Genomic DNA, 40,819 nt, shown 5'->3' on the forward strand with positions numbered 1-40,819 from the left:
CTGCGGAGGGTAGGATTTCCCAATGGGAAGCCGCAGATAGCGCGAAGATGTTGTTCAAATTGCGAAACTTCACAAGCATCTAGGGTAAAGTGTCCAGAATTATGCGTGCGGGGAGCAATTTCATTGACCAATACCTTACCTTCTGAGGTGAGGAATAATTCGATCCCAAAGATACCAACAGCTTGTAAACTTTCTAAAAATGTGCGGGCGATCGCTTCGATGTCTCGAACTAATTCTGCACTAAGATCGGCAGGGGCAAATACCCGCCGACAAACTTGCTCTTGCTGCTGCGTCTCGACAATGGGATAAATTGCTATTTCGCCTGTGACGGAACGAGCTGCGATAACTGCCAATTCGCGATCGAAAGGGATAAATTCTTCTAATAGATACTGAGACTGTTTTTCTGGATGTTGAGATGCAGATAGTTTTTCTTGTAAAGTCTCCGCATCCTTAATAATAAAAGTCCCTTGTCCGTCATATCCGTGACGACGGGCTTTGAGTACGACGGGGAAAGTGGTGAGTGGTGCGCGATCGTTCTCCCCCAGTTTCCCTAGCTCTCTTATGTCTCCCTCAGCTCTCTTTCCCCTGCTCCCTGCTCCCTGCTCCCTACTCTCTGAGACATCCAAGGCGATAAACTTGGGGACAGGTAAACCAATTTGCTGTAAATAGCAGCGTTGCTTGTATTTATCGAGAATGTGAGATAAGACATCTAGCCTAGGACGAAAGCAGGCTCCTTGCTCGACTAAAGTTGATAAAGCGGTTAGGTTGACGAATTCATTTTCAAAAGTCACGATCTCGCAATCTTCAGCTAGGGCTTTTGTTGCTTCGGCATCGTCGATCGCGGCGATAATTGTTTCTGTGGCGATCGCCACTGCTGGATCGCTCTTATTTGGTGTTTGTACTACCAGTTCGATCCCTAACTTCTTGGCTCCATCAGCCATCATCCAAGCTAACTGTCCGCCACCAATAACACCGACACGCTTCATTGACACCCCAAAGATTCGCGAGTTGCAATACCTGTTTTTGAGTTAATCCCACTTGCTCGTTGGCACAATTCTTTTACCTGCGCCCCATCTAAAATCGCGTCGCTAAAATCTGCACCTGTAATATCAACACCAGTAAAGATAGTACGGAGTAAAAGGGCTTCTTGCAATACGGCATCGCTCAGATCGGCTCCAGTCATCTTTACCTGATCGACCATAGCAATACTCAAATCTGCACCGTGCAAGTTTGCCTGTGTCATCACTGAAGCACTCATAACCGCCCCGCGCAAGTCAGCATTAGTAAAATTAACCTGCTCCATATTGGCATTAGAAAACTCTGCGGCTCTTAAAATTTGTCTCGAAAAGTCTTTACCTGTCAGCTCTGCATTGCTGTAGGAAAGCGGCGGCGGATAATCTAAAGCTTGGGCAGGTAAAGTCCAAATCACGCATAGAGCGATCGCGATGCATAATCCTGCCAGTTGCCGCAAAAATACCATGTGAGATCTCAATGTTACTCTTTTCAGCTTATCGCATTCAATCTGAAAGGCAGGGGGTAGAAACTAGAGGGCAGAAGCCACAACCAATACTTTTCAGCTCGTTGCCTAAAATTAGCAAATCGAGAGTGGTAAATTTATCAACAGACAAATACCACTGTGGTATGTATTAAATAAGTACGAATATTATCTTGTCATTTCAGTAGAAACTACCATGGTACATTTCCTGTTGACTTGGCTCGTGACCGCAGTTTCTTTACTAATTACAGCAAACATAGTTAATGGCTTTATCGTCACGAACTTTGCCGCAGCTTTAATCGCCGCGGTTATTATTGGTTTAGTTAATGCTGTCATCAGACCGATTTTGATTGTGTTGACTCTACCCCTCACAATCTTGACTTTAGGATTATTTCTATTTGTAGTAAATGGTATTAGTATTTGGATTGCAGGAGCTTTGTCACCTGGTTTTACTGTCACGGGGTTGTTACCAGGTTTAATTGGTTCAATTGTACTGACGTTAGTTGCAGGCATCATTAATTTTTTAGTTGAGCGAGTCGTACAGAGCTAAATTGCAAAATCTTGAAGGTGAAGAAATTGAGAGCTATTGATTAGCTACCTGCATTCAAAGTTGCTCTCAAATACAAGAAATAACCTTAGCTTTCTACAGATACCTTCAAATTGAGATCTAAGACTTCAGTTACTCAATTTACCTGAAACTTTGAAAATTTCTCTAGCTAACTCACAGAAGCCTTGTCCTTCACTTGCTTTTGTGATGTAACTAGGTTGATAATTTAGCCGCTCGGCGTACTCTAACACATTTGCAACTCCGATAGAAAAGGGAAAATACTGAGGATTAAATAAACTCTCATCGTTAGGACTGTCGCCAACAGTTAATACCTGTTCTGGCAGACATTGAAAATAATCTTGTAAAACCTGCATTAAACCATTTGCTTTATCTTGATTGAGCGGCTTAATATGGCATTGAACGTTGCTGTAAGTGAAACCCCAACCTAATTCTTGACAAATACTACTGAGCCGGTCTAATTGTTCTACACTTAATCCTCGTACATCAAAAGTCCAATCAGTAATCCGAAAGCAATTGTCGCTGGACTCGCGAATTTGAGGAAAAAATTGTTGCAGTCTTTGAAAAACCGCTGCTAATTCTTGCCGATATTCTAGTCTATTGGAAATGGGTGTAAGCGCTATCGCCTCTTCATTTCTTACTGAATAAAACAAACCACCATTTTCCGCGATCGCCCCAGCAATTGGTAAATAATTGACTAATCCACTTACCCATCCAGCCGAACGTCCAGTCACAATTAAAACTTGGAGATCCGCCAGAGCCAACTTTTCAAACATCAGCAACAAATCTGACGTAAACTTCCCTTTCTGCGTCAGAGTTCCATCCATGTCAGTAGCAATTATTTTAATATTTTTTAGAAAATTGCCATCGATTTGTTCTAGCGGAGTAAAACCCATAATCAACCGATAACTCAAAAGTTTTTGATTCTAAGAAATTGTACTTTAAAAATATATAAGAATTCTTCTTAGCTTCCTTTACTTAACTTTCTCCACAAAAACACTTCGCGTTTTTGTGGCTTTGCGCGACATAAAAATCTTTTTCTTGACTCGCTTGCGAATTCTGCCAACAGAGGGAGGCAATAAAACACGAATAGCCAAGTTAATAGATACTAGTGATAGTTTACTTTCGGTATGGCTCCAACAGCACTGATTACAGGCGCATCCCAAGGAATCGGCGAAGCAACTGCTTTACTTTTTGCCAGCAAAGGTTACGATCTCGTGTTGGCTGCGCGACATAGAGATCGCCTCGCAGTCGTAGCGGAGGAGATCCAAAAACTAGATCGCCAAGCCTTGGTAGTCCCTACAGATGTTAGAGATCCAGACCAAGTAAAAAATCTGATCGACAAAGCACTAGAACATTATGGCGCAATTGATGTCCTCATCAACAATGCCGGAATATACGTCTCTGGTCCGGTAGAAAGCTTTTCCCTAGAAGAGTGGCATCATACAATCGATACCAACCTCTGTGGCTACGTTCATACAATCCACAGCGTTTTACCGCACATGCTGGCACGCAGACAAGGCGCGATCGTCAATATCAGTTCGATTGGGGGTAAAGTACCAATTCCTTACCTAGCTCCCTACACTGCCACTAAATTCGGCGTTGCTGGTATGACAGCAGCCATGCATTCAGAACTTAAGCCTAAAGGAATTCACGTCTGTGGCATTTATCCCAACATCATTAAAACCAGATTTACAGAACGGGCAATTTTTACAGGTCATGATGAAGCAGATGCCCAGTCGCGCCGACAACAGTTAGAAGAAATACTACATACCCCTTTTGTAGAAAAGCCGGAAGATGTAGCGAAAGCAATTTGGGAAGGAGTTAAACACCAACGGGCTGAAGTCGTGGTTGGTTCTGCTAATTTCGCTCAAGCCGCATACAGTGTGTTCCCTGGGGTCGTGCAATGGTTGTCTCGGCAAACATTTAAAAGGTAAGTCGTAGGGGCGGGGTTCGAGCAAAATTTTTAGACAAGGTTGCGAATCTATTTGCTAAACCCGCCCGTACAGAAGTTATTTTTCTTTCATTTTCTGCTTGAAAAATTCGTACATTTCTGGCAATCGCTTGTAAATAGCCGAGTTTTTGAGATATATTTTGTGGGGAACAGCAGGATAACCGGAAACAATGTCTTTCGGTTTAACGTTGTGATAAATTCCTGTTTTTGCAGAAGCGATCGCCCCATTTCCCATTTTGACTTCATTGGCAATTCCCACTTGTCCGCCGAGAATCACGCCATTTCCAAGTTCCACTCCTCCCGCCAAGCCAACTTGCGCCGCCATTGCACAGTTAGCACCAATTTTGCAACCGTGACCGATGTGTACCAGATTATCGAGTTTGGTATTGCGACCGATGCGGGTTTCTCCTACAGCAGGACGGTCGATCGTGCTGTTACATCCTACTTCTACGCCATCTTCTAGCACCACATTGCCAGACTGTTGCATTTTGAACCAACCAGTTGCTGTAGGCACGAAGCCAAACCCTTCTGCACCAATGACAACGCCGCTATGGATCGTGCAATCAGCGCCAATCCGACTGCGTTCTTGGATCGTACAGTTAGCGTGTAACACCGTGCGATCGCCAATTTCTACATCTGGATAAATCACGACATTAGGATGAATGCAAACGCGATCGCCAATTTTTCCACCAGCTTCGATAACAACATGCGCCCCAATTGCTACTTCCGCACCTAACTGTACCGAAGGATGAATCACAGCCGTAGGATGGATCGCTGGTTTGGGACGATAGGGCTGATAGAACAACGCCAGCGTCTGGGCAAACATCAATCTGGGTTGAGATGTAGAGATCCACGCAACTCCCCGTTGTTGCGCTCGCTCCTTTAAAGTTTCATCTTGAGGTAAAATCAAAGCGCTAGCGCCAGTTTCATGAATGTAAGCAGCAAATTTGTCTCCGTCAATGTAGCTGATATTTTCAGCCGTTGCCCGATCGACTGCGGCTACACCCGTAATTTCTGGATCGCAGTCTGGCTTGGCAACAAGGCTGTTATTGCTAGCCGCCTCACCCAATTTGCTGACAATTTCACTAAATTTCATCTTAATCTTTCCTCCTACTCCTGTACGGGCGCGCAGCTGCGCCCCTACCCTACTCCTCACTCCCCATCGCTTGTCCAGCCAACCATGCAGTTGTCCAGGCACTTTGAAAGTTGAAGCCTCCAGTTACGCCATCAATATCGAGGATTTCGCCAGCAAAGTAAAGTCCTGGAACGAGACGGCTTTGCATGGTTTTAAAGTCAACTTCTTTCAAATTGACCCCGCCACAGGTGACAAACTCTTCTTTGAAAGCTCCTTTGCCTTGGATGAGGTATTCAGCTTGAGCAATTTCTTGGATCAGGCGATCGATCTCCTTATTAGAGATTTCCGCCCAGCGATCTTCTGGCGCAATTTCCGCCCGTACAATTATGTATTGCCAGAGACGGTGCGGCAAAACATTCACGCCACGATAAGAGGCGATCGCTTTTTTTGGTTGTGCTGTTTTGACGGAGAGAATTTGCGATCGCAGCGTTTCCCGATCCAATTCTGGCAACCAGTTAACCAATAATTTCGCTTGATAATGACAGTCATGCAATGCCCTTGCCCCCCAAGCAGAAAGTTTGAGGACGGCGGGACCGCTTAAACCCCAATGGGTAATTAGCAACGCACCCGTTTGTTCTAATTTTGTCTTGCTATCCGTCAGCAATCGTAGATGCACGGGGTTCATACTCACCCCTGCCAACTCCCGCAAACTCTTATCCAAAACATTGAAAGTAAACAAAGACGGAACTGGCGGCTCGATCTGATGTCCGAGCGATCGCGCTATGCGATAACCCGCCATATTACTACCCGTCGCTAATAGCAGGCGATCGCATTCTATGACTTCACCTGATTTGAGTTCGACTTCAAACTTTGGGTGATTGGTAGTTGGTAGTTGGTAGTCGGTAGTTGACAAGTTGTGAGTTCTTCCCTGCTCCCTGCTTCCTGCTCCCTGCTCCCTTTTTCCACTGACAACTGACACAGCAGCCACTGGCGCGTTGTTCCGTATCTTTACACCCGCTTTTGCAGCTGCATGGATCAGACATTCGATGATGGTTTCGGAATTATCGGTGATGGGAAACATCCGCCCGTCTGCTTCAGTTTTTAACTGTACGCCGCGACGAGTAAACCAATCGACAGTATCTTGACTTTGAAACCGAGTAAATGCACCCCGCAAGGCTTTTCCACCTCTAGGGTAATTTTGGACTAGTGCAGCTGGGTCGAAACAAGCATGGGTGACATTACAGCGTCCCCCCCCAGAAATCAATACTTTTGTCAATGGTTGACGACCAGCTTCTAGTAAAGTGACTTGCGTATGGGGATGGTTTTCAGCACAGGCGATCGCGCTAAAAAAACCCGCCGCCCCACCGCCGATAACTATGACTTTCAATTGCAAGGTAATTGGTAATTAGTTAATGGTTAATGGTCAATAGTTAATGGTTAACTGCTATTAACTATTAACCATTAACTATGAACAAATTTAATGTCCCAGCAATTTATCCCGCAGATGCTTGATGCGATCGCGATATTTTGCTGCTTCTTCAAATTCTAGATTTTTTGCCGCTTCTTTCATCTGCGCTTCCAGTTGGGTAATCAATTCTGGAATCTGTTCTAAAGGTAAATCGCTGGCTTGTTCGTAAACAGTTTCTAATTCTTGGGCGTTTAAACGACGCGACACGGCTAAGAAGGATAAAATCGCGTTACTCGATTTTTTCACGATCTGCTGGGGCGTAATCCCGTGCTTTTCGTTATATTCAATTTGAATTGCCCGTCGTCGTTCTGTTTCCGAGATCGCCTTTGCCATGCTATCCGTGAGGTTATCGGCGTACAAAATCGCCTGTCCTCGCACGTTCCGGGCTGCCCTACCTATAGTTTGAATTAGCGATCGCTCTGCCCGCAAGAAACCTTCTTTATCTGCGTCTAAAATTGCCACTAGGGAGACTTCGGGTAAGTCCAATCCTTCCCGCAACAAGTTCACTCCTACCAAAACATCAAAACTACCTTCGCGCAAATCTTGCAAAATCTCGATTCGTTCGATCGAATTAATCTCGGAATGGAGGTAGCGGACGCGAATACCGTGGTCTTGAAGATATTCTGTCAAATCTTCTGCCATTCGCTTTGTTAGGGTTGTTACTAGCGTCCGTTCGCGCCGATCCACTCGCTGTTTAATTTCACCCAAAAGATCGTCAATTTGTCCTTCGGTAGGACGGACGAAAATTTCTGGATCGATTACACCTGTAGGACGAATCACTTGTTCTACTACTCGTCCCTCTGAAACTTCTAATTCCCAATTACCAGGAGTTGCGGAGACAAAGACGCACTGGTTCACCTTTGCCCAAAATTCTTCTGATTTTAACGGGCGGTTATCGGCGGCGCTGGGTAGGCGAAAGCCATGATCGATCAAGACTAACTTACGGGCGCGATCGCCGTTGTACATCCCCCGAATTTGAGGTACGGTGACGTGAGACTCGTCTACAACTAACAGCCAATCATTCGGGAAATAATCGATCAGACACTCTGGCGGTTCCCCTGCTTTTCTTCCCGCTAGGTGACGGGAATAGTTTTCTACACCATTGCAGTAGCCAACTTCGCGCAGCATTTCTAAGTCATAGCGCGTCCGCTGGTCGATCCGCTGTGCTTCTAGTAACTTATTCTCTGCTTCTAAAACAGCTTTGCGCTGTTTTAGTTCCGCCGCGATCGCCTCAAGTGCAAATTCTAACTGGTCTTCTGGAGTGACGAAGTGTCGCGCTGGATAGATATTCAACGCTTCCAAACTCTGAAGTATTTCCCCTGTCACCGGATCGACATATCGAATTGCGTCGATCTCGTCCCCAAAGAATTCTACTCTGACGATTCGGTCTTCGTAAGCAGGTCCAATTTCTAATACGTCACCCCGCACGCGGAATTTTCCCCGCCCCATTTCCAAATCGTTGCGGTTGTACTGTACGGATGCTAAGCTGCGTAAAATTTCCCGCTGATTCACTTCCATTCCCACTTGTAAGGGAATCGAGGCGCGGAGGTATTCGGCTGGCATTCCCAAACCGTAAATACAACTAATAGAAGCAACTACGATCGCGTCTCGCCGTTCAAATAGCGATCGCGTGGCAGAGTGACGCAGCATATCGATCTCGTCGTTGATCGAAGCGCTTTTTTCAATAAATGTATCGGTGACGGGGATGTATGCTTCTGGTTGGTAGTAATCGTAATAACTGACAAAGTACTCCACCGCATTGTTTGGGAAAAACTCTCGCAACTCATTACAAAGTTGGGCAGCAAGGGTTTTATTGTGAGCGAGTACCAGTGTTGGCTTGCCAATCTTTTCAATAACCGCAGCCATTGTAAACGTCTTACCGGTTCCCGTAGCTCCAAGTAAAGTTTGGTAACGATGTCCGGCTTGAATGGACTTTACAAGTTGAGCGATCGCCGGCGGTTGATCGCCTGTAGGTGCAAACGGCGCTTGAAGGCTAAATTGCATCATGAAGTAGGGAGTAGGGAGTAGGGAGTAGGGAGTAGGGTAAATTCAATTCACGATAAAATTCTTACCTGTTACCCCTTGCCTCTTACCTTCTACCACTGACAAATGACAAATGACATTTATATATCTTAACATATTTAAGTTTTTCTATGTTTATCCCGTTAAGATACCTATAACTATATAATCTTTTTTAACGTTAAACTCAGATAGCAGTAATTAACCGACGAACAGCACTCGGAATTTTCTCTGGCTATTTGCTATTTCTGGATAAAAACTTAGAGGTTTGCGATTATGACTAATGCCAGCAATGCTAGAACAAATGGTAGTGGTTCCACCAGCCGCAGATCGCGTGCCAAGAGTACCGAGTCTAAAGCTGAAAATCAAGTGGTGACTGGCGAGATCGAAAATTCTACTTTGAGTGTATCCGCCGATGGTAAGCCACTGGCTGGTAGTGTTGTCAACGTGGCAGGACTGCGCCCGATCGCCGCCAGCAGTTTAGTGGTGCGAGAAGAAGTGAACATGCATGGGATTCGCCCCATCATGGCTACCGATTTTGATACATTCGACACTGTTAACATCTCTGGTATTCGCCCGATTGAGGCAAATCATTTAGAGATTGTGGATACAATCAACTCAGCCGGATTGCGTCCGATTATGGCAGACCAGTTCAAATACTCCAACATTATTCCCTTAATGGGCGATCGCCCCATCGCCGAAGATGCATTCGATTTCTCCAACACATATGTATCTTCTGGAATGCGTCCAATTGCTTCTAATGAAATCGATAACTATCCATATTTAATGGGTTATATCGATTAAGAAATCAAAATACAATCGTGCCTTTATAAACCTAGTTGTGTTCAACAACTAGGTTTTTTGTTAGTAATTGGTAAGAGGAGTAAATTTTTCCTTAGTTGCAACTGCTCATGACAAGTTATGAAGTAGCGCGATCGATTCCAACATTCACGTTTTTGACTTTTATCTTTTAAATTTTGACTTAACTTAACATTTATCTCTTTCTTTTTACAGAGAACTCGAATCAGTCTTGTGGCAGAAGGCTAAAACTATTATTTTCATATAAATTGATCAGTGTAGAGTTAAAAGCTCTCCCAAGTTGGCAATCAACTGAGAAGCTAATTTGAATTAAAAAGGAGAAATAACATGAGCGCAGAAGATAGAGCAAAAGCTACTGCTAAAAATATTGAAGGAAAAGCCCAAGAAGCGCTAGGAAACGTTACAGGCGATCCTGAAGATAAAGCAGAAGGTAAAGCAAAACAAGCAGAAGGTCAAACACGTCATGCTGCTGAAGACGTAAAAGACGAAGTGAAGAAGAACCTCTAATCAAATTTTAGAAAATTGGGAAGGTAAAAATAAGAGAGGTTATGTAATTTTACCTTCCTCGTTTTTTTCAAAAACAGAATTGAAATCAATAATTTTAGGGAGGAAACGGAAGTGAATTTCATGCAGCACTTTCGTAGAGTTGCGATTGTTCTTTCAGCAATTTTCTTACTGACAACAACAGTTGCTTGTAGCAGCAGCGTACAAGCAAGGCAACCCAATGCAAATGTACCGACAGTTAGCCGCAGCGCCGACTACGGACAAATTGCCCGTGGAAATACACCAGTCGGGCAAGATTTCGGGACTTGGGTAACTCGCACGGGTAAAGGACTGGTTCAAGACGCATATGTAAGAGACAACAATAAGCTAGGCGTAGTTATTACCCCAGATGTTCGTCCGAACGAAGTGAAGCCATTAGCAAAATCTTTGGCACAAGGGTTTCATAAAAACTTCCCTAACCAGGACTTGACAGTTTTGATGTACGCTCCTGACAAAAAACTGATTTTGACAGCACAATACGATGTGCAAACAAATCAGATTCAGTACAAGTAATGTCATTTGTCATTTGTCATTTGTTAAGTTGCTAATGATTGATGCTAAGTGAACGGTTTAGAAAAAGGAGATTGGAATTATGACTAGCAGCGACAAATACAGAAGGGAAATCATGGGCGATCTAGCGCAAGGTAACACGGAAAACCTTGACGCATATCCCTCAAATAATCCAGAACAAGAGTACGAAAACTTTGACGATTTCGCTCAAAGATCGTCATACGATCAGCGCCGTCAAATGTTCGGTAACTCTCTACAGCACGAGCGCATTCCTCCAGCGCAAATGGAGCCAGAATTGCAAAAAGCGATCGCCCAAATTAAACCCAACGAACGGGATGATGTGGCGCGTGCTTTCTTCAAACATTTAAGCAAGAAAGGACTACACGATCGCGATTTAGAACAACAACTGGGACTTTCTACTCACAATCCCAATCGCATGAGCGCTGATGATGTGAGCAAATTGGCTGCTTATGCATATCACAACCATCCAGACATCTTTCAAGAAGTCATGGCGGAGCAACCAGCTATTATCAAGTTCCTTAGCAATCCCCTAGTAGCAGCTGTATTGGGTATCGCTGCGGCTAAGTGGCTAGGTAGTCATCGGAAATAGTATCTGCCCTTAGAGATGCAATAGAGCGATTCCGATCGTGATGCAATACCTGATGTAGGGGCGCACAACTGTACGCCCCTAGAGCTACCAACAGATAACGATGACATATCGTGTCTCTATGTAGGCGAGAGAGACATCTGAACTACTAGTTTTTCCCAGACTTTAATTGTCGATCGCAGAGGTTGAACTATGAATTGCATCACCCGATCTACCGTAGAATGAAACATTCTTAATCTGTGTTTGTTACACTCATATCCTGCTCGATCGCTACAATCGCGAAAAATATAAATGTCTTTTCCATTAGAATATAGACATTCATATTCTGGGTTCTCATCAAAATTTGAATAATATTTTACACACGTACAAGCTTTATCAATTTTACCTACAGATAGTCTAAATATTAGCCTTATTGTATTTTTGGCATAAGCTATATAATTATTGAGAATACAATTGAGATTCTGCCGCTCTTGGGGTAGAGATTTCACCTTTTCGTGTAAAAGTAATAGATGTAAATTTGCTGCGAGTGTAAAAGCTCCCAATCCTAGTAACCCTAAGCTTTGTGCTTGTTGAACTAAATCTTTAAGTGCATCATCTAAATCGCTTTGTAGAGATATTTCACAGCAATTTGCTACAGATGAAAACGATTGAATAAAATAGTTATCGAGTATTTCTTTCAGCAGCTCGGTTTGGGCTTCAAGTGTTGCGATCGCCTCTAAATCTGCTGGCTGTCTGACAATCGTACTAATATCATTAATAGTATTGTTTGTAATTTGTTGATAATCTAATTCTTGGAAGATAAACTGAAGCTGCTTCAAATCCTTTTGTTCTTCTACCAAAGCATCGGTGGTTTTCTCTAGAACCGATTGCCATGTAATTGCGAAAACATCAGTGGAATGAGGCTCGGAAGAACTGCGATCTCTAAAGTAGGTAGGGCGATCGCTTGACGTAACGTTGGCAAACTCTGGCGGCGGCATTTTACTAACTTCTACTTCCAGAGAATCGCCAATAGACACGATCTTGACATCTTGCATGATGTCTCCCACTAACTGTCGCTGCTTAGGGCTGAGTTTTTGCCAACTACTGCCCCAAAGCTTAGCAACTTTCTGATTTTGGATGTCGCGCTCGTTTTCTGAGGTCATAAGAAAACTCATGAGTCACAATTGTAGATGCAGCCTTGCAAAAATACAGCAGCGTTTCGATCGCCGATTAAAATTTTTGATAGGCAAACACGATCGTTCGGTCAAGGCTATTGCAATCCGATCGCGCTTGTTGGTTAAACTCTGTTGTTAAGCCCGTTAACATTGACAAGGATGCCACTAAGCAACAAACTATGAAAAATTCAGAGCATACAATTATGAGAATAGATATGCTTAAAGTAGTATATCTACTGAGCTAAAAAATGACTGTACGGTAGCGAACGTAGACTCAAGAAATGTCAACGGTCAATGAAGCGGCGAATTAAGCGACATCGTGCGTTAGACATATTAAGCGATGGAACTCATTTTTAACAACTTTGTAACACTCACAGGCAGTAGATTGCAGCAGTTGGCGATCGACAATGGCAATTTTGCCGCGGGAATAGCGAATCATTCCCGCTTGTTGTAAAGCTGTAGCTGCTACAGTCACTCCAGAACGACGGATACCCAACATTTGAGCGATAAATTCCTGAGTGAGTAACAATTGTTCGGCATCAACTCGATCTTCAACTGAGAGTAACCACCGAGCAAGGCGCTGTTCTATAGTGTGGCGACGATTACAAGCAGCTGTTTGAACAACTTGAGTAAACAAAGCTTGGGTATAAAGTAGTATCAAATGATAGAACGCTTCATGACGCTCGAACTCAGCTTTGAAGCGATCGGCTGCAATCCTTATCGCACTACCGGGAATCTGGACGAACGCCTGAGTTGTGGCGCTATTACCTCCCCAGCAGACAGGTAAGCCCACCATACCATCTTTTCCGACTATCCCTACTTCTATAGTCGCTCCGTCTTCCATGAGCGATACCATAGAGACTAAAGCCTGAGTGGGAAAATAAACATATTCGATTAGCTCGTTAATTTCATGCAAAATCTGCCGATGAGATAAGCAAACAACTTCTAAGTGAGGCAGTAGGCGCTGGTATTCCTCCGTCGGCAAAGCAGCCAACAATTGATTTCTTCGATAAAGCTCGTTAGCTTCAGAATCCGACACGTAAAGCTTCCTCCATCGAGTTGACTGAAATATTTGGCGTAACTTGCTTTAATAAAGCAAGACAACTCTTGACAGCACTCCAGTGTTAGTTCTGAAGATGCCAGCACTGTCTGCCTATCGAGCGTCGCCAGAAAATTAAAATGAGGGGAGAATCTGGAAATAGTTGAGCTATTTACTACTAGCTTGCCTCTGCCAAGAAATAGCATTGACACAGTAGCCAATATCGAATGTGAAGAGTGAAGATTTGGTGTTGAATTGGAGCGATAAATCGATAATATTTTGACTTCATGCAATCGAGGTGACAGGCATAGCTCAGCTTTTCACCTCAAAATCGTACACAAAGCTGACAAAAACCAAAGTACGATACCGTACATACACGGCTTGTTATACTGATTTTGTAGGTATTCTTAAGCAGGAGTTAAGATTTACCTCTTGGCGGGAAATACAATTAGTAAAAACACTTCCCCGTCCCATGTCACACTCTTTCCTTATAAAGAAATAAATGGCTAGGGACATCTGCTAATGAGTGGATCTGAACTCGATCGAAAAGTTAATCAAAAGGATCTAAACAATCGCTTACTATCTGCTTTATCTCAAGAAGCCTATTGCAGCCTCCAATCTGATCTCGAAATTGTTTCTTTGGCATTCAAGCAGGTTTTGTTTCAGCCACAAGAGCGAATACCTTATGTCTATTTTCCAACTAGTTGTTTGGTTTCCCTCTTAACTGTCATGACAGACGGTACTGCCGTAGAGGTAGGTGTTGTAGGTAACGATGGCATGGCAGGGATTCCCTTATTTTTGGGAACCGATATATCCAGCTTGAGGGCAGTTGTCCAAATTCCAGGGGAAGCAATACGGCTGAGAGCCGATGTCTTCAAGCAAGCGATCGCTCAAGTCGATACTCTATCGCTCTGGATACAACGGTATATCAATCTGCTCCTAATCCAAATTGCTCAAACATCTGCCTGTAACAGCCGCCATCCCGTCGAACAACGATGCTGTCGTTGGTTGCTGATGATGCACGATAGTGCCAGAGACGATAAATTTGAATTGACCCAAGAGTTTTTAGCTCAAATGCTTTGCGTGCGCCGCGCTAGCGTGACAGAGGTGGCATTAAAACTGCAAAAAATAGGGTTACTTCAATATAATCGCGGTAAGATGACAATTTGCGATCGCCAAGGTTTAGAAGCGACAGCCTGCGAGTGTTACAGTTTGCTACGAGCAGAACGCGATCGCTTGTTTAGTTGACGGTTCGCAATTGCAATTCAATACTAAGCGATTAAAAAACAGAAGAAACCCGCACAGGCGGGTTTTCCTAACCTTAGTTTTCTTAACCTGAGTTTTGTTCAAATTCGTGCCAGCTCGCGTTAGATAGTTTTGCGATCGCCAAGTCTTAGTACCGGATGTTAAACCTATCTACTAATTCCCACCAGATACGGTGGACTTATCGTGTACTGCGGTATCTTCTGGTTTCTGATACCACTTACCATCTTCCCCTTGTTCGTATTCTTGGCTAACGCTGTTCCAAGCAACATTCGTTGCAGCGTCTTCACTCATCCCATCTGACTGTGCGGCATTAAATGCGGCTAAAAAGATCTGCTGTCCGTGTTGGGGTAACTTTTCTGTAATTTCTGCCGGTAATTCTTCTACTTTGTTGTAAGCCACGATCTAGTTTCCCTTACTTTCATTATTATTTCAATCCTAGATAGGAAATAGAGAGGCTTCCTCTTTCCACAAGCATAAATACAACAGCAGGTAGTTTTTTCAATCGAGTATTCTAAATTACCACACTAATTATCTAGAAGTATTTTTTCGATATTTCTTTCGTGAGATAGAGGGATCTAGTATGGGAATTCAGCAATCAGAAGTCAGAAATCAGAAGTTAAAAAACGAGCGAAAAATGACTTTTGTCACTGTAAAGCTTAAGCAAACGAGCAAGAGCTTTTCCAGGCGAGACGGAGTAAGGAACGATATTCTTTCTCGCTGACTGTGTAAGCCCCAAACCTTGCTAAGTGAGGGTTCATAATTTGAGCGTCGAAGAAAACAAAGTGGCGATCGCGCAATCTTTCAACTAACTTTACCATTGCGACTTTAGAAGCTTCGGGGATGCAATAAAACATTGATTCACCGATAAAAGCACCGCCAATCGCAATTCCTAAAATTCCTCCTGCTAATTCATCTCCTTGCCAAGTTTCAAAACTATAAGCATAACCAGATTGATAGAGCAACCAGTAAATTTCTTTTAATTGAGAGGAAATCCAAGTTGTTTGGCGGTTAGCACATCCAGCTACTACAGCTTTGAAATCGCGGTTAATGGCAACAGTAAAACGGTTAGAATTTAAAACTCGCCGTAAAGACTTAGGATAATGAAATCTTTCATCCAAGGGAATGAAAGTGCGATCGCCGCAAGAATACCAACTCAAATTTTCACCTGTTTCGTCAGCCATCAGGAAATAGCCCTGGGCATATCCCTCTACGATTGCAGACACATCATATTTGGTCATTGGTCATTAGTCATTGGTCATTTGTGAGTAGCGAGCATAGAATAATATACTAAACTCTATTACCCCCAGCCCTTGACCCCTAGCTCCTCATCATGGCTGAACCGATTCCGCCAGTCACATTGCCACCAGCTAAAGATCCTCTACAAGAGGGGGAATGGTTGCGAGCAGCCCTGCAACAATGGCTCGATACAGAATTTCTGCCAGAGCCAGCTAATCAACAAATATCTCGCCGCGCGGCTCAAATATTCGTCCGGCAGCGAATGGAGGGAGAGAACGATCTAGGTTCACTAGCGATCGCGATCGTCACAGAAATGCAAGAATTTGATTTTTCTAAAAGCTTTTACAGCGAATTTGCTGTTGCTAATGCAGTCAGCGATCTGCTCCTAGATAGCTTGGGCATCGATCGCTGTTGCGGTCAATAAAACCTACCAGCTCGACTTAACGACTCCTGGTAATAGCCCTTCGTGCGCCCACTCTCTCAACACGTTCCGAGACAGCCCAAAGTCTCTGTAATACCCTCTAGGACGACCCGTAACCCAGCAACGATTGTGGAGGCGGGTGCGAGAGCTACTGCGAGGTAAGCGTTGAATTTGCCGATGGATTTCTAGTCTCTCGACTTGAGATTCGGCATTGTGAAAATCCTCAAGTAATGCCTCACGTTTGTCAGCATACTTTGCAACTATCTTTTGGCGCTTTTTCTCGCGCTCGATCATGCTCTTTTTAGCCATAAATGCTGAAAGCTATTGTTCCCTAAAGACACCGTTTTCCATTGTATCTTATCAGTTATCAGTTATCAGTGAATAGGGAGCAGGGAGCAGGGAGCAGGGAGCAGGGGGAATTACTTGCGACTAGCGAAAGAGCGACTTGCGATTTGATTTGATAGTTGCTCCCTCAGCTCTCTTTCCCGACTCCCGACTCCCGATTCCCAACTCCCGACTCTCTTACAGGTGGAATCTCCTCCAATAAGGGTAAGTTGGCTGAGGGACACAAATCGGAGAGCAAACATGCTTGACATGTAGGATTGCGTGCTTTGCAAATAGCTCGTCCGTGATAAATAATCCGAATTGAAAAGTTTTCCCAGTCATCTGAGGGGAGCAACCGAATCAAATCGCGCTCGATGTGAATGGGATCTGTATTTTTCGTCAATCCTAAACGATAGCTCAAGCGTTTGACGTGGGTATCTACCGTGACTCCAGCATTAATTCCAAAGGCATGAGCCAGCACCACATTTGCCGTTTTTCGCGCCACTCCTGGCAAGCGTAGGAGCTGTTCCATGCTGGGAGGGACTTTTCCTCCATATTCTGCTACCAAGATCCGGCAGGCGGCTTGAATGTTCTTAGCTTTGTTGCGATAGAACCCTGTCGAACGGATGAGATTTTCAATCTCAACTGGTTCCGCCTTAGCTAGTGCTTCAGCATCGGGAAACTGCCCGAATAAAGCAGGCGTGACTAAGTTCACGCGCTCGTCCGTACACTGAGCTGAAAGTATAGTTGCAACTAGAAGCTGAACAGGCGTTGCATAATTGAGCGTACAAGGGGCATTGGGGTACAGCCGCTTCAAGCGCACTAGAATTTCCAATGCCCGTTGTTTTTTCGATGCCCACTTCCGAGTTATGTTCACTGAAAGAACTTTTGCACCCAAGGTAGGTTAGCAGTATCGCGCACGATCAGGAAAATTCCCAATCCTAACAATAGCATTAGCCCTGTTTGCATTACCCCGTCTTGAATACGAGTCGGTAGGGGCTTACCGCGCAGTCCTTCCACAAACAAGAACGCCAATTGACCACCATCTAGAGCTGGTAGAGGCAAGATGTTGATGATAGCAAGGTTGATGCTGATTAAAGCAGCAAATTGAAGTAAATTAGCTGGATTCGATTGGGCAATATTTGCGCCAAATTCTACAATTTTGACTGGTCCTGCAACTTGGTTAGCAGTTTGGCTGAAGTTGCTAATCAGTTGGACGAATCCCTGACCCGTGAGGACGACAATTTTTTGGAATTCGTTTGCTCCCAGGTTGAAAGCTTGCAGAATATTTGCAGCACGGCGAGTTTCTAGTTTACCGTTGGGGTTGAGTTGAACGCCAATCCGTCCTTGACCTTCAGGGCTGCGTTCTGGCGTAATAGTTAAATCTAGAGTTCGATCGCCCCGTTGAAGTTGTAGTTCTAAAGGTTGGTTGGGATGGGTTGCGATCGTCTGCTTAACGTATTCCAAAGTCCCAGGAACAGCCTCTAATCGCTTTCCCTCGATCGCTAAAATTACATCTCCTGGTTGAATGCCAGCCTTAGCAGCCACAGAACTAACATCTGTAGCCACCACAGGGACGAGTACCCCAGGTTCGGGGACGAATTTTTGCACGCCTACAGTTCCTACTTGAGTCACCAAAAGCAAGTAGGCAAAAATTAAGTTGGCAATTACCCCAGCACTAATGACAATTGCGCGATCGAGAATCGGGCGATTGCGTAAAAGATTGGGGTCATTAGGAGGAATTGTACTATCGGGATCGTCGTCAGGAAATCCCACGAAACCACCTAAAGGAAAAGCACGAACCGCATATTCGGTTTCCGGTCCCTGATATTTCCACAAAATCGGTCCAAAGCCCAAGGAAAAACGATTGACATGAATACCCTGTGACCGTGCGGCTATAAAGTGTCCTAGCTCGTGTACCAAAATTAAAACGGCTAAGACTGCGATCGCTGCCAAAACTGACATAGAATCAATTCTCGATAAATTTAGCTACATATTTCTTCATTCTACTGATTAGAGAGCGGGGAGCAGGGAGCAGGGAGCAGGGGAATTTCAACTTACAACTTACGACTTACAACTTGTGACTTGAATTGTCCCCCTTGTCTCTAGATTCCCTCACTCTTCGCTCCTCACTCCTTCCCAATGACTTCTCGCCTTAAGTAAGGTTGCAACACCTCCGGTACTTTTACCGTGCCATCTGGCTGCTGGTAATTTTCTAAAATTGCTGCCATTGTCCGACCTACAGCTAAGCCGGAACCGTTGAGAGTGTGGACGTACTGGGTTCCTTTTTTGCCTGCTTCCTTAAACCGAATGCTCCCCCTGCGAGCTTGAAAATCAGTGCAGTTGGAACAACTAGAAATTTCTCGATATTTTTCCGATGAGGGTAGCCACACTTCTAAGTCATAGGTTTTTGTAGACGAAAAACCGAGATCGCCCGTACACAGTTCTAGTACTCTATAAGGCAGTTGTAATGCCTGTAAGATCGCTTCTGCGTCGTGCAATAGTTTTTGATGCTCTTGTTCCGAGGTGTCGGGATGAACGAATTTGAATAATTCGACTTTATTAAATTGGTGCAGTCGAATTAGTCCTCGCGTATCTCTACCGTAGCTACCAGCTTCACGGCGAAAACACGGTGTATGAGCGCAATAATAAATTGGCAAATCTTCGGCTGCTAAAATTTCTCCTCGATATAAATTCGCGATCGGAACTTCGGCTGTGGGACTGAGCCACAGATCGTCATTGGCGCACTTAAAGCTTTCTTCGGCAAATTTGGGTAGTTGACCGGAGGCTGTGAGGGATTGAGAATTAATCAAAAAGGGTGGGATAATTTCTACATAACCTACTGCGGTTTGGCGATCGAGCATGAATTGAATTAACGCTCTTTCCAACTGCGCCCCAACACCAATTAAACTGACAAAACGGCTTTGGGCTATTTTTGTCGATCGCTCGAAATTGAGTAGACCTAACTTTTCACCAATTTCCCAATGAGGCAGAATATTCGCGTTTTGGGGCAGATACTCATCGCCCCAACGCCGCACTTCAATGTTTTCTGCTTCGTTTTTGCCAATCGGAGTAGAATCGCCTGGTAAGTTGGGAATTGTTAGCAAGAAAGTTTCGATTTGTTCTTTTAGCTCTCTTTCTTGCGGTTCGAGTTCGCTCAACTGAGTTTTGATCGTGTTGCCTTCTTCTCGCAAATCTTGCACTTCTGGAGAGTCAGGACTGCTACCAGATTTAATTTTTTGTCCGACGAGTTTACCAATTTCGTTACTACGGGCTTGGAGTTGCGATCGCGCTTGTTCTAAGTCCCGCTGTTGGCGGTCTAACTCCAGCAATGGTTGCAAGTCATAGTCACCACGACGCTGCAACCGTTCTTGCACGGCTTGGGGATTTTCTCTAATTTGCTTGATATCCAGCACGGATCTGTTTAGCTTCTTCTAGTTCTGGTTACAACACTATCACGAGCGGTCATCGGTCAAGAGTCATTGGTCAAGAGTCATTGGTCAAGAGTCATTGGTCAAGAGTCATTTGTTGACTGACAGATGTTCACTGGTCATTGGTCATTGGTCACTGATTACTGCTCGTGCGCTCCCTCAACTCCGATTAATCCGATTGAGTAGCCATAAAGCGCTGGATAAACCTAGAAAGTGAGCAAAAATGGTGTTCGTGTTTGCTTGAACTGCTAATATGTCCAATCCACCGATGATCCGATTGGGATCGAATATTCCAGTTGCGATCGCCTGGGGTGATATGGCTCTAGCAAATAGAGTCCCAATAATCGCATAAGCTCCAAACAGGCTCAAGAGCATTCCTACCAAGTTAACGACTAAAGCAAATTTGATCACTTGAATCGTATAAATTTTGCGCGGACGGTTAGCAGGATTAGATGACCGGAGTTGTCTGCCTAGTCTGGTGTATCGAAAAGCACAGTAGATGCTCATGCCAAGGGCAATCAATCCGCAGACAGCGAGAAAAATACCAAATCCAGTCCCAGGATTGTTACTAGGACTACCAGTTCGCTGACTGAATACGGCAAATAGCAACAAAACTATGGCAGAAACAACACCCAAAACGATCTGCGACCAAAAGCCAATCCAACCAGTCAGCCGAAACTGGTTAGCAATGGACTCAAGCGATGCCGGAGGAGGCTTCGTACCCGACTTATCAAACATATTTATCTCCAGTTTGCATTTATTAAACACATACTTATCACTCTTAAAATAGAATTCATAATTCGTAACTTGTAATAATTCTTACATCTAAAATCCTCAAACCCTACTCCACAGCCCTTCCTGTAAGAGATCTTGTCGCGTTAGGTCAGACAAGAAGCAAAAATGTAATGAATTTTGAATGAAGTTTAGCAGACAACTTATGGTTCTGCGTTTAAAATTGCCTCAACCGCATTCCGGTGCGATCGGCGAAGTTTTGCAGAGCGATCGCGGCTGAGTGTGAGAAACAAGGATTTCGTCAGAGATGATTGTCAAAAGTGCTGTTTTTTGTGATTTATGGATGAGAAGTAAACTAAAGCTATGAGAATTGAGGATATTTATCAGTTTTTCCAAAATCCTCCTCCGACCTATTTGAGCCAAGAACTTGCAGTATGTTACGTGCTGTCAGTTTTGTTAAAAGGAGAATCCTACGGCACGGAACTGATTCAAAAGCTGGAGAGCGAATACCCTAATTATCGCCTTTCCGATACAGTCCTATACAGCGCACTTAAGTTCCTGGAAGATGAAAAGGCAATTCTCGGCTACTGGAAGAAGGTTGAGGGAAGAGGGCGACCGCGACGGATGTATCAGATAAGCCCAGAATGGCAAGTACAGGCGCAGGAGTTATCTCGACTGTGGCAAGAGTATATTAATAAGGTGGTACGCTAATGGCTTATCGATCGTGCAAAAATCGATTGTGAAAAAGTCGAACAGGCGCTGTTCAAACGCAAGATAGCTATGACTCCGATTCTCTCATCGACCCTACTGCTGACTTTATTGCTGTCAGTGGGGCTATTTTTCTTCATTCGAGCCTCTACTAAAGACCGAACGCAAACGCTCCATCTGGTGTCCGCACAGCCAGAGGCTTCGTTGATGGCGCAACTGCAACAGTATTTGCGCTCGCGTTCCTACACTGTGTCTGAGGTGGATGCTGAGAAAAATTCTGTTACGTTTGAGGGATTTATCCGACCGAGCTTGTTTCTAGCTGTGTTTCTCTCAATGCTTGCCACGGTGGGAATTCTTTGCCTGATCTTGGTTTGGTCGTTACTATTTCCAAACTGGACGGCGGCTTTCTCGATCCTGATTTTGCTAGCTCCAACAGCAGGTATTTTCTATTGGAAAAAAGCAGGCAGGAAAGAACGGGTATCTCTTAAATTAGAGGCAAATCAATTAGAGGCAAATACGGGCGGTCTCATCTCGCCACAAAGCCTGCTCACAGTCACCGCTCATCGGGATGAGTTAATTCAATTGCAGCGATCGCTGAATTTGAAGCCAGCAGAATAAAGAGATCGAAATCTGGAATTCGCGTAGCCTTGCGTGTAGCAATATTTTAGGGGAAGTATATACTTCCCCCAAATTTCATCTTCGCTTTGCCCAAACGCGACTCACTCGCGTTTGACTATAACGCCGATGATTTCAAAATCTCCAATACCTAGCTTTTGGCTGTCATTTAGCTTCGGTAACGCCTTAGGCTACCTGTGTGCGGCAACGAGTTCCTTTTCAGGAGGATTTTCTAGTACCCGTAGACTAGGGAACAAGAAATGATTCTCTTCTACATACTGCGCCCCAAACAAACCTTTTTCTGCCCAGAAGTAGCGATCTGTAGTGTGCTCGTTTCGCTTAACCAGCAGCAATGCAGGCGGAGCAATTCCCTCCGCTTGAATAAACTTCCGAGCAGCAGTCACGGGTTTATCTTCGCCACTTTCAATGCTATATTGAGGCACATGCTCGAGGATGCGACGTCCTTCCTGGCGACGACGACTTTTGCGCTTGCGTCTTCTTGCCAACCTGTCTCCCTCCTTTTTTTAACCAGAAAATTGTATTTATATTTACAAAATCCGTCGTCAGTATATCGATTTGAGTTAGAAAAATCAACTTATGTTAAGCGTTTGCAACAAAAAACCCGCTAATGTTGAAAATATGATTAATAAAACGACACAAGCGATCGCAGTCAATTAAGATTCTTAATCCACTTAAATCAGTTATCAGTTGTCAGTGAAGAATGGGGTGTAGGGTGTAAAGATTTTAAATTTCTTTCTCCCTCAGCTGGGCGACTCTCCCATTCTTCGAGAAGGGCTTCGCCCTACAGCTGGGCGACTCTCTCTTCCCCCGACTCCCGACTCCCGACTCCCAAATTCTTGCCGTAGCCCTTCATAATGCCTGCCAGTGCTGAGTTTATTTCATTGTGTCGCTCTCAAGTTGCCTTGCTAACCCAAGGAATGGGGGCGGCTTTGAGCGTGGTATACCTGACGGAAAGATTAGTAGAGGAAGGAACAGCACAGGAGAAGCTGATCCCTGTCGTAGCCTATCCAGAGTCAGCAGTGAGGTGGAAGGGACTAGAGTTAAATAGTGCAGCACTTCCTGCTACAACAAGTCGCCCTCAGCCACCGCGATTGAAAGCAAAAGCCACTGCAAAAAATATAGATACTGTATCTTTACCGGAACTACCGACCGAGGCAAATGTAGCTGAACCGCCAGAAACGGCAGATAAAGCCCTAGTACCGAGCCAACAGATTGTTTTACCACTGCTTAATGAAGGAGTGTTAATTGGACTACTCGTGACTAGTCGGGAGGATAGAGCATGGAACGAGCGAGAACGGCATGAAATCGAACGAGTGGCGCAAACGCTAACGCTGGCAAGACTTTTAGATCGACGACGAGAGCGATCGGAGCAGCAGCTCAGCCAGCAAAAGCAACTACAAGCCCAGCAGCGAGAGTTATTAGATAACTTACTGCACCAGTTTCGCAACCCACTGACGGCGTTGCGGACGTTCGGCAAATTGCTGCTCAAGCGCCTGCTACCTGGAGATGCGAACCGAGCTGTGGCAGACAATATCGTGAGAGAAAGCGATCGCTTGCAAGAATTGCTGCAACAATTCGATCGAGTCATCGACATGACAGAGGAAGATTTAGAACCAACCAAATCCCTTCCTCCAGCCACAGAGGTGCGATCGGCAATACCTATACTCAATGCCCCTTTACCACTGCTGCCCAATCGCGAAGGCACTCAGAGCGAAATTTGCACGATCGAGGACGTGCTAAAACCCTTGCTAGCTTCTGCTTGGGCGATCGCTCAAGAACGCAACTTAGATCTGCAAGCAGATCTGCCACCAAATTTACCAGCAGTGCGCGCTCATTTAAGAGAATTGCGTGAGGTATTAAGCAATTTGCTTGACAATGCGATTAAATACACTCCGCCTGGAGGCAAAATTTACGTCCAAGCAGGATTAGAGCGAGACAACTTCCAGGGCATCGCCATTAGTGACACGGGGGTAGGTATCCCCCCGCAAGACTTAGAGCGAATTTTCGATCGCCACTACCGAGGTAGACAAGCAGATTCAGATATTCCTGGTACGGGTTTGGGACTAGCAATTGCTAAGGCACTGATCGAACAAATGCAAGGCACGATTGAAGTTTTTAGTCCTGCTTTGTGGCATCCCACCCCAGAAAGTAGTGGGGGAACTACGTTTATCGTGTGGTTGACAGTTGACGGTTGATGGTTGATGGTGTCATTCGTCATTCGTTATTTGTCATTGGTTGTTGCTCCCCCAATTCCTCTGCTCCCTGCTCCCTGCTCGTGCGCTCCCTGCTCCCTGTTAACTGTAAGAGCAAAGCGCTGCGCTAGGGGTGGGATAATTACGAGGGGATTGCTGAATCCAGAGAAGATGTGGATGCCTGTTTTGCCAGGGATGTTGCCGATTAGTGGCAGGGGATAACTTCGTTCAGCTTCGCTAACATGGCTGAAACTAACTAAACAGTGATGCCAAGTTCCCGGCAGGTCTTTGAGTGCTGGTAAAATTTGCCCTACACCCGCTCGAATAGTAGCTTCGCTGGCTTCGGGATTAATGGTGGCTTGGGTATTGGTCAAAGTGCGGCTCAACTGCCCTAATCGCAGGCTACCATCGAGAAATTGAATCGCCCCAGTATCTAAAATTGGGGGTGCGAGTTCTAATCCTTGTTCGTCCCAGAGGCGATCGTTTGTCGTCGATGTGGCTTCTAATTGAAAGCGTTGAAGTCGAGCTGGCATCACGAGCGATCGCAACTGAATGTCAACTGGTGGAATGTCAATTAACTCAGCATGAGTAAAGTACAGTTTGACCGAAATGCCTGCTGCTTTGAGTAAAGCACGACTCAATCCACCCGCGCAGATCGCTGTGTTGGCACTGCAATACTTCTCACTAGCGGTTTTTACCCCTTCTACCTTGTCGCCTTGTTGCCAAATTTTGAGTACTTGAGCAAACTGAAGATCGCCCCCCGCCCGTAAAAAGGCTTGGATGTAGGCTTGAGCGGTTTTTTCAGCATTGATATGACCGTGTTTTACCGTCAATGCCCCTGCGATCGCTTGAGGGTTTAATAATGGTTCTAGTTCGCAGGCTTCTGAAACGCTGAGAAGTTGTGGCGGAATGGCAAAATCAGCATAGGTAGCAGAGACTGCTGCGGGGTCGTCATCAGCTGCAATTGTCAGCAGTAAGTCTAGTTCCCGAAATTGAGTATCGGCGGCTAATTCTTCTGAGAGAATGCGATGACGGGCGATTCCTTCAGCACACAATTGACGCATCATGTCGGTAGTACCAGACCAAAAAGCTAAACCACCATAGCTATAGCGAGTTGCATTTTGCCACGTCGGATCTTGTTCTAGCAGCAGGACGGAATAGCCTTGCTGAACTAATTCGTAGCTCAAAGCTGCGCCAGCAATACCTCCACCTACTACAATCCAATCGTATATTTTCATACTTCACATATGCTGTTCGATCGCTCATCCAGATCCTACCGTAGCTGCTCAGTAAGTCAAAAGTTAAATGTCAAAAGTCAAAAGTACAAATTAAGCTGTTTATTCATAATTAATGCCCTTTATGTGGCGGATATTTGGCATTTGTACGTCTGACTAACCAGTAACAGATAGAAAGAGCAATAATCGCTGCTGCAAGTGCTAATAGTTGAGAATCAGTAATTTTGCCAAGATCGAGAATGATAATTTTGCGAGCAATTGCAATTAAAGATGTGACAATTACCATCTCGATTTGAATAATATGGCTGCTAAGATAAGAAGTAATATTTTGCGTAATTTCTAAGGCAATAAGAATATTTAAAAATAACCCAAATATTTTGAGCAAGCTGGCAGAAAAACTACCAATTTCCGAGGAAGCAAGTAATTCCTTAGCTAAAGTCACGCCTAAATCTATAATTGAAAATAAAACGACTCCTAACATTGCTAGCGTTAGCAGTTTGGCAAAAAAATCTTCTACTTTATCAACAAAAACTAAAAAGCTGGAATTTTCATTTTTATCTATTAGAGGTAATAGTAGTTTTCGCAATAACTTCATTGGTCAAAAGTTAAAAGTTAAAAGTCAAATGACTGAAAGCCAGAATCAAAGTGCTTTCTAGCTAACTACACCAAGCAAATTAAAGATCTAACCACTAATGCCAAATAGAGAATCGTAACAGAGACAAGACAAAATAGAAGTATTCTGCTAAACGTTACAGTTCCAGCAAGCCTGGTGGCGGCGCGATCTCAATTCTTCTCATCTCTAGATCTACAACAGGTGCGATCGCTCTCACAAATGGTATTAGAACTTTTTTTGAGAGAGTTGGGAGTCGGGAGTCGGGAGTCGGGAGTATGGAATCGCTAATTTTGACTTCTGACTTTTGACTTTTGACTTCTTGATGCAACTGTACTTCCAACAAGTCGTTTCCAGCAGGAATGACATCTGTTACCGTACCAATGCTTGCACCAGTTTCTTGTAAAAAGACTTCTAGACCGATCAGATCGACGACATGATATTCATCTTCTCCTAATTCGGGGCGATCGCTTTCCGGTACGAGCAATACGCAATCTCGCAGTGCTTCGGCTTGCGTGCGATCTTCAATTCCCTCTAACGCGACCACGTACAACCCTTTACCTGGGATATCTCGACCTTCGATTAGTTCTATTGGTTCTGGTTCCGTTTTCCCTGGACGCAGTAACCAGCGCTGTCCTGGTTCGACAAATCGTTCGGGAAAGTCTGAATCGGGGTAAACTCTGACTTCTCCATCTAACCCTTGGGGTGCAACAATTGTACCAATTGCCAACCAGCCATCAGGAATTTGTGGTTTTGAGTTTTGAGTTTTGAGTTTTTCGGGTGTTTTCTGGTGTTTCATAAAAATTTAGTGTCGCGCAAAGACGCAAGGGCGCAAAGCGGATTCTCGTGGGGTGAAGCTTTTCTCGAAGATTAGAATAGGCACTAGCGTTAGAAAAGATATGTTGTACTTATTGGGCTTGTGCTGTGTGCGCAGTAGTTTGGTAGAAAAGTATTATTTCATCATCCGGCAATTTTAGCCTCTGCATAAACCCGTTCGGCTACCTTGGCGAGACGCTGCATTCCGATCGCGATTTCTTCATTGCTTGCTGTCAAACTAATTCGCAAACACTGCTGTTTGTGAATCCAATCTTCGCGTAAACCAGGGAAGAAGGAACTACCAGGAACGACGATGACATTTTCCTGTTTCAATTGTTGGTAAAATTCCCAGTCAGTTATAGGTAAATCTTTTAACCACAACCAAGCAAAAATTGCTCCTTCGCCACGATGCAAAAACCAAGGGATATCGGGCATTGCTTGTTCTAGCGTAGTTTCTACGACATCAAATTTTTGTTGGTAAAAAGGTCGAATGACATTGCTAGAAATCTCTGCCAAAGCACCAGAATTAATCGCTAAAGCCGCGATCGCCTGTCCGTAGCGTGACGGATGAATGCACATGTTTGTCTGGAACGATTCCAGAATTTGAATTAACTTCTCATCTGCGATCGCTACTCCAATTCTTTCTCCAGGCAACCCTGCTTTGGATAAACTCATGCCATGAATAATATTGTCTCCAAACACGGGAGTCATTTCGGTAAAATTCAAAGCTGGAAAGGGAGGAGCATAAGCAGAATCAATAATAACGGGAACATTGTAAGGTGCAGCCAAAGCCGCAATTTTCTTCACTTCCTCATCCGTTAAAACGTTACCCGTAGGATTGCAGGGACGAGAAAATACAACGCATCCCGTCTCTTCGTTAATTTTGAGTTGGCTAAAGTCGGGACGATATTTGAATCTATGCGCGGCTGAATCGATATCTAACGCAGGTTTATAGGCAATCAAAGCTTCTGGGGCAAGACTTACGCCACCATAACCCGTGTAATCTGGACTTAGGGGTAAAACAATTTGCTTTAACTGCCCACTAGGACAATAGCCACCAAAAGCATTTGCAGCGTAGAAATAGAGAGTTTGGCTACCAGGAGTAATGAGGATATTGCGCTCGCTCAAGTTTAACCCGTAGCGACGGTTGAAATCAGATGCGATCGCGCTAATAAGTGGTGTGTAACCCTGACTCGAACCGTAACGACAGACGACTTCACCATAGTCAGAACTAGCTAACAACTGTGCCGTACAGTCTCGCCATAATTGCTCTACCTCCGGTAAAATCAGCGGATTCCCCGCACTTAAATTAATAAACTCCTTACCTGCACCTGCTTGCAGCGTTTCAATAATATCTTTCATAATTGCCCGCACCCCCGTCAGGTGGGACATTTGAGCGCCAATTTTCGTTAGGGCAGGGTTCATAAGCAGATGTGTAGGAGACTTTCTTAATTTAACCAAATGTGGTGGTGAGGGGCGAGGAGTGAGGAGTGAGGGGTGAGGAGTGAGGGGCGAGGAGTGAGGAGTGAGGAGTGAGGAGTGAGGAGTGAGGAGTGAGGAGTGAGGGAGACAAGGGAGACAAGGAAGCAGAGGAGAAATTCTAGTGACTAGTCACCAGCCACTAGTCACTGATAACTGTCAACCATCCATTACCAATTACCAAACTTAACATCCAGCAAAATTTTGTTAAAACATCCTTTATCTAATTTGACACTGAAATCTAGAAAAAGTGTAAACAAAAATCTTAAAGTAGACATACCCCGTGTATGCTGAAAATCCTAACTGGGATGATGTTGGCGAGGATAAATTACCCAGGTTTCTATTACCGAGTCGAGTTTTAATTGCTCTGTATTGCCATCGGTTTTAGAACGAGAGTACACAAGAGAGTACTGGAATCATAATGATGAATAAATCTGCGATCGCACCAGCACAAAAGCTGAGCGAAAAATTACCCCTGCCACTCAAAAGATTGGCAGATCTGGCTTATAACTATTGGTGGAGTTGGACGAGCGAACGAGTTTTCCTATTTCAAAACATTTCGCCGGAAGCTTGGGAGCGTTACGGGCATAACCCTGTAGCTGTGTTGGAATCGGCTTCTTACGAACGCCTGACCCAATTAGCAGAAGACCCTTTCTACATCAAACAGTTATCTCAGTTGGTGGCTGAGTTTGATGCTTACATGAATCAGCAAGATACCTGGGTGAGTCGAGTTGCGCCGCAAATTTCACGGCAAAATCCAATCGCCTATTTCTGTGCTGAGTTTGGCATTCACGAATCTCTCCCCGTTTATTCTGGCGGTTTGGGTATTCTGGCTGGAGATCACCTCAAATCTGCTTCCGATCTGGGCGTACCTCTGATCGGCGTAGGATTGTTGTATCGTCAAGGCTATTTCCGGCAGCGACTCAATCGTAGTGGTTGGCAAGAAGATTACTACATTGACAATGTTTTCCAGCAAATGCCGCTGGAATTGATGTTGAACGAACGGGGAGAAACCCTGACGATCGAGCTGCAAGTTAGACAGCGGATGGTCAAAGTTCAAATTTGGCGGACGCAAGTGGGTAGGGTGAGTCTCTACTTGCTCGATACAGACCGCGAAGACAACGACCCGATCGATCGCTGGCTCACAGGACACCTCTATGGGGGCAACCAAGACACGCGGATCGCCCAAGAGGTTGTTTTGGGGATCGGTGGAGTCAAGGCGCTTACAGCTCTGGGAATTAAGCCATCAATCCATCATTTGAACGAGGGACATGCTGCCTTTTGCACCCTAGAGATTGCTTGGCAAGAAATGGAGCGGACGGGCAAACCTTTCTACGATGTGGAAGCGAGCGTACGCAATCGCTGCGTCTTTACGACTCATACCCCCGTCCCCGCCGGACACGATGTGTTCTCACCCGATTTGATGGATTCTCATTTTGCGCAATATTGGGCGCAATTGCGGCTATCGCGAGAGCAGTTTTTAGCTTTGGGCGCAAAAAGACTGGGCGATCCTTGGGAGCCTTTTGGCATGACTGTCTTAGCGCTGCGGATGTGCCGCGCTGCTAATGGGGTGAGCGAATTGCATGGCAGAGTTTCGCGACAGATGTGGACTGCTTTGTATCCCGATCGCCCCGAAGACCGCGTACCCATCGGTCACATCACCAATGGGGTTCACGCCCCGACTTGGACGGCTCCGTTGATGGCTGACCTTTATACTCAGTATATAGGTGCAGACTGGCAGACGCGGGCGATCGATCCGGCAATGTGGGCAGATGTCGATCGCATTCCCGATGCAGAATTATGGCAGCGACATCAAGTTTTGAAAGAGCGCTTGATTGCCTTTACCCGTTACAGAATCAAAAAAGCCAGAACGGATCGGGGTGAAGCAGGCGATCGCATTCATGCTGCTGATTTGTTGCTCGATCCCAATGCTCTCACGATTGGTTTTGCCCGTCGCTTCTCTCAATACAAGCGGGGTAATCTGCTGCTACGGGATGCAGAAAGAGCGTTGAAAATCTTTGGTAATGCTCAACGTCCGGTGCAAATTGTCTTTGCTGGTAAAGCTCACCCCGCCGATGAGGAAGGCAAGCGGATTATCCAAAAATTGATGGAGTGGTGTCAGCATTCAGCAATTCAGCATCGAGTGGCGTTTATTGAAGACTACGACATTTATGTGGCACAGAAGTTAGTGCAAGGCGTAGATGTTTGGTTGAATAATCCCCGTCGTCCCCTAGAGGCTTCTGGTACGAGCGGGCAAAAAGTCTGTTTTAATGGTGGGATCAATTGCAGCGTTCTCGATGGTTGGTGGTGCGAAGGCTATCAAGTTGGGATAGATGGCAAGGGAATCAACGGTTGGGCGATCGGTGAAGATGCTCATACGAGCAATCAAGAGTTGCAGGATCGGATCGATTCTGAATCCCTCTACAAGTTATTGGAAGAGGAGATTGCCCCTCTATACTACGATCGCGACAACAACGGCATTCCGCACCGCTGGATTCAAATGATGAAGGCATCGATTAAGACGAATGCACCTCTGTTTAATACGGATCGGATGATCGCCGATTACGTGACGCGCATCTATGCTCCTGGCTGTTCGACAATCTCTACACCAAGTTTGGCTCAAGTGATTGTCTAATTCGATTGGAGATCCCCCAACCCCCTTAATAAGGGGGCTTTCTGTTGGAGATCCCCCAACCCCCTTCACAAGGGGGCTTTCTGTTGGAGATCCCCCAACCCCCTTAATAAGGGGGCTTTCTTTTTCTCCCCTTTTTAAGGGGGGCTAGGGGGGATCTAGTTTGTAAGATCTTCCCTAGAGAATGACAGTTATTTCTGTCCAATTAATAGCGCTACGGGAAACTCTTTTAACGTGTCAGCAACTGGCAACTTTCCATCAGTTTGAATATTTTGATGAGTAATTGTATCCTCCCACTTTGAAGCTATTTCGGCAGGTAGTTGAATATAAGTATCTTGCCAAACTTCGCCAAATGGATACTCACCTGGTTGAATTAAACTCGTTAAGAAACGAGGGGCGATCGCAATAGCTGTTGTATTTTCAAAACTGCGTGCGAAAGCCACGATATTTTCTTTGTAGTTGCCGCTGATTTCTAGAGGTTGATATTCTCCTTTTTGAAACACATCTAGATATTTCGTTCTCGCTTTCAAGACTTGATGAGTCAGAAATAACTTAATTCTGCCATCTTCCTTTGTAGCTAGCAGATCGGAAATTAGAGCAGAAATATTCGTGCTGATTTTCTCTTTGATTTCCGACAAGTAAGAGTTTCTCTGCTCGAAATCAACTGGACGACGGTTGTCGGGATCGACTAAGCTTAAATCCCATAATTCCGTTCCTTGGTAAAAGTCAGGAACCCCAGGAGAAACTGATTTTAGCAGAGTTTGAGATAAAGAATTAAAGATACCGTAGTAAGAAACCTTTTTTTGAAATGGGAGAAACTCTTGCAGAAATTGATTGTTTTCTGAATTATTTAAAACCGCTTCAACAAAACTAGTGCAAGCATCTTCATAAGTCATATTTTGCCGCAGCCAAGCAGTGTAGACTTTAGCTTCGCGAATTGCCTTGAGCATATATTCTTTGACGCGATCGCTAAAGCCATTTATTTCACTCTCTAAGAAGGGATACGCCCCTACTAAAGTTTGATAAAATGCATACTCATCGTTGCGATCGGGAAAAATTGAGTTTTTATGTTGCGTTTTATAAGAACGATTTAATTCCATCCAACTACGAACTTGTTGCTGCCATTCGTCAGGAATTTCTGACAAAACGTTAATTCTCGCCCTCACATCTTCACCACGTTTGGTATCGTGGGTTGAAGTTGCACTCATAGCATGAGTCCATGTCTGATTTCGATGTTGGTTAAAACTATGAAACTCAGCTAAATCCATCCCAAAATGATCTGGTTCGCCACCCACTTCATTTAAAGAAAGCAAGCGGTAATAAACATATAAAGCTGTATCTTCTACCCCTTTTGCCATCAGCGGTCCCGTATATTGTTGCATTCGCATGACAAAATATAACCACTGGTCTTTCTCAGCTTGAGTCAAAGAGGGTTCGTATTCTAGTAAGAATAATTTCTCGATAAAGTTCAACTCATTTTGTAACAGAGGTGTGCCATCTTTAGCAGCTTGAATGACGGCTTGAATATACTGTCGATCCTGCTCAGAAATTCCGGCAGCATTGATGTAAGTACAATAGATCGGGAAACGGGTAAGAACTTCTGCGATCGCACGTTTTAATCCATTGAGAGTAAAATCATTACCATAGCGATATTTAGCCGCAATCTTCTTCAACAAGACACTCAAATTATCGATATCGCCTGCGAGATTTTTATCGATGATGAGATGTTTTTTCTCGGCTACAACTTCGGGAAAACTCGTTCTAAATCCGGTTAAAATACGATAAATTTCGTCAAACTTATCTCGATTTGCTTTTTGACAGAAAATTCCGTTAAGATAATTTAGATAATCGTAGCCAGAAGTGCCCTGAATTTGCCAGTCATTAGGTATATCTTCGCCAATTTGCAAAATCTTTTCGACAGTAATATAAGTATCACCTGTCTTTTCTCGCAGTCTTTCTAAGTATTGAGTCGGATCGTAAAGACCGTCAATGTGATCGATTCTTAAACCTGTAAACTTGCCTTCACTAACTAATTTAGCAATGAATTCGTGAGTGTTGTTGAATACTTTGAGTTCTTCTACTTTAACTGAGATTAATTCGTTAACTGTAAAAAATCTTCTATAGTTAATTTCTTCTGCACCTACTTTCCAGTAGGAAAGTCGAAAGAACTGTTCTGAAAGTAATTTATCTAAAAGATTAAAACTTTCGGAATTACCTGGTTCGCCATTAAAAATTTTGATATTCTCATCTATAAAAGCTTTGACTTCAGGATTACCTTCATACAATTCCCAAAGCAAGCCTCTGACAAACTCTGTTTGGTCTTGTCTTCTTTGTTTACCGACAACATCAGCAGAAATATTTTTGAGAATATAGACAATTGCCAGAAGTTTAACAAAATCTGAATGTCTTCTACCCAGAGTTCTAGCTAATTTACCTAAATTGTAGGTCAAGAAAGTCGCATAGGATTCTAGTTTTAACGGCAAGCTTAGACTGTAATAGTTGACAGTCAAGCCGCTTTGTTCGTACTTGAGTTGAATTTCTCCATTTTCTAAAGATTCTCCATAGAAATTCCCTAGCATTGGCGCTAAGATTGGGTCTTTATTATCAGTAAATGGAGCATTCCAAGCAATATCAAAATATTCTACATAAGCTGAATCGGGACCATTTTCTAAGACATCCATCAACCACAAATTTTGACTATCATACGCCATGTGGTTAGGGACGATATCTTGCAGCCAACCTAATTGATGCTGTTGAATTTCGGCAATTAAAGCATCAAAATCTACTTCAGTTCCTAATTCTGGATTCAGTTGAGTCGGATCGACAACATCGTAACCGTGAGTACTTCCGGTTCTAGCTTTAAATATGGGTGAAGCGTAGAGATCGGAAACTCCCAAAGCTGCTAGATACGAGGTAATTTTTTTCGCATCTGCAAATTTAAATTCCGAGTTAAATTGAATGCGGTAAGTAGCTGTGGGAATGCGCATGAAAGGAGTGAGGAGTGAGGGGTGAGGGATGGACAAGAAGACAAGGGAGACAGGGGAGAGTAACTACAAATGACTAATGACAAATGACTAATGACTAATGACCAAATTTAGATATTTTCGTAAAGTACAAAGTTGTACGATCGCAGTTTTATTTCTTCGCCCGACTTGATTTTCTCTGGGGCGATAGTACCGGAACCTTGCCATTTTTCATCGGTAGAGTCGAGAATCTTTTGCCAATTATTTTGGCTGAGTTCTGGTGCGAAGCTAACATCATTTTGGTTGAAATTCATCAGACAAAAAATTTGGCTGTCGTCACTCCATCGCCGCCACCAGACAATTTTTTGTTGTTCGTCTGCACCTGCTTCTATGCTGTCTCTTTCTTTTTTAATTAAAGCAGGAATCGAGTTGCGGAGTTGAATTAAATGTTGATACCAAGACCAGATAACTTTGTATTTACCTTCTTGGCGTTTTTCCCAATCCATTTTACACATGAGAAAAGTTTTGGAAGATTCTGGATCGGGTGGATTTCCTACAGCATGAAAGGCAGCAAATTCTTGCTTTCTTCCCTCGCGTACTGCTTTAATTAGTTGCGGGTCGGAGTGGCTGACAAAGTAGGTAAAAGGTACTTCTTCGGCATACTCTTCACCCATAAATAGGAGAGGAATGTATGGTGATAGAATTACCGCGCCAGCAGCTAGTTTAATGGCATCAAAAGGTATGAGTTTAGACAGCCTTTCCCCTAACAATTGATTGCCAATTTGATCGTGGTTTTGAATGCAGACGACAAATTGAGATAGACTGGTGCGATCGCTAGCAGAGTTGCCATGAAATCTCTGACGATGGGGTGCATATTTCCAGTCATAGACAAATGTATTGCGATAGGCTTTTGCTAAGTCTTCGCATTTACCAAAATCTTGATAATATCCGTCACTATCACCTGTTAACAATGCATGTAAAGCATGATGAAAATCATCGCTCCACTGAGAATCAAGTTCGTAACCGCCCATTTCTCTCGGACGAATAATTTTTGGATCGTTTAGATCGCTTTCAGCAATTAAGTAATACTTCCTACCTTGTTGTTCGGAAAATTCTCGAACTTTTTCGGCTAATTCCGCTAAAAAATGTTTTGCACCCAAATCGTAAATTGCTTGAATCGCATCTAATCGTAGTGCGTCGATGTGAAAGTCTCGCAACCAATAAAGAGCGTTTTCAATAAAATAATTACGCACGTTATGGCTGTGGGCATCGTCAAAATTAATCGCGCTGCCCCAAGGAGTACGATAAGTTTGAGTAAAATAAGGAGCGAAATTGCTGATGTAATTGCCTTCGGGTCCAAAGTGGTTGTAAACCACATCGAGAATCACAGAAATTCCCTGTTGGTGACAAGCGGCAACCAGTTGTTTTAACTCTTCAGGAGTACCGTAAGAATTTTGAACGGCAAACGGGTAAACGCCATCATAACCCCAGTTGCGATAGGCACAACTGCCATCTGGGGGAATGTTACCAGGAAATTGCGAGATCGGCATAATTTCGATCGCGGTAATTCCCAACTCTTTCAAATCTGACAAGCGGGGAATAATCGCGGTAAAAGTCCCTTCTGGGGTAAACGTACCGACATGCAATTCGTAAATAATCATCGAATCTAAAGAAACGCCAGCCCAATCGCTGTCATTCCAAGTAAACTCATGACTGACTACTTGAGAAGGCTTATGTACGCCATGCGGCTGAAAATATGAAGCAGGATCGGGAAAAGATTCACCACCATTTATTTCGTAGAGATATTGCGTACCTGGAGAAACATTATCAACAACAACTTTCCAGTATTCGCCCTCCCGTTCCATTTGCACAAAGCGTTCTTTAGGAGACACAATTTGCACGCCCATCGAATCTATACTGGGTCCCCAGACAGTAAATTCACAGCGATCGCCGCCTAAATAGTTAGCACCAATTTTCATAATTTGTCATTTGTCATTTGTCATTTGTCATTAGCTAGAGGCAAGAGAATTTTAAATTCTAGCCACTAGCCACTAACCACTAGTCACTGCTTAAACCATCTGACGCAGCAGGACGAGCGATCGCGCTGTAACTGGAACGGTGCGATCGCCTGTGTAGATGCGTTCTTCTTGAATAAAACGCGGTTCTTTGGTATCAATAACTAACACCCACTGGTTATCTTGCATTCCTTGTGGCAAGTTGAATTCAAGAGTTTCGTAGTGGGCGTTGAAGAACATGAGAAAGCTATCGTCGCTGATACGTTGACCTTGTTTCCCAGGACTGGGAATCATGTTTCCATTTAAGAACACGCCCATTGACTTCGCATAGCCAATTTCCCACTGTTCCTGATCCATCTCGCTACCATCAGGGTTAAACCACATGATATCGCTGACACCCGATCCGTGAATCGCTTGACCTTGGAACCACTTACGGCGACGAAATACAGGATGTTGGCGACGAAAATAAATTAACTCGCGAGTAAAGTCTAATAATTCTGAATTGCCTTCTACTAAATCCCAATTAAACCAAGAAATTTCGCTGTCTTGGCAGTAACCGTTGTTGTTTCCATGCTGCGTCCGACCCATTTCGTCACCCCCAAGTATCATGGGGATACCTTGGGACAGCATCAAGGTAACGAGGAAGTTCCGGCGCTGGCGTTCCCGTAACTGCAAAACTTCTGGGTCGTCTGTCTCGCCTTCCGCGCCGCAGTTCCAAGACCGATTGTGACTTTCTCCATCGCGGCTTTCTTCGCCGTTAGCTTCGTTGTGTTTCTCGTTGTAACTGACGAGATCGTTGAGCGTAAATCCGTCATGAGCGGTGATGAAGTTAATGCTAGCATTCGGTCGCCGCCCGTTCTCTTGATAGTACAAGTCGGGGCTACCCGTCAGCCGATAAGCAAATTCTCCTAAAGTACTGTCCACGCCGCGCCAGAAATCTCGCGCCGTGTCGCGATACTTTCCGTTCCACTCCGACCAGAGAACGGGGAAGTTCCCGACTTGATAGCCACCCGTACCAATGTCCCAAGGTTCAGCGATTAATTTTACATCCGCGATCGTCGGATCTTGGTGAATGATATCGAAGAATGCTGACAGTCGATCCACTTCGTACAGTTCTCTTGCCAAGGCTGAAGCAAGATCGAAGCGGAAGCCATCGACGTGCATTTCTGTCACCCAGTAGCGCAGGCTATCCATGATCATCTTCAAAACTTGGGCGTGGCGCACGTTGAGGGAGTTGCCGCAACCTGTAAAGTCCATGTAGTATCGCGGATCGCCGTCTACCAAGCGGTAATAGTTGGCATTATCAATTCCCCGCATCGATAGGGTAGGGCCCATATGATTGCCTTCGCCCGTGTGGTTGTATACCACGTCTAGAATGACTTCAATTCCAGCACGGTGCAGGGCTTTAACCATTTCCTTGAATTCCGTCACCTGCTCGCCTAATGTGCCACTAGAGCTGTATTCGGAGTGAGGCGCGAAATAATTGATCGAATCGTAGCCCCAGTAATTTCTCAACCCTTTGTCCGCCAAATGTCCTGGGACGGAGAGGAAATGATGTACGGGCATCAACTCAACGGCGGAGATTCCCAAACGTTGCAAATGCTCGATCGCCGCTGGGTGTGCCATTCCTGCATAAGTCCCGCGTAGTTCTTCGGGAATATCGGGGTGTAGCTTAGTAAAACCCTTGACGTGAGTTTCGTAGATAATTGTCTCGTTCCAAGGGGTGCGCAGGAGTTTATCGTCTTCCCAGTCAAAGCTTTGATCGACTACAACTGATTTCGGCATTAACGGGGCGCTATCCAAATCGGAAAACGATAAATCGGCTTCTTCAGACTCCCAAGAGTAACCATATAATTCTGGACCATTGCCAACTTCCCCCGCGATCGCTTTTCTGTATGGATCGATCAGCAGTTTATTGGGGTTAAAGCGATGTCCTTCTTGGGGTGCGTACGATCCTTGCACTCTATACCCGTATCGTTGTCCTGGTCCTATACCTGGTATGTAGCCGTGCCAAACGAAGTTACTAACTTCTGTTAGCTCTACGCGAGTTTCTTTGTCGTCGCGATCGAACAAGCACAATTCTACACCTGTAGCGTTTTCCGAAAATAAGGTGAAGTTCGTGCCTTTGCCGTCCCAATAGGAACCCAAAGGATAGACATTGCCTGGCCAGAGTGCAACATACATAGGTTTGACTGTGTGTCAAGTATTAAGTAGTGAATAACTGATGACAGTAGGAATTTAACTAAAAGTTCTTCCTACTTTTGGGAGAGTCTCTCTCAACACAGTACCGATTCCGAATTAGCTTGACTATCTATCCTAGGCAAGAAACAGTGACCAGGGAGCAGGGAGCGCACGAGCAGTGATTAGTTAATTCTGACTTCTGACTTCCGACTCCCGACTCCCGACTTATCGGCTGTAAATCTGCGTCATTTCCAACAAGCGATCGCATAGTTGAGGTGTTAGCATTTCGGAACTTTCGTAACGCCAACGCCAGTTGCCTGCATTGACACTGGGATCGTTCATGCGGGCGCGATCGTCTAAGCCTAAAATGTCTTGTAGGGGTAGAATGGCTAAGTCTGCAACTGAGGCTAATGCTAATTGGATGAATTCCCAGTTAATTTCTGTTATCTCTGCAACAGATCTGTAACCCAAATATTTCGCGACAAATTGCTTTTCTTTGTCGCTAGCTTTGTTCCACCAACCGATCGCTGTATCGTTGTCGTGAGTACCGGGATAAACGACGCTGTTATGGACGTAATTGTGGGGTAAATAGGCATTACTTGAGTCGTCTCCAAAGGCAAATTGCAGAATTCTCATGCCTGGAAATTGAAAGCGATCGCGCAATTCTTCGACTTCTGGGGTAATAATGCCTAAATCTTCTGCCATAATTGGCAAACTTCCCAAAGCGTTACCTAAAGTTTCAAAAAATTCTACTCCTGGGGCTTTAATCCACTCGCCATTAATTGCAGTCTCTTCGCCTGCTGGGACTTGCCAGTATGCTTCAAAACCGCGAAAATGATCGACGCGGACGATATCGACATATTCTAAGGTGGCTTGAAAGCGTTGAATCCACCAAGCAAAGTTTGTTTGTTGCAATTTATCCCAGTTATAGACAGGATTTCCCCATAATTGTCCCGTAGCACTGAAATAGTCTGGGGGAACGCCAGCGATATATGTAGGTTCAAAAGTTTGGGGATCTAATTTAAATATTTCTGGACTCGACCAGACATCAGAACTGTTGTGACAGACATAAATTGAAATATCACCCACAATTTGAATATTTTTGTCGTTGGTGTATTTTCGTAGTTGTTTCCACTGCTCGAAGAATTTGAATTGAACGAAATTATGATAAGCGATACTATCTTTTAAAGAATCTCTTGATGCTTGCAACGCATCTGGCTCTCGACGCGCGATCGCTCGTTCCCAATTATTCCAGCTTTTCCCTTCGTTGGCTTCTAATAATGACATAAAAAGTACGTAGTCATCGAGCCAGTAAGATTGAGATTGACAAAATTGTGCGTATTCTGAGTTTTGATGAGTATTAGCTTGTTGAAAGTTTTCAAAAGCGATTTTAAGAAATTGAGTTTTATGCGGAATGACGCGATCGAAGTTGACTCGATTGAGATCCACATTTTCTAATGGACTTAGTTCTTCTTTCTTCAATAATCCTTCTTCTACTAGCGTATCGAGACTAATTAATAATGGATTGCCAGCAAAAGTGCTGAAATTCATGATATATGGAGAATGCTCGTATCCCGTAGGTCCCAAAGGCAAAACTTGCCACAATTTTTGTCCGCTACTGGCGAGAAAATCGATAAATTCGTAAGCCGATTTTCCTAAATCGCCAATTCCATATGGGCTGGGAAGACAGGTAGGATGCAATAAAACGCCGCTAGCACGTTGGAATGTCATAAGGATATTTGAGGTGAACCACGATAGAAGATATCGCGTTATTGTCGGTTTTACATGCTGCTAGGGGTAGAAAATGGAGTAGGGGCAGGTTTACCCCGTCACTGACAATCTTCATCCAAAACCCGCCCAATTGCACCATCCCAGGTACAGTTGGTAGTGCGATCGCAAATAGGATAAACGCTTGGGGAATTCTAATAGATGTAGATGTTAGGTTTCTACCCTTGTGAAATACGATCCGACCAAACACAATCGCCATTCAATTCGGTTACAGAATTATGATTATTCCACTGCTGGCGCTTACTTTATCACTATATGTACCCATCAACGAGAATGTATATTTGGAGAAATTTCTGAGGGAGTTATGCAACTGAGCCAATTGGGTCAAGTTGCGCGATCGCACTGGATGAATTTACCGCAATATCATTCAAATCTTTATTTAGAAACATTTGTATTCATGCCAAATCATTTGCATGGAATTTTAATTCTTCATGGCGATCGCTTTGCAAGGGCGGGTTTTGACCAAACATCTGCTACTACAACCGAAATTCTATCTGCTAAACCCGCCCCTACAGAAATACCGGGTGTAAAATCTACCTGGGAAAATAATCAAAATCATGCCAAATATCACGCTTTGCCGGAAATTATTCGCGGATTCAAAACATTTTCTGCCCGTCAAATTAATAAAATCCGACGAGTATCAAACATCCCAGTTTGGCAACGCAATTATTACGAACATATTATCCGCAACGAAGAATCATTAGAGCGAATTCGCCAATATATTGACAACAATCCCCTGTCATGATTCATGGATCGATTGCACCCAGGCAATCCCAACCACCTGTAGGGGCGGGTTTAGCAAACATGCCCATAACCGCAACCGAAAATTTTCATCCAAAACCCGCCCACACGCGCCATCCCAGGTCCAGATCCCCACATGCGATCGCAGCCACCCGTAGGGGCGGG

Annotated in this window: 39 protein-coding genes; 13 read left to right on the forward strand and 26 right to left on the reverse strand. The window is 44.4% G+C overall.

Translation table 11 applies throughout. The features are described from left to right. Positions 1–986, reverse strand: a 986-nt coding sequence (locus ACRC32_RS24615; RefSeq protein WP_438556437.1) for a 5-(carboxyamino)imidazole ribonucleotide synthase, incomplete at its 3' end; no start/stop codon positions are given. Continuing rightward, on the reverse strand, positions 983–1,480 hold the full coding sequence (locus ACRC32_RS24620; RefSeq protein ID WP_438556469.1) for a pentapeptide repeat-containing protein: 498 nt from the start codon (positions 1,478–1,480) through the stop codon (positions 983–985). The genes ACRC32_RS24620 and ACRC32_RS24615, both read right to left, overlap by 4 nt. A gap of 211 nt (positions 1,481–1,691) precedes the next feature. Here ACRC32_RS24620 and ACRC32_RS24625 point away from each other — a divergent pair, with 211 nt between their 5' ends. Next, on the forward strand, positions 1,692–2,045 hold the full coding sequence (locus tag ACRC32_RS24625; RefSeq protein ID WP_438556438.1) for a phage holin family protein: 354 nt from the start codon (positions 1,692–1,694) through the stop codon (positions 2,043–2,045). A 125-nt stretch (positions 2,046–2,170) separates the two neighbouring features. Here ACRC32_RS24625 and ACRC32_RS24630 read toward each other — a convergent pair whose 3' ends face one another. Beyond that, complete coding sequence (locus ACRC32_RS24630) at positions 2,171–2,956, reverse strand: HAD family hydrolase (protein WP_438556439.1); 786 nt, start codon at positions 2,954–2,956, stop codon at positions 2,171–2,173. A 234-nt stretch (positions 2,957–3,190) separates the two neighbouring features. Here ACRC32_RS24630 and ACRC32_RS24635 point away from each other — a divergent pair, with 234 nt between their 5' ends. Continuing rightward, positions 3,191–3,997, forward strand: coding sequence for an SDR family NAD(P)-dependent oxidoreductase (locus ACRC32_RS24635; RefSeq protein ID WP_438556440.1), 807 nt, complete (start codon positions 3,191–3,193; stop codon positions 3,995–3,997). Positions 3,998–4,072: 75 nt separating this feature from the next. On the opposite strand, the gene lpxD is transcribed toward ACRC32_RS24635, so the two are convergent. The 3 genes from lpxD to uvrB form a co-directional block, all read right to left on the reverse strand. Next, positions 4,073–5,110 carry a UDP-3-O-(3-hydroxymyristoyl)glucosamine N-acyltransferase gene (gene lpxD / locus ACRC32_RS24640; protein ID WP_438556441.1) on the reverse strand — a complete coding sequence of 346 codons (1,038 nt, stop codon included), beginning with the start codon at positions 5,108–5,110 and terminating at the stop codon, positions 4,073–4,075. Positions 5,111–5,159: 49 nt separating this feature from the next. After that, complete coding sequence (locus ACRC32_RS24645) at positions 5,160–6,482, reverse strand: NAD(P)/FAD-dependent oxidoreductase (protein WP_438556442.1); 1,323 nt, start codon at positions 6,480–6,482, stop codon at positions 5,160–5,162. An 84-nt stretch (positions 6,483–6,566) separates the two neighbouring features. Beyond that, complete coding sequence (uvrB, locus tag ACRC32_RS24650; RefSeq protein WP_438556443.1) at positions 6,567–8,564, reverse strand: excinuclease ABC subunit UvrB; 1,998 nt, start codon at positions 8,562–8,564, stop codon at positions 6,567–6,569. A 288-nt stretch (positions 8,565–8,852) separates the two neighbouring features. Here uvrB and ACRC32_RS24655 point away from each other — a divergent pair, with 288 nt between their 5' ends. From ACRC32_RS24655 to ACRC32_RS24670, 4 genes are all read left to right on the forward strand, one after another. Next, positions 8,853–9,380, forward strand: coding sequence for a hypothetical protein (locus ACRC32_RS24655; RefSeq protein WP_438556444.1), 528 nt, complete (start codon positions 8,853–8,855; stop codon positions 9,378–9,380). A gap of 342 nt (positions 9,381–9,722) precedes the next feature. Continuing rightward, a complete protein-coding gene (locus ACRC32_RS24660) occupies positions 9,723–9,902 on the forward strand; it encodes a CsbD family protein (protein WP_438556445.1) in 180 nt (59 codons plus the stop codon). A 120-nt stretch (positions 9,903–10,022) separates the two neighbouring features. Continuing rightward, entirely contained in the window at positions 10,023–10,451 is a 429-nt protein-coding gene (locus ACRC32_RS24665) for a hypothetical protein (RefSeq protein ID WP_438556470.1), read from the forward strand. A gap of 79 nt (positions 10,452–10,530) precedes the next feature. Continuing rightward, positions 10,531–11,058 (forward strand): hypothetical protein, encoded by a 528-nt coding sequence (locus ACRC32_RS24670; protein WP_438556446.1) that lies wholly within the window; start codon positions 10,531–10,533, stop codon positions 11,056–11,058. Positions 11,059–11,174: 116 nt separating this feature from the next. Here the strand turns inward: ACRC32_RS24670 and ACRC32_RS24675 are convergent, their stop codons facing one another. Beyond that, positions 11,175–12,209, reverse strand: coding sequence for a hypothetical protein (locus ACRC32_RS24675; protein WP_438556447.1), 1,035 nt, complete (start codon positions 12,207–12,209; stop codon positions 11,175–11,177). A gap of 307 nt (positions 12,210–12,516) precedes the next feature. Next, the gene (locus ACRC32_RS24680; RefSeq protein ID WP_438556448.1) at positions 12,517–13,248 is read right to left on the reverse strand and encodes a Crp/Fnr family transcriptional regulator; all 732 of its coding nucleotides are present in this window, start codon (positions 13,246–13,248) and stop codon (positions 12,517–12,519) included. A 522-nt stretch (positions 13,249–13,770) separates the two neighbouring features. Between ACRC32_RS24680 and ACRC32_RS24685 the strand changes: the two genes are divergently transcribed. Continuing rightward, on the forward strand, positions 13,771–14,496 hold the full coding sequence (locus tag ACRC32_RS24685; protein WP_438556449.1) for a Crp/Fnr family transcriptional regulator: 726 nt from the start codon (positions 13,771–13,773) through the stop codon (positions 14,494–14,496). A gap of 171 nt (positions 14,497–14,667) precedes the next feature. On the opposite strand, the gene ACRC32_RS24690 is transcribed toward ACRC32_RS24685, so the two are convergent. Both ACRC32_RS24690 and aat read right to left on the reverse strand, forming a co-directional pair. Beyond that, positions 14,668–14,913 carry a ChaB family protein gene (locus tag ACRC32_RS24690; protein ID WP_039716036.1) on the reverse strand — a complete coding sequence of 82 codons (246 nt, stop codon included), beginning with the start codon at positions 14,911–14,913 and terminating at the stop codon, positions 14,668–14,670. 257 nt (positions 14,914–15,170) lie between these two features. Then, positions 15,171–15,752, reverse strand: coding sequence for a leucyl/phenylalanyl-tRNA--protein transferase (aat, locus tag ACRC32_RS24695; RefSeq protein WP_438556450.1), 582 nt, complete (start codon positions 15,750–15,752; stop codon positions 15,171–15,173). Positions 15,753–15,844: 92 nt separating this feature from the next. Between aat and ACRC32_RS24700 the strand changes: the two genes are divergently transcribed. Beyond that, the gene (locus tag ACRC32_RS24700; RefSeq protein WP_015153567.1) at positions 15,845–16,174 is read left to right on the forward strand and encodes a hypothetical protein; all 330 of its coding nucleotides are present in this window, start codon (positions 15,845–15,847) and stop codon (positions 16,172–16,174) included. Positions 16,175–16,177: 3 nt separating this feature from the next. On the opposite strand, the gene rpsN is transcribed toward ACRC32_RS24700, so the two are convergent. The 5 genes from rpsN to ACRC32_RS24725 form a co-directional block, all read right to left on the reverse strand. Further along, positions 16,178–16,480 (reverse strand): 30S ribosomal protein S14, encoded by a 303-nt coding sequence (rpsN, locus tag ACRC32_RS24705; RefSeq protein WP_438556451.1) that lies wholly within the window; start codon positions 16,478–16,480, stop codon positions 16,178–16,180. A gap of 163 nt (positions 16,481–16,643) precedes the next feature. Next, positions 16,644–17,372 carry an endonuclease III gene (nth, locus tag ACRC32_RS24710; protein WP_438556452.1) on the reverse strand — a complete coding sequence of 243 codons (729 nt, stop codon included), beginning with the start codon at positions 17,370–17,372 and terminating at the stop codon, positions 16,644–16,646. Then, the gene (gene rseP / locus ACRC32_RS24715; protein WP_438556453.1) at positions 17,369–18,460 is read right to left on the reverse strand and encodes an RIP metalloprotease RseP; all 1,092 of its coding nucleotides are present in this window, start codon (positions 18,458–18,460) and stop codon (positions 17,369–17,371) included. The genes nth and rseP overlap by 4 nt, the downstream gene beginning before the upstream one ends. A 164-nt stretch (positions 18,461–18,624) precedes the next feature. Then, complete coding sequence (gene serS / locus ACRC32_RS24720; RefSeq protein WP_438556454.1) at positions 18,625–19,911, reverse strand: serine--tRNA ligase; 1,287 nt, start codon at positions 19,909–19,911, stop codon at positions 18,625–18,627. Between the two features lie 174 nt (positions 19,912–20,085). After that, positions 20,086–20,664: a DUF3611 family protein gene (locus tag ACRC32_RS24725; RefSeq protein ID WP_438556455.1), complete on the reverse strand. Its 579-nt coding sequence runs from the start codon at positions 20,662–20,664 to the stop codon at positions 20,086–20,088. 357 nt (positions 20,665–21,021) lie between these two features. Between ACRC32_RS24725 and ACRC32_RS24730 the strand changes: the two genes are divergently transcribed. Further along, on the forward strand, positions 21,022–21,369 hold the full coding sequence (locus ACRC32_RS24730; protein WP_039716029.1) for a PadR family transcriptional regulator: 348 nt from the start codon (positions 21,022–21,024) through the stop codon (positions 21,367–21,369). Between the two features lie 69 nt (positions 21,370–21,438). Further along, positions 21,439–21,984 carry a cofactor assembly of complex C subunit B gene (locus ACRC32_RS24735; protein WP_438556456.1) on the forward strand — a complete coding sequence of 182 codons (546 nt, stop codon included), beginning with the start codon at positions 21,439–21,441 and terminating at the stop codon, positions 21,982–21,984. 188 nt (positions 21,985–22,172) lie between these two features. Here ACRC32_RS24735 and ACRC32_RS24740 read toward each other — a convergent pair whose 3' ends face one another. Further along, entirely contained in the window at positions 22,173–22,487 is a 315-nt protein-coding gene (locus ACRC32_RS24740) for a DUF3155 domain-containing protein (protein WP_015153575.1), read from the reverse strand. 369 nt (positions 22,488–22,856) lie between these two features. Here ACRC32_RS24740 and ACRC32_RS24745 point away from each other — a divergent pair, with 369 nt between their 5' ends. After that, a complete protein-coding gene (locus ACRC32_RS24745; RefSeq protein WP_438556457.1) occupies positions 22,857–24,197 on the forward strand; it encodes a sensor histidine kinase in 1,341 nt (446 codons plus the stop codon). Positions 24,198–24,223: 26 nt separating this feature from the next. On the opposite strand, the gene ACRC32_RS24750 is transcribed toward ACRC32_RS24745, so the two are convergent. The 5 genes from ACRC32_RS24750 to ACRC32_RS24770 form a co-directional block, all read right to left on the reverse strand. Then, complete coding sequence (locus ACRC32_RS24750; protein WP_438556458.1) at positions 24,224–25,432, reverse strand: NAD(P)/FAD-dependent oxidoreductase; 1,209 nt, start codon at positions 25,430–25,432, stop codon at positions 24,224–24,226. A gap of 109 nt (positions 25,433–25,541) precedes the next feature. Then, positions 25,542–26,024: a phosphate-starvation-inducible PsiE family protein gene (locus tag ACRC32_RS24755; RefSeq protein WP_438556459.1), complete on the reverse strand. Its 483-nt coding sequence runs from the start codon at positions 26,022–26,024 to the stop codon at positions 25,542–25,544. A gap of 154 nt (positions 26,025–26,178) precedes the next feature. Then, positions 26,179–26,838, reverse strand: coding sequence for a ribosome maturation factor RimM (gene rimM / locus ACRC32_RS24760; protein WP_438556460.1), 660 nt, complete (start codon positions 26,836–26,838; stop codon positions 26,179–26,181). A 161-nt stretch (positions 26,839–26,999) separates the two neighbouring features. Continuing rightward, positions 27,000–28,280, reverse strand: a complete 1,281-nt coding sequence (locus ACRC32_RS24765) for a valine--pyruvate transaminase (RefSeq protein WP_438556461.1) — start codon at positions 28,278–28,280, stop codon at positions 27,000–27,002. A 28-nt stretch (positions 28,281–28,308) separates the two neighbouring features. Beyond that, positions 28,309–28,437 (reverse strand): hypothetical protein, encoded by a 129-nt coding sequence (locus ACRC32_RS24770; protein ID WP_438556462.1) that lies wholly within the window; start codon positions 28,435–28,437, stop codon positions 28,309–28,311. 321 nt (positions 28,438–28,758) lie between these two features. Here ACRC32_RS24770 and glgP point away from each other — a divergent pair, with 321 nt between their 5' ends. Next, positions 28,759–30,969 (forward strand): alpha-glucan family phosphorylase, encoded by a 2,211-nt coding sequence (gene glgP, locus ACRC32_RS24775; RefSeq protein WP_438556471.1) that lies wholly within the window; start codon positions 28,759–28,761, stop codon positions 30,967–30,969. A 188-nt stretch (positions 30,970–31,157) separates the two neighbouring features. Here the strand turns inward: glgP and treY are convergent, their stop codons facing one another. The 5 genes from treY to ACRC32_RS24800 form a co-directional block, all read right to left on the reverse strand. Beyond that, positions 31,158–33,953 (reverse strand): malto-oligosyltrehalose synthase, encoded by a 2,796-nt coding sequence (treY, locus tag ACRC32_RS24780; protein ID WP_438556463.1) that lies wholly within the window; start codon positions 33,951–33,953, stop codon positions 31,158–31,160. 107 nt (positions 33,954–34,060) lie between these two features. Further along, positions 34,061–35,908 carry a malto-oligosyltrehalose trehalohydrolase gene (treZ, locus tag ACRC32_RS24785; protein WP_438556464.1) on the reverse strand — a complete coding sequence of 616 codons (1,848 nt, stop codon included), beginning with the start codon at positions 35,906–35,908 and terminating at the stop codon, positions 34,061–34,063. Between the two features lie 90 nt (positions 35,909–35,998). Further along, positions 35,999–38,128 carry a glycogen debranching protein GlgX gene (gene glgX, locus ACRC32_RS24790; protein WP_438556465.1) on the reverse strand — a complete coding sequence of 710 codons (2,130 nt, stop codon included), beginning with the start codon at positions 38,126–38,128 and terminating at the stop codon, positions 35,999–36,001. Positions 38,129–38,350: 222 nt separating this feature from the next. Further along, complete coding sequence (gene malQ, locus ACRC32_RS24795; protein ID WP_438556466.1) at positions 38,351–39,856, reverse strand: 4-alpha-glucanotransferase; 1,506 nt, start codon at positions 39,854–39,856, stop codon at positions 38,351–38,353. Continuing rightward, entirely contained in the window at positions 39,837–40,112 is a 276-nt protein-coding gene (locus ACRC32_RS24800) for a hypothetical protein (protein WP_438556467.1), read from the reverse strand. Before ACRC32_RS24800 ends, malQ begins: the two co-directional genes overlap by 20 nt. Between ACRC32_RS24800 and ACRC32_RS24805 the strand changes: the two genes are divergently transcribed. Next, positions 40,080–40,658 carry a transposase gene (locus ACRC32_RS24805; RefSeq protein ID WP_438556468.1) on the forward strand — a complete coding sequence of 193 codons (579 nt, stop codon included), beginning with the start codon at positions 40,080–40,082 and terminating at the stop codon, positions 40,656–40,658. The genes ACRC32_RS24800 and ACRC32_RS24805 overlap by 33 nt on opposite strands. Positions 40,659–40,819 lie beyond the last annotated feature (161 nt).

The sequence above is a fragment of the Chroococcidiopsis sp. genome, assembly GCF_051657925.1.
Taxonomy (GTDB): Bacteria; Cyanobacteriota; Cyanobacteriia; order Cyanobacteriales; family Chroococcidiopsidaceae; genus Chroococcidiopsis.

Bases quoted from the DNA above. Each gene is read 5' to 3' on its own strand.
- ACRC32_RS24620 (WP_438556469.1), bottom strand. From the start codon at position 1,480: ATGGTATTTTTGCGGCAACTGGCAGGATTATGCATCGCGATCGCTCTA.
- ACRC32_RS24625 (WP_438556438.1), top strand. From the start codon at position 1,692: ATGGTACATTTCCTGTTGACTTGGCTCGTGACCGCAGTTTCTTTACTA.
- ACRC32_RS24630 (WP_438556439.1), bottom strand. From the start codon at position 2,956: ATGGGTTTTACTCCGCTAGAACAAATCGATGGCAATTTTCTAAAAAAT.
- ACRC32_RS24635 (WP_438556440.1), top strand. From the start codon at position 3,191: ATGGCTCCAACAGCACTGATTACAGGCGCATCCCAAGGAATCGGCGAA.
- lpxD (WP_438556441.1), bottom strand. From the start codon at position 5,110: ATGAAATTTAGTGAAATTGTCAGCAAATTGGGTGAGGCGGCTAGCAAT.
- uvrB (WP_438556443.1), bottom strand. From the start codon at position 8,564: ATGATGCAATTTAGCCTTCAAGCGCCGTTTGCACCTACAGGCGATCAA.
- ACRC32_RS24655 (WP_438556444.1), top strand. From the start codon at position 8,853: ATGACTAATGCCAGCAATGCTAGAACAAATGGTAGTGGTTCCACCAGC.
- ACRC32_RS24660 (WP_438556445.1), top strand. From the start codon at position 9,723: ATGAGCGCAGAAGATAGAGCAAAAGCTACTGCTAAAAATATTGAAGGA.
- ACRC32_RS24665 (WP_438556470.1), top strand. From the start codon at position 10,023: ATGCAGCACTTTCGTAGAGTTGCGATTGTTCTTTCAGCAATTTTCTTA.
- ACRC32_RS24670 (WP_438556446.1), top strand. From the start codon at position 10,531: ATGACTAGCAGCGACAAATACAGAAGGGAAATCATGGGCGATCTAGCG.
- ACRC32_RS24675 (WP_438556447.1), bottom strand. From the start codon at position 12,209: ATGAGTTTTCTTATGACCTCAGAAAACGAGCGCGACATCCAAAATCAG.
- ACRC32_RS24685 (WP_438556449.1), top strand. From the start codon at position 13,771: ATGAGTGGATCTGAACTCGATCGAAAAGTTAATCAAAAGGATCTAAAC.
- aat (WP_438556450.1), bottom strand. From the start codon at position 15,752: ATGACCAAATATGATGTGTCTGCAATCGTAGAGGGATATGCCCAGGGC.
- ACRC32_RS24700 (WP_015153567.1), top strand. From the start codon at position 15,845: ATGGCTGAACCGATTCCGCCAGTCACATTGCCACCAGCTAAAGATCCT.
- rpsN (WP_438556451.1), bottom strand. From the start codon at position 16,480: ATGGCTAAAAAGAGCATGATCGAGCGCGAGAAAAAGCGCCAAAAGATA.
- rseP (WP_438556453.1), bottom strand. From the start codon at position 18,460: ATGTCAGTTTTGGCAGCGATCGCAGTCTTAGCCGTTTTAATTTTGGTA.
- ACRC32_RS24725 (WP_438556455.1), bottom strand. From the start codon at position 20,664: ATGTTTGATAAGTCGGGTACGAAGCCTCCTCCGGCATCGCTTGAGTCC.
- ACRC32_RS24730 (WP_039716029.1), top strand. From the start codon at position 21,022: ATGAGAATTGAGGATATTTATCAGTTTTTCCAAAATCCTCCTCCGACC.
- ACRC32_RS24735 (WP_438556456.1), top strand. From the start codon at position 21,439: ATGACTCCGATTCTCTCATCGACCCTACTGCTGACTTTATTGCTGTCA.
- ACRC32_RS24745 (WP_438556457.1), top strand. From the start codon at position 22,857: ATGCCTGCCAGTGCTGAGTTTATTTCATTGTGTCGCTCTCAAGTTGCC.
- ACRC32_RS24750 (WP_438556458.1), bottom strand. From the start codon at position 25,432: ATGAAAATATACGATTGGATTGTAGTAGGTGGAGGTATTGCTGGCGCA.
- ACRC32_RS24755 (WP_438556459.1), bottom strand. From the start codon at position 26,024: ATGAAGTTATTGCGAAAACTACTATTACCTCTAATAGATAAAAATGAA.
- rimM (WP_438556460.1), bottom strand. From the start codon at position 26,838: ATGAAACACCAGAAAACACCCGAAAAACTCAAAACTCAAAACTCAAAA.
- ACRC32_RS24765 (WP_438556461.1), bottom strand. From the start codon at position 28,280: ATGAACCCTGCCCTAACGAAAATTGGCGCTCAAATGTCCCACCTGACG.
- glgP (WP_438556471.1), top strand. From the start codon at position 28,759: ATGAATAAATCTGCGATCGCACCAGCACAAAAGCTGAGCGAAAAATTA.
- treY (WP_438556463.1), bottom strand. From the start codon at position 33,953: ATGCGCATTCCCACAGCTACTTACCGCATTCAATTTAACTCGGAATTT.
- treZ (WP_438556464.1), bottom strand. From the start codon at position 35,908: ATGAAAATTGGTGCTAACTATTTAGGCGGCGATCGCTGTGAATTTACT.
- glgX (WP_438556465.1), bottom strand. From the start codon at position 38,128: ATGTATGTTGCACTCTGGCCAGGCAATGTCTATCCTTTGGGTTCCTAT.
- malQ (WP_438556466.1), bottom strand. From the start codon at position 39,856: ATGACATTCCAACGTGCTAGCGGCGTTTTATTGCATCCTACCTGTCTT.
- ACRC32_RS24800 (WP_438556467.1), bottom strand. From the start codon at position 40,112: ATGGCGATTGTGTTTGGTCGGATCGTATTTCACAAGGGTAGAAACCTA.